The 57671-nt window shown below is 39.5% G+C and carries 51 protein-coding genes (2 of these 51 cut by a window edge); 35 read left to right on the forward strand and 16 right to left on the reverse strand.

The window, feature by feature from the left end; translation table 11 throughout:
* Window positions 1–601: the 3' portion of a tRNA (adenosine(37)-N6)-threonylcarbamoyltransferase complex dimerization subunit type 1 TsaB gene (gene tsaB / locus CWC16_RS00265; RefSeq protein ID WP_138540021.1), read on the forward strand. The gene continues 104 nt to the left of window position 1, outside the view; only the last 601 of its 705 coding nucleotides appear in the window; its start codon lies beyond the left edge, outside the window; the stop codon is at window positions 599–601.
* Between the two features lie 68 nt (window positions 602–669).
* Entirely contained in the window at window positions 670–999 is a 330-nt protein-coding gene (locus CWC16_RS00270; RefSeq protein WP_055013638.1) for a hypothetical protein, read from the forward strand.
* A 64-nt stretch (window positions 1000–1063) separates the two neighbouring features.
* Here CWC16_RS00270 and CWC16_RS00275 read toward each other — a convergent pair whose 3' ends face one another.
* Window positions 1064–2353: an alkaline phosphatase gene (locus tag CWC16_RS00275; RefSeq protein WP_138540022.1), complete on the reverse strand. Its 1290-nt coding sequence runs from the start codon at window positions 2351–2353 to the stop codon at window positions 1064–1066.
* A gap of 576 nt (window positions 2354–2929) precedes the next feature.
* On the opposite strand from CWC16_RS00275, the gene CWC16_RS00280 reads away from it, so the two are divergent.
* From CWC16_RS00280 to rnd, 3 genes are all read left to right on the forward strand, one after another.
* Window positions 2930–3781 carry an alpha/beta hydrolase gene (locus CWC16_RS00280; protein ID WP_138540023.1) on the forward strand — a complete coding sequence of 284 codons (852 nt, stop codon included), beginning with the start codon at window positions 2930–2932 and terminating at the stop codon, window positions 3779–3781.
* Window positions 3782–3896: 115 nt separating this feature from the next.
* Complete coding sequence (gene fadD, locus CWC16_RS00285) at window positions 3897–5549, forward strand: long-chain-fatty-acid--CoA ligase FadD (protein ID WP_138540024.1); 1653 nt, start codon at window positions 3897–3899, stop codon at window positions 5547–5549.
* A gap of 51 nt (window positions 5550–5600) precedes the next feature.
* Window positions 5601–6731, forward strand: a complete 1131-nt coding sequence (gene rnd, locus CWC16_RS00290) for a ribonuclease D (protein WP_138540025.1) — start codon at window positions 5601–5603, stop codon at window positions 6729–6731.
* 190 nt (window positions 6732–6921) lie between these two features.
* Here the strand turns inward: rnd and CWC16_RS00300 are convergent, their stop codons facing one another.
* The 4 genes from CWC16_RS00300 to minC all read right to left on the reverse strand — a co-directional run bounded on the left by CWC16_RS00300 (window position 6922) and on the right by minC (window position 10566).
* Window positions 6922–8595 carry an RluA family pseudouridine synthase gene (locus tag CWC16_RS00300; RefSeq protein ID WP_138540026.1) on the reverse strand — a complete coding sequence of 558 codons (1674 nt, stop codon included), beginning with the start codon at window positions 8593–8595 and terminating at the stop codon, window positions 6922–6924.
* A gap of 180 nt (window positions 8596–8775) precedes the next feature.
* Window positions 8776–9039: a cell division topological specificity factor MinE gene (gene minE / locus CWC16_RS00305; RefSeq protein WP_004586362.1), complete on the reverse strand. Its 264-nt coding sequence runs from the start codon at window positions 9037–9039 to the stop codon at window positions 8776–8778.
* A gap of 1 nt (window position 9040) precedes the next feature.
* Window positions 9041–9850 (reverse strand): septum site-determining protein MinD, encoded by an 810-nt coding sequence (gene minD, locus CWC16_RS00310; protein ID WP_024031716.1) that lies wholly within the window; start codon window positions 9848–9850, stop codon window positions 9041–9043.
* A gap of 5 nt (window positions 9851–9855) precedes the next feature.
* Window positions 9856–10566, reverse strand: a complete 711-nt coding sequence (gene minC / locus CWC16_RS00315) for a septum site-determining protein MinC (RefSeq protein ID WP_138540027.1) — start codon at window positions 10564–10566, stop codon at window positions 9856–9858.
* Between the two features lie 155 nt (window positions 10567–10721).
* Here minC and CWC16_RS00320 point away from each other — a divergent pair, with 155 nt between their 5' ends.
* Together CWC16_RS00320 and CWC16_RS00325 are read left to right on the forward strand one after the other, a co-directional pair.
* Window positions 10722–11009: a YcgL domain-containing protein gene (locus CWC16_RS00320; protein ID WP_138540028.1), complete on the forward strand. Its 288-nt coding sequence runs from the start codon at window positions 10722–10724 to the stop codon at window positions 11007–11009.
* On the forward strand, window positions 11002–12018 hold the full coding sequence (locus tag CWC16_RS00325) for a lytic murein transglycosylase (RefSeq protein WP_138540029.1): 1017 nt from the start codon (window positions 11002–11004) through the stop codon (window positions 12016–12018). Before CWC16_RS00320 ends, CWC16_RS00325 begins: the two co-directional genes overlap by 8 nt.
* A gap of 49 nt (window positions 12019–12067) precedes the next feature.
* Here CWC16_RS00325 and CWC16_RS00330 read toward each other — a convergent pair whose 3' ends face one another.
* The 3 genes from CWC16_RS00330 to CWC16_RS00340 all read right to left on the reverse strand — a co-directional run bounded on the left by CWC16_RS00330 (window position 12068) and on the right by CWC16_RS00340 (window position 16675).
* Window positions 12068–12619 (reverse strand): GbsR/MarR family transcriptional regulator, encoded by a 552-nt coding sequence (locus CWC16_RS00330; RefSeq protein WP_055017090.1) that lies wholly within the window; start codon window positions 12617–12619, stop codon window positions 12068–12070.
* Window positions 12620–12774: 155 nt separating this feature from the next.
* Complete coding sequence (locus tag CWC16_RS00335) at window positions 12775–15192, reverse strand: TonB-dependent receptor (protein WP_138540030.1); 2418 nt, start codon at window positions 15190–15192, stop codon at window positions 12775–12777.
* 211 nt (window positions 15193–15403) lie between these two features.
* Window positions 15404–16675 carry a Xaa-Pro dipeptidase gene (locus tag CWC16_RS00340; RefSeq protein WP_138540031.1) on the reverse strand — a complete coding sequence of 424 codons (1272 nt, stop codon included), beginning with the start codon at window positions 16673–16675 and terminating at the stop codon, window positions 15404–15406.
* Window positions 16676–16827: 152 nt separating this feature from the next.
* Between CWC16_RS00340 and CWC16_RS00345 the strand changes: the two genes are divergently transcribed.
* From CWC16_RS00345 to asd, 17 genes are all read left to right on the forward strand, one after another.
* A complete protein-coding gene (locus tag CWC16_RS00345; protein ID WP_138540032.1) occupies window positions 16828–18669 on the forward strand; it encodes a DUF885 domain-containing protein in 1842 nt (613 codons plus the stop codon).
* A gap of 96 nt (window positions 18670–18765) precedes the next feature.
* Entirely contained in the window at window positions 18766–19278 is a 513-nt protein-coding gene (locus CWC16_RS00350) for a YcgN family cysteine cluster protein (RefSeq protein ID WP_138540033.1), read from the forward strand.
* A complete protein-coding gene (locus CWC16_RS00355; RefSeq protein ID WP_138540034.1) occupies window positions 19278–19790 on the forward strand; it encodes an RNA methyltransferase in 513 nt (170 codons plus the stop codon). The genes CWC16_RS00350 and CWC16_RS00355 overlap by 1 nt, the downstream gene beginning before the upstream one ends.
* Window positions 19791–19879: 89 nt before the next feature.
* Window positions 19880–20773, forward strand: coding sequence for a substrate-binding periplasmic protein (locus CWC16_RS00360; protein ID WP_138540035.1), 894 nt, complete (start codon window positions 19880–19882; stop codon window positions 20771–20773).
* Between the two features lie 78 nt (window positions 20774–20851).
* Window positions 20852–22105 carry an L-fucose:H+ symporter permease gene (gene fucP / locus CWC16_RS00365; protein ID WP_055019023.1) on the forward strand — a complete coding sequence of 418 codons (1254 nt, stop codon included), beginning with the start codon at window positions 20852–20854 and terminating at the stop codon, window positions 22103–22105.
* 625 nt (window positions 22106–22730) lie between these two features.
* Window positions 22731–23834 carry a GGDEF domain-containing protein gene (locus tag CWC16_RS00370; protein ID WP_138540036.1) on the forward strand — a complete coding sequence of 368 codons (1104 nt, stop codon included), beginning with the start codon at window positions 22731–22733 and terminating at the stop codon, window positions 23832–23834.
* Entirely contained in the window at window positions 23827–24441 is a 615-nt protein-coding gene (locus CWC16_RS00375) for a DsbA family protein (protein ID WP_138540037.1), read from the forward strand. The genes CWC16_RS00370 and CWC16_RS00375 overlap by 8 nt, the downstream gene beginning before the upstream one ends.
* 231 nt (window positions 24442–24672) lie before the next feature.
* Window positions 24673–25425, forward strand: coding sequence for a DUF3450 domain-containing protein (locus tag CWC16_RS00380; protein WP_055013619.1), 753 nt, complete (start codon window positions 24673–24675; stop codon window positions 25423–25425).
* Window positions 25426–25435: 10 nt separating this feature from the next.
* Window positions 25436–26803 carry a MotA/TolQ/ExbB proton channel family protein gene (locus CWC16_RS00385; protein WP_138540038.1) on the forward strand — a complete coding sequence of 456 codons (1368 nt, stop codon included), beginning with the start codon at window positions 25436–25438 and terminating at the stop codon, window positions 26801–26803.
* A gap of 3 nt (window positions 26804–26806) precedes the next feature.
* On the forward strand, window positions 26807–27334 hold the full coding sequence (locus CWC16_RS00390; protein ID WP_055013617.1) for a MotA/TolQ/ExbB proton channel family protein: 528 nt from the start codon (window positions 26807–26809) through the stop codon (window positions 27332–27334).
* 51 nt (window positions 27335–27385) lie between these two features.
* Window positions 27386–27799, forward strand: coding sequence for an ExbD/TolR family protein (locus CWC16_RS00395; RefSeq protein WP_055013616.1), 414 nt, complete (start codon window positions 27386–27388; stop codon window positions 27797–27799).
* Between the two features lie 12 nt (window positions 27800–27811).
* On the forward strand, window positions 27812–28417 hold the full coding sequence (locus CWC16_RS00400; protein WP_171037608.1) for an energy transducer TonB: 606 nt from the start codon (window positions 27812–27814) through the stop codon (window positions 28415–28417).
* Window positions 28418–28450: 33 nt separating this feature from the next.
* Window positions 28451–29773, forward strand: coding sequence for a tetratricopeptide repeat protein (locus tag CWC16_RS00405; protein WP_138540040.1), 1323 nt, complete (start codon window positions 28451–28453; stop codon window positions 29771–29773).
* 300 nt (window positions 29774–30073) lie between these two features.
* Window positions 30074–31681 (forward strand): beta-helix domain-containing protein, encoded by a 1608-nt coding sequence (locus tag CWC16_RS00410; RefSeq protein ID WP_138540041.1) that lies wholly within the window; start codon window positions 30074–30076, stop codon window positions 31679–31681.
* A gap of 72 nt (window positions 31682–31753) precedes the next feature.
* Window positions 31754–34477, forward strand: coding sequence for a TonB-dependent receptor domain-containing protein (locus tag CWC16_RS00415; protein WP_138540042.1), 2724 nt, complete (start codon window positions 31754–31756; stop codon window positions 34475–34477).
* A gap of 274 nt (window positions 34478–34751) precedes the next feature.
* A complete protein-coding gene (locus CWC16_RS00420; RefSeq protein ID WP_138540043.1) occupies window positions 34752–35099 on the forward strand; it encodes a hypothetical protein in 348 nt (115 codons plus the stop codon).
* A 736-nt stretch (window positions 35100–35835) separates the two neighbouring features.
* Window positions 35836–36975 (forward strand): aspartate-semialdehyde dehydrogenase, encoded by a 1140-nt coding sequence (gene asd / locus CWC16_RS00430; RefSeq protein ID WP_138540044.1) that lies wholly within the window; start codon window positions 35836–35838, stop codon window positions 36973–36975.
* A gap of 56 nt (window positions 36976–37031) precedes the next feature.
* On the opposite strand, the gene CWC16_RS00435 is transcribed toward asd, so the two are convergent.
* Window positions 37032–38192 carry a GGDEF domain-containing protein gene (locus CWC16_RS00435; protein WP_138540045.1) on the reverse strand — a complete coding sequence of 387 codons (1161 nt, stop codon included), beginning with the start codon at window positions 38190–38192 and terminating at the stop codon, window positions 37032–37034.
* Between the two features lie 436 nt (window positions 38193–38628).
* On the opposite strand from CWC16_RS00435, the gene CWC16_RS00440 reads away from it, so the two are divergent.
* Window positions 38629–39744 carry a DUF748 domain-containing protein gene (locus CWC16_RS00440; protein WP_138540046.1) on the forward strand — a complete coding sequence of 372 codons (1116 nt, stop codon included), beginning with the start codon at window positions 38629–38631 and terminating at the stop codon, window positions 39742–39744.
* A 206-nt stretch (window positions 39745–39950) separates the two neighbouring features.
* Here the strand turns inward: CWC16_RS00440 and CWC16_RS00445 are convergent, their stop codons facing one another.
* On the reverse strand, window positions 39951–40778 hold the full coding sequence (locus CWC16_RS00445) for an ion transporter (protein ID WP_138540047.1): 828 nt from the start codon (window positions 40776–40778) through the stop codon (window positions 39951–39953).
* A gap of 100 nt (window positions 40779–40878) precedes the next feature.
* Here CWC16_RS00445 and CWC16_RS00450 point away from each other — a divergent pair, with 100 nt between their 5' ends.
* From CWC16_RS00450 to CWC16_RS00475, 6 genes are all read left to right on the forward strand, one after another.
* Window positions 40879–41091, forward strand: a complete 213-nt coding sequence (locus CWC16_RS00450) for a hypothetical protein (protein WP_138540048.1) — start codon at window positions 40879–40881, stop codon at window positions 41089–41091.
* A 3-nt stretch (window positions 41092–41094) separates the two neighbouring features.
* On the forward strand, window positions 41095–41376 hold the full coding sequence (locus tag CWC16_RS00455) for a hypothetical protein (protein WP_055019016.1): 282 nt from the start codon (window positions 41095–41097) through the stop codon (window positions 41374–41376).
* 59 nt (window positions 41377–41435) lie between these two features.
* Complete coding sequence (locus CWC16_RS00460; protein WP_138540049.1) at window positions 41436–41630, forward strand: YwbE family protein; 195 nt, start codon at window positions 41436–41438, stop codon at window positions 41628–41630.
* Window positions 41627–42142 carry a DUF4240 domain-containing protein gene (locus CWC16_RS00465; protein WP_138540050.1) on the forward strand — a complete coding sequence of 172 codons (516 nt, stop codon included), beginning with the start codon at window positions 41627–41629 and terminating at the stop codon, window positions 42140–42142. Before CWC16_RS00460 ends, CWC16_RS00465 begins: the two co-directional genes overlap by 4 nt.
* 189 nt (window positions 42143–42331) lie before the next feature.
* Window positions 42332–48628 carry a M4 family metallopeptidase gene (locus CWC16_RS00470; protein WP_138540051.1) on the forward strand — a complete coding sequence of 2099 codons (6297 nt, stop codon included), beginning with the start codon at window positions 42332–42334 and terminating at the stop codon, window positions 48626–48628.
* Window positions 48629–48773: 145 nt separating this feature from the next.
* Window positions 48774–49241 (forward strand): hypothetical protein, encoded by a 468-nt coding sequence (locus CWC16_RS00475; protein ID WP_138540052.1) that lies wholly within the window; start codon window positions 48774–48776, stop codon window positions 49239–49241.
* Between the two features lies 1 nt (window position 49242).
* Here the strand turns inward: CWC16_RS00475 and CWC16_RS00480 are convergent, their stop codons facing one another.
* The 3 genes from CWC16_RS00480 to CWC16_RS00490 form a co-directional block, all read right to left on the reverse strand.
* A complete protein-coding gene (locus CWC16_RS00480; RefSeq protein ID WP_138540053.1) occupies window positions 49243–50502 on the reverse strand; it encodes a Y-family DNA polymerase in 1260 nt (419 codons plus the stop codon).
* Complete coding sequence (locus CWC16_RS00485; protein WP_055017071.1) at window positions 50490–50903, reverse strand: LexA family protein; 414 nt, start codon at window positions 50901–50903, stop codon at window positions 50490–50492. Before CWC16_RS00485 ends, CWC16_RS00480 begins: the two co-directional genes overlap by 13 nt.
* A gap of 81 nt (window positions 50904–50984) precedes the next feature.
* Window positions 50985–51404, reverse strand: coding sequence for a MarR family winged helix-turn-helix transcriptional regulator (locus CWC16_RS00490; RefSeq protein ID WP_138540054.1), 420 nt, complete (start codon window positions 51402–51404; stop codon window positions 50985–50987).
* Between the two features lie 123 nt (window positions 51405–51527).
* Between CWC16_RS00490 and CWC16_RS00495 the strand changes: the two genes are divergently transcribed.
* From CWC16_RS00495 to CWC16_RS00505, 3 genes are all read left to right on the forward strand, one after another.
* Window positions 51528–52271, forward strand: coding sequence for a siderophore-interacting protein (locus CWC16_RS00495; protein ID WP_138540055.1), 744 nt, complete (start codon window positions 51528–51530; stop codon window positions 52269–52271).
* A gap of 142 nt (window positions 52272–52413) precedes the next feature.
* Window positions 52414–53403, forward strand: coding sequence for an LLM class flavin-dependent oxidoreductase (locus tag CWC16_RS00500; protein ID WP_138540056.1), 990 nt, complete (start codon window positions 52414–52416; stop codon window positions 53401–53403).
* A 281-nt stretch (window positions 53404–53684) separates the two neighbouring features.
* On the forward strand, window positions 53685–54680 hold the full coding sequence (locus CWC16_RS00505; RefSeq protein WP_138540057.1) for a patatin-like phospholipase family protein: 996 nt from the start codon (window positions 53685–53687) through the stop codon (window positions 54678–54680).
* Window positions 54681–54746: 66 nt separating this feature from the next.
* Here CWC16_RS00505 and CWC16_RS00510 read toward each other — a convergent pair whose 3' ends face one another.
* From CWC16_RS00510 to CWC16_RS00520, 3 genes are all read right to left on the reverse strand, one after another.
* Window positions 54747–55604, reverse strand: coding sequence for a DMT family transporter (locus tag CWC16_RS00510; protein WP_138540058.1), 858 nt, complete (start codon window positions 55602–55604; stop codon window positions 54747–54749).
* A 96-nt stretch (window positions 55605–55700) separates the two neighbouring features.
* Window positions 55701–56411 (reverse strand): AraC family transcriptional regulator, encoded by a 711-nt coding sequence (locus tag CWC16_RS00515; RefSeq protein WP_138540059.1) that lies wholly within the window; start codon window positions 56409–56411, stop codon window positions 55701–55703.
* 74 nt (window positions 56412–56485) lie between these two features.
* On the reverse strand, window positions 56486–56917 hold the full coding sequence (locus CWC16_RS00520; RefSeq protein ID WP_004586320.1) for an Lrp/AsnC family transcriptional regulator: 432 nt from the start codon (window positions 56915–56917) through the stop codon (window positions 56486–56488).
* A gap of 167 nt (window positions 56918–57084) precedes the next feature.
* Here CWC16_RS00520 and ocd point away from each other — a divergent pair, with 167 nt between their 5' ends.
* On the forward strand, window positions 57085–57671 hold the 5' portion of the coding sequence (ocd, locus tag CWC16_RS00525) for an ornithine cyclodeaminase (protein ID WP_138540060.1). 496 nt of this gene lie beyond the right edge of the window; the window shows 587 of its 1083 coding nt (coding positions 1–587); the start codon lies at window positions 57085–57087; the stop codon falls past the right edge of the window.

Genomic DNA, 57671 nt, shown 5'->3' on the forward strand with positions numbered 1-57671 from the left:
GCAACATAGTCAAAAAATACTCCCTTTAGTTGATGAGCTTCTTAATAAAGCACAGTGTAAATTAAAAGATTTAGACGTTATTGGTTTTGGCCAAGGGCCAGGGAGTTTTACCGGAGTACGCATTAGTGTTGCAATTGCACAAGGATTAGCTTATTCGGCCAACTTACCATTAGTGGGTATATCTACCTTGGCCATTATGGCCCAACAAGCGTACGAACAAATGCAGGCATCAGTAGTGTACTCTGCAATAGATGCACGCATGGGGGAAATTTATTTTGCGCAATACCAAGTAAATAACGCCCATATGCAATTGGTCAATGAAGAGTGCGTTATAAAACCTGAACTATTAAGCGAAGAACACATAAGTTGTGAAGAGCAACACGCGATTGCTGTAGGCACGGGTTTTAAAAGCTACCCTGATGCACTTAAAAGCATGAGCAATATAACCATAAATACAGATATTACATTGCCAGATGCTCGCTATATGCTTAACCATGTAGACACGGCCTTTTTAGCCGGAGACGTTGTAAAAGCAAGTGATGCACAACCTAAATATGTGCGCGATACAGTAACATGGAAAAAGCTACCGGGTCGTGAATAAGCTCAAAAGTTGCATATTGAATGTTTTTAAATCATAATTTTTAAACTGTTTATTGTTGGAAGTTATTTATGACTTTGCCAATTGGCGCTGGTTTTTTTACGGGTGATATCCCTGCAAAGGTTACCTCTACAAAAATTATACCCTCTAAACCACAAGGTTTAGCGGACGATAGCGCCAGTAATAAAACAAATACGGATTATGTAAAAAGTAGTAAAGCGGGTGTAGAGCTTGCTAATCAATACTTTAGTCAAAATACTACTAATGCAAAGTACAGCCAAACTATTTATGACCAACCAAGCCCAACAGTGAGCAAAGCGATTTCTACGTATACTGAATTTGCAAACTTAGAGCGCAGAGCAGAAGTACAAGATTTAATTGGCGTTGATATTTACGCTTAGCCCAGTAATAGTAAAAAATAAAAAGCCCGAACACAGGTTCGGGCTTTTTTATGTTTGCTGATGGCTACTGTTTAATAAAGCCAATTAGTTTATCAGCAATATCGGTATTATTTTGAGCACCACTAAAGTGCTGACTGCCTTTACCGTAAGCAAATACTTGTACATCTACAGCGGTGTGCCCGCCTGTTGTCCAGCCAGTAAAGCTGGCGTCGCTAATAATACTTTTAATGGCTAAATTAAGCGCTGTTTCGCCCATTTTTTTCGCTTGTTCAAGTTTTACCTTATTAGCCGGCGTGTATTCAATATTTGTGTTGGCGCGCCAAATAGGCTCAAGGTTATCGGCAGCGAGTAATTGCTTGGTCAGCTCGCCAGCTGTTGCTTTTACCCCTTTAATAACGTCTGTATCCCACTTATATTGTCCGTGCGCACCGAGGGTTAACCCACCAGTTGAATGATCTGCAGTAACCACTAATAAAGTATCAGGGTTTTTATCAATATAGGCTTTTGCTTTTTCAATCGACTGTGCAAAGTCATCCATTTCGGCCATGGCACAGGCTACATCGTTTGCATGACCGCACCAGTCTATTTGGCTGCCTTCAATCATGACAAAAAAGCCGTCTTTATTTTGTCCATCGAGTAAATCAAATGCTTTAGCTGTGAGCTGTGTTAAGTGATTTGAGTTAGCATCAAGCGCATAGGGCAAGCCAATTGGAGCGTACAAGCCAAGTGCAGGTATTTGCGTAATTTGGCCAAGATTTTTTATATCGTCGTTGTATTGATAGCCCGCAGCTTTAAATTCATCTACTAGGTTACGGTCTTCTCTAATAAAGTACTTCGTACCGCCACCTAACATTAAATCAACAGGCAGTTTTCCGGCAATTTTGTTATCTATGTACTCATTTGCAATCGCATCGTAATTACGACGTGATTCATTATGAGTAGCAAAACTGGCTGGCGTGGCATGATTAATTTGCGAGGTAGCCACTAACGCTGTTGTCATACCGCGCTCTTTTGCTATTTCTAACATGGTTTTTACAGGCTTTTTGTCAGTGTCGACAGCAATAGCGCCATTATAACTTTTATGACCACTGCTCAGAGCCGTTGCACCTGCAGCGCTGTCGGTAACATATGTATGATCGTCAGGGTAAGTACGCGCCATGCCTGTTAAAATAGTATCAAATACGGTCGTTTCAATCTGCTTGGTGGTTGGATCATCTTTAAAATAACGATAAGCGGTTGTATAGGCAGGACCCATTCCGTCACCAATCATATAAATTACATTTTTAGGTGCATCGCTTGCATAAACACTGCTAGATGCACATAAAAGCGCTAATAAGCTAAGTTGGTTTTTCATTTTTATCCCTATGAATGTGCTTTTAAAACAGCACCACAATTGTATATGGTTAGGGCGTGTTGAATTTGCAGCAAAATCACTAAACATGCGCTGCATAAACGATTTTATCAAAGGCGACTAAGGTTTATCGCTAGGTATTTTAGTCAGGTTGGTAATTAAACTCTCAGCGTGAATAAACTGACCCAAGGTTAAACAAGTTCAACCCGTAAAATTCAACATGCGCTTGTATAATAATGAATTGAAGTAAGAATAAAAAGCGCAGTGTACAATTCAGGCTGATTAACTGTCATTAAAATAATACAGCCATTTTTTTTATGTATGTTAATTATAAAGAAGCGAATATAGTGATGCGCATTACAAAGACGAAAAGAATTCGTGCTCATTGCATGAGATTTAATTTAGTCGGCATAACGGTGGGGGTGATAACCAATTGATAATAAATGTAATTATTAAAAGGGTAATAAAGCTTTATGGTAGATGAGTCTTTATAAATACAAAAAATACAAAATATTTTCGTATTAGAGGTCTGACAACTAGTATGTTATAAATAATGTCGCACGTAAAAAGAGGTGTCTTTTGCAGCCATTTGAAATAAAAACAAGAAATATAACCTTACGTGGTTTACAAAGGGGCCGTGGTGATGAGCTAGTTATTGCTATGCATGGCTGGCTAGATAACAGTAATACTTTCACACCTATGCTTGATAAGGTTAATCCGCAGCATACTTGGTATTGTATTGACTTTGCAGGGCATGGATTATCTGATTGGAAAAGCAGTGATGCGCATTATTATTTTGTTGATTATATTGATGATGTGTACCAAATTATAAAGGCCTTAGGAGCAACGAAGGTGCACTTAGTCGGCCACTCAATGGGGGCAATGGTTGCAGGTTTATTTGCTAGCTGTTTTAGTGAATACGTGTATTCGGTTACCTTTATTGAGGGGATTGGTTGTGTTACGACTCCATCTGACGAGGTTTGTCAGCAATTAAAAGGGGCGATACTCAATAGAGAGCGTGTTAACAATAAAAAGCGGCGCATTTATAAATCCGAATCCGCAATTATCGAAGCGCGAGCAAGTACAACAGATTTAAATAACGAACTTATCTCATTGTTGATGAGTCGTAATATTAAGAAAAGTGAACTAGGGTATGAGTTAACAACAGACCCTAAGCTTAAAAATCACTCAGGTTTTAGGTTTAATGAAGCGCAATGTATTGGTGCAATAAAGCAATTAAAAGCACCAAGCCAATTAATTTTAGGTAACCAAGGTTATTCATTTGTAAAACAAAATTTGGCCAAGTATATTAGCTATTACAACAACTTGAAGGTAATTAATGTAGATGGCGGGCATCATTGCCATATGCAAAGCAGTGGGTTATGTTTTGAGCATATTCAAGCCTTTATGCTGCAAAATGGTGCATGTTAATTGTAAATTAGCGCCAAATGTGGGATTATTCCTGCATTAGAGTATTTGCTCAATTGTTAAAGTGCCTTACTTAGATTAAGGTTAATAAAAATATAATTATAAACAGGGGCTAAGAGTGGAAAAAATCTGGCTTAAGCGCTACCCAGAAGGTATGCCTGAAACAATCGATCCTGAGCATTACAACTCGTTACTCGAAGTGTTTGAAAAAAGTTTTACCGATTACAAAGATTTACCTGCATTTACGAATATGGGTAAAACATTATCGTATGATGAAATAGATACAGCGACACAGCGTGTTGCCTCGTATATTCAAAATGATTTAGGTCTTAAAAAAGGTGACAAAGTTGCCGTAATGATGCCTAACTTGTTACAAACGCCTATTGCTATTTTAGGTATTTTACGTGCAGGGTGTGTGGTGGTTAACGTAAACCCCCTTTACACAGTACGAGAGCTTGAGCATCAACTAAAAGACTCTGACGCGTCAGCTATTTTTATACTGGCTAATTTTGCAGACACGCTTGAGAAAGCCCTTGCTAAAACAGATGTAAAACACATTGTGGTTACCCAAGTGGGCGACATGGTCGGTGGTATTAAAAAGCATATCGTTAATTTTGTGGTTAAATACATAAAAAAAATGGTACCTAGCTATAACCTGCCAAATACAATTAAGTTTTCAGATGTGTTAGCCGGTGACCCCGCAAAATATACGCGTCCAGAAATGAACTTATCTGATCTAGCCTTTTTACAATACACAGGTGGTACCACCGGCGTATCTAAAGGGGCAATGTTAAGTCATGGCAACATGGTTGGTAACCTTGAGCAAGTATCGGGCTGTTTAGATAAAGTATTAGACCGTGGTACTGAAGTGGTTGTTACTGCATTACCGCTTTATCATATATTTGCGTTAACGGCTAACTGCTTAACGTTTATGAAATACGGCGGTTTAAATGTATTAATTACAAACCCACGTGACATGCCAGCGTTTGTTAAAGAGCTTAATCAGCATAATTTTACCGCTATTACCGGTGTAAATACCCTATTTAATGGGCTGCTTAATACACCAGGGTTTGCAGAGCTTGATTTTAGTCATTTAAAAATGTCATTAGGCGGTGGCATGGCGGTACAACGTCCCGTAGCCGAAAAATGGCAAAAAGTGACTAATTCTAAATTAATGGAAGGTTATGGTTTAACCGAGTGTGCACCACTTGTGACAGTAAGCCCTTATGATTTAGAAGGTTACAATGGCTCAATTGGTTTACCTGCTCCTAATACTGAAATTAAGTTAATGCTTGAAAACGGTGAAGAGGCAGCAAAAGGTGAACCCGGTGAACTATGGGTTAAAGGTCCTCAAGTTATGTTAGGTTACTATAATCGCCCAGATGCAACCGCAGAATGTTTGCAAGATGGCTGGTTTGCCACTGGTGATATAGCCACATACGATGACGAAGGTTTCTTCTACATTGTTGACCGCAAAAAAGACATGATCATTGTATCGGGCTTTAATGTGTTCCCCAATGAGATAGAAGAAGTAGTTGCTATGCATGATGGCGTACTTGAAGTCGCCGCTATCGGCATTCCACACGATGTAAGTGGTGAACAAGTTAAAGTTTTTGTTGTTAAAAAAGACCCTTCTTTAACTGAAAAAGATATAATAAATCACTGTCGTGATAATTTAACTAACTATAAGGTGCCTAAACTCGTTGAGTTTAGGGATGAGTTACCTAAAACAAATGTAGGTAAAATTCTCAGAAGAGCCCTAAAAGATTAGTAAACTATAAAAGAGCCGGCATTAGCCGGCTTTTTTATTGTAGGAGATTAAGTGCAATACCAATTGATCGAAACACAAAATCAACTTAATACCTTTGTTGAACAAATAAGAAACAAGCCTATTTTAGCCATAGACACTGAGTTTATGCGTCGCCGTACTTTGTACCCTGAAGTTGCACTTATTCAAGTATATGATGGTGAGCACCTCGCGCTTATAGACCCACTTGCAGAACTATCGCTATTAGAATTTTGGCAAATATTAAAAGTTCCATCCGTACTAAAAGTGTTGCATTCGCCTTCAGAAGACATTGAGGTTTTTCAAAAATATGCAGGCTTTGTACCTGCTCCATTATTTGATACACAATTTGCTCTTCAGCTTTTAGGTGAAGGTAATTGTATGGGCTTTGCGCTAATGGTAAAAGAGCTATTAGGCATAGAAATAGACAAAAGTGAATCACGTACAAATTGGCTACAGCGCCCATTAACTAAAAAGCAGCTCGATTATGCAGCCGCTGACACCTTTCATTTATTGCCTTGTTTTGAACTAATAATTGAGCGTATCAATAAAGCTGAGTTATTTGATATTGTAATAAATGAGAGCGAGTTAATTGCAAATAAACGCGCCTTTCAAACCCCAGATGAGCTGCTTTATAAAGATATAAAAAACGCATGGCAACTAAAACCGCACGAGCTAGCGGTATTGAAAGAATTAGCTGTATGGCGTCGTAATAAAGCTATTCGTAAAAATTTAGCGCTTAACTTTGTGCTTAAAGAGCACAACATGACGGAAATTGCTAAGCGTGGCCCTTCGAGCTTAAATACGCTAAGACAAATTCCGGGTGTTGAATCGATGGAAGTAAATCGCTCAGGGGTCGAAATTCTAAAGTGTATTGAAAAAGCCAAAGCCCTGCCAGTTGATCAGCATCCACCAGTGCTTAAACGTTTAATCGATTTTCCGGCTTATAAAAAAGTGGCTAAAGACATTAAACAAAAAATCACTAAAATAGCGAAAGAGCAGGGCATACCAGAGGATGTAATGGCCTCTAAAAAGCAAATTAATCAGCTTATTAGCTGGAATTGGAAACTCACCAATGACCAAAAGGTAAATCATATTAAACCTGATTTACTTAATTCTTGGCGCTACAGTTTTGTTAAAGATGTGCTTAAAGAGTGGGACAATTAAACCCACTTCTTAAGCGAACAGGCTATGTTATACCAATTCGTAATAATATTTAATCATTTTTAGGGGCTAAACGTGTCGCTATCTGCGTTAAAAAATTCTCATTTAGAACAACTAAATAGCGATTTTTTTGCCTTGCTATCAACACGTTTTTCCATCCTCAAAATAGATCACTTAATTATGCGAATTGGTATTAAAAATCGGGCGCTACGCTAAATGTTAAACGTTTATGGGTAATAGGGTGATCTAACGCCAAATACTCGGCATGTAAATGTAACCTGTTGGCTTTTTTACCATAATGTGTGTCACCGATAATAGGCATATTCAGCCCTAAGTGATGAGCGCAGTGTACCCTAAGTTGGTGAGTGCGCCCTGTTTTAGGATAGAGCTGTAGGCGTGTAATATTGTTTTTACGTTCAAGCACTTGCCATGTAGTAAGTGCGGGTTTGCCGTTTTTATAACACACAAGTTGGCGTGGCTTATCGTCAAAATCAAGTCGTAATGGTAGTTCTATTTTGCCACTGTCTTGTGGCACTGTACCATCAACTAATGCAATGTAACGTTTATCAATGGTGCGGGCAATAAATTGCTTTTGGAGTGCTTTGTGGGCGCGTTTATTAAGGGCCACAACGAGTAAACCTGATGTAGACATATCTAGTCTGTGTACAATTAACGGGCCTGTAGCGTGCGGAAATTGCGTTTGAATACGCAAATACACTGAATCTTCAATATTGATCCCAGGTACAGATAAAAATTCGCTTGGCTTATTTACAATAACAATATCATCGTCTTGATAGACTATGGGCAGCGTTTTACCTTCAGCAGGGTTAACGAGTAGTGGGTTATCTTCTATGCTAAGGCCTTTTAACATATGCGATAAAATAGGTTGGCATTTACTGTAGCAAGAAGGGTAATAGTTTTTATGTTGGCGTACCGCCGATTTTGGAGAGCCGCCCCACCAAAATTCGGCCATGGCTAGCGGCTTTAAATTATTAAGATAAGCGTATTGTAATAGCTTGGGCGCTGCGCAATCGCCTGCACCTGATGGCGGAGTATGCTCTGGCAAAGCTGCAAATATAGCGTTGAGATCTTTAATCTCATGATTGGCATTTAAAAATTGATACTGGGCAAATAACTGTTTTTGTAGGTTTTTAGATAAAACTTTACGGCGTTTTTTTAACTGTTTTATTTCATCGTAAAGGCTATTAAGCGTCTGCTGTTGCTGAGTTATTTTATCGCGCCAGTGATCTTTTATGCTTTGATAGTGTTTTTTATCTTCTATGCTTTGTTTTGCCAGTTCATTCAAGCTTGCTTGTTGTTCAGGCGTTATTGCATCGCTGTGCTCAATCGCAAGTGCACTGCGCGCCTCTTTACGTGCTTTTCTGTTGGCTTGCATTACGCTTTGTTGCGCTTGTAACTGCTGCTCAAATTTTTCTGTATCTCGACTTAACGATGCCGATAATTTATTTAATGTACTGGCATTTTCAAGGGCATGTATCTGTGTGTTTATTTCGTTAATTATTTTACTTTCTTTCAAATAACCCACATCCTCCAATGCCATTGTGGATACATTAGGTACACATTTTATCTCAGAACTTAAATTTTCAAGTTGCCCTGAATAAGCCGATAAAAAGCCAATTTGTTTTTGTGGGTTTTGTACAACTAGTACACCAAACATCTTTCCGTCATTGTGGTGATTATTTTCATCATACGGTAGATGCGTTGCCAGCTGCTGCTGTAATTGCTTTGATGCCAAAACGCTAAGTTCGTGGGGCTGATAATAAAATGGAAACGTAAATTTCTCTGGCAGAGCTATATTATCTATTGATTGAGAAAACGAGGTAAAACAAGGCGGGGGATTAAACATAGCAATTGCGAATACATAACGAAATAGTGGCTACATATTACCACATTCATTGTTTATAAGTGATCAAAAGCGATTATCAGCTTAAATAATCTAAACACACGCGCTCACTAACCTTTCTATAAACGTAAGGTTTAGTTAAAAATGAAAAAAGCGGCAGTTTAAATGCCGCTTTTTGCTGTACTACTTTTTTTCTTCGTCAGGCAATGTCACATTGAGCTCAAGTACCGCTAAATCATCTTCGTTTTGATCAAACTGTACCTGCACTGCATCAGTGTTTACGTTCACGTATTTACGGATCACATCTAAAATATCTTGTTTTAATTGTGGTAAGTAATCCGGCGTTCCGCGTTGAGAACGTTCGTGCGCGACAATGATCTGCAATCGCTCTTTTGCTAATGACGCGCTATTTTTCTTTTCTGAGCGGAAGTAGTCAAGTAAAGACACATTAACCTCCAAAAATCCGTTTAAATAAGCCTTTCTTCTCAACGTCTAAGAAGCGAAAATCGACTGTTTCACCTAATAAGCGATTAATTGCATCAGCGTAAGCTTGCCCTGCATCTGAATCACCATCAAGTATCACCGGTTGCCCTGAGTTAGACGCACTTAATACCGCTTGCGACTCAGGAATAACACCAAGTAATGGAATCGATAGAATATCTTTAACATCTTCTACCGATAGCATTTCACCTTTTTCAACACGCTCAGGGTTGTAGCGTGTTAATAAAAGGTGCTCTTTAATATTTTCTAGGCCTTCTTCAGCACGTTTAGACTTGCTGTGTAAAATACCTAAAATTCTGTCTGAATCTCGAACAGAAGACACTTCCGGGTTTGTTGTAACAATTGCTTCATCAGCAAAGTACATCGCCATCATTGCACCGGCTTCTATACCTGCAGGTGAGTCACACACAATGTAGTCAAAGTCTTCTTTTAATTCGTTTAATACGCGCTCTACGCCTTCACGGGTAAGGGCGTCTTTATCACGTGTTTGTGATGCAGGTAGTAAAAACAATTTTTCAACGCGTTTATCTTTAATAAGCGCCTGATTTAAATTGGCTTCGCCATTAATTACGTTTACAAAATCATAAACTACGCGGCGCTCACACCCCATAATCAAATCTAGATTACGTAAACCAATATCAAAATCGATAATAACTGTTTTATAGCCTTTTAAAGCTAAACCGGTGCCTATTGCAGCACTTGATGTTGTTTTACCAACACCGCCTTTACCAGAGGTAACGACAATTACTTTTGCCATGAGATTTATCCTTTAACCAAAGCTGAAATTTCTAATGATTCGTTTTTTTGTTGTATTTGTACTGCATTGCCCCAGTGCTCACCTTGTAATGAGTCGCTGATCCAATAATTGCCATCAATTGAAACTAATTCGGCTTCAAGTTTTTGGCAATAAATGCAGGCGTCTTTTGTCCCTTTAGCACCTGCAATAGCGCGCCCGCGTAGGGTGCCATAAATATGCACATTTCCATCGGCTATTACTTCTGCGCCATGGCTGACCGCACCGAGTACAATTAAGTCTCTATCTTTTGCATAAACTTGTTGCCCTGAGCGCACCGTACCATTAATTACTTGCGCAGGCAGGTATACGTTTTTTTCAACAATAGAGGTATTGGGTGCCTCTTGTTGTTTAACAGGGGCACTTTTAGCATCTTGAGAGTAATTAAGTACTGATAGGCCGGCGGCTTTAGCTTGGGTGTGTTGCTCATCTGAGCCATTACATACACCTACTGCATTAAAGCTCATACGCTCAATGAGAGACTTTAAATGGTCAAAATCAAGTGAGCTGTTTTTAATTTCTTCTAAATTAACAACAATAGGCGCTCCTTCAAAAAAACGAGGAGCTTGGGCTATTTTTACATACAACTGTTCTGCTAAAAGGGCAATATCAGTGCTATAAAGATGCAATACTGATAACGTAAAAAGATTCCCTTTTAGTTCAAAAATTTGTTCCGACATACACGCTCAATTGATTTGTCTGATTAGAAATTAATTTTAGATAAACGTAGGCTGAATAAGGCCTTTAATGAAATTTCTAATCTAATTTTTCTAACTTATTATTACTCTCATGTTATAGTGTGCGGCAATGTTAAGCAAGATTAAATAGGGCCATTATGCTCACTGCGGTATATAAAAGTAAGAAAAAAGCGGATACCTTCTTATTTGTTAAAAAAAGAGATGATTTTAGTAAAGTGCCTGAACCTTTACTGGCAATGTTTGGTCAACCTATTTATGTAATGATCATTAACTTAGCAAAGCGAGATCATTTAGGCGGTGCCGACCTTGAAACTGTAAAAGAGGCTTTAGCCGATCCCGATAAAGGCTACTATTTGCAAATTCCACCGCCACAAGAAAATTTACTTAGCCAATTACGAAAAGAAAACGGAGTTGATAGTGATTAAAAAGTTAGCCGTAATTTTATGCTCAGTGTGTTTAAGTGGCTCTGTAGTCGCTAAAACACAGGCCGAATTTCAAACTTATTTAAGTGATTTAAAACAAGAGGCCATTGCTAAAGGGTACGATAGCAAATTAATAGACAAGGCATTTGCCACTGCGTCTTACAAAGAAAAAGTCGTATCGGCTGATAAAAACCAGCCTGAGGTAAAAGAAACCCTTGAAACTTACTTACCAAAACGTGTACCACAATGGAAAATTGATCGTGCTCGTAAGCTCTATGCAGAAAATAAAGACGTACTAGAGCAAGTAGCTAAAGAATATGGCGTTCAAGCACGCTTTATAGTGGCATTATGGGGCCTTGAAAGTAACTTTGGCACAATCCAAGGTGGCCATAATGTTATTTCATCACTTGTTACGCTTGCCTTTGACGGACGACGTGAAGCACTTTATAAGCGCCAGCTTTGGGCGGCATTAGATATTTTAAAATCAGGCCATATTACGCTTGATAAATTTAAAGGCTCTTGGGCTGGGGCTATGGGGCAGACGCAGTTTATGCCTACCTCATTTAACGCCTACGCAGTTGATTACAACAACGACGGCCGAAAAGATATTTGGACCACCAAAGAGGATGCATTTGCATCAATTGCCAATTATTTAAAACAAGAGGGCTGGAATGACTCACTTACTTGGGGTCGCCAAGTAAAGCTACCTGAAAACTTTGACAGTCAATATGTTCTTAAGCGTGGCACTAAAACGCGCAAGCAATGGTTAGAGTACTGGAACGACTCAGAGCGCTCGTTAGCTGAGTGGCAAGCTTTAGGTGTTCGCAGAGCCGATGGTTCAGATTTACCTAATGTAGATGTACGTGCCGCACTGGTAATGCCAGACGATATTAATGGGCGTATGTACTTAGCGTATGATAACTACAAAGTGTTTATGCACTGGAATCGTTCGTATTACTTTGCCACCAGCGTGGGGTACTTATCAGATAGAATTGGTTATCCAAAAATATAACTTATACGCTGCTATGTAATAAAAAAAGCCGCGATGCGGCTTTTTTTGTTTAATCATGATCTTTTTTAAAAATTTTGTCTTTCAAATCGATTACCTTGCCAATGCCAGAGCCTAGTTTCATAAGCTTATTTAGTTGCTCTGGGCTTAAACGTTGTAATTCTGACGACCACTTAGTAACTGTTTCCAGCAAGTTATGGATTTCACTCATTTGCTTTTGTGCGTATAGCTCTTCTTCATTACTGGCTTCATCGAGTAAGTTATCCCGAAGAAGACTAAGTGTAGGGTCTATTTCACGTTTTTTTCGCTCTTCAAATACACGGTTTGCCATATCCCAAATTTCACCCGCAGGGGCGTAATACTCTTTACGATCGCCAGGTATGTGGTGTACTTTTATTAACTGCCAAGATTGCAGCTCTTTAATACCCATACTCACATTACCACGAGAGATACTTAATGCATCGGCAATTTCGTTCGCGGTCATTGGCTCTTTGGTGATGATTAGCAAACCACACATTTGACCAATCGTACGATTGAAACCCCAGCGGCTGCCCATCTCACCACAATGCATGACAAAGGCTAAATTTTTTTCAGATAGACTCATAGCTTTTTAAGTTTCAGTAAATTCAGAAAGTAATGCTAGCACGCTTATAAATTATAGCAACGCTTAGCTAGGTATCTTTTTAGAGCACTAAATGGGGAATAAGTTTAATTTACTCCTACTTATTTTAGTAGGAGTAAATTAATTGCCTAGATGGGTTAAAGTGTGTAGCTAAAGCTTAGTTTAGCGTTACGCTCTTCGCCTGGCATGCCACCTAAAAACATGGCTTTAGAGTAGTACTTTTTATTAAACAAGTTATTTAAATTAAGCTGCATATGCCATTTATCGGTCGTGTACGATACCGCAGCATCGTAAACTGTGTAGCTTGGTACATAGCCATCAGGAATACTAAATGAACTTGAGTTCGTGCTTCTGTTATCTACAAATGTAATACCGCCACTGATATTAACAGCCTCTGGTAAATTAAACATATCTGCGTAGTAGGTAACCCACGTACTAGCAGTTACATATGGCACACCTTTTTGACGCGTATCGTAGCTGCTGCTATTTGGATTAGATTTATCGCGTGCATCTTGGTATACACCGTTTATATTTACTTTCCATTGCTCATTTAAATGTGCATTTAAATCAAGCTCTACACCTTTAGTTTGTTCTTCGCCATCGTAGTAGCTTTCTACTACATCAGGGCCTGATACACCGGCTTCATAAAGTGGGTTAGCGTATTCTAAATTAGTACGTGCGCTTTCAAATATCACAAGTGATGCTAATAATTGATCATCAAATGCTTTAAATCTAAAGCCTAAATCGTTACTAATAGACTCTGAATCTTCACGGTCGGCTTCATTGCCTGCTACTGAACCAAGTACACTGTAAGCAGTGCGTCCTTTAGCATGGTTAATAAATACCGAAAAGTCTTCAGTTGGTTGATATGTTGCGCCTAAGTTATACGTTAAGCCACTGTCAGATGTGTTTGCTTCAGGCGTTGGCTCAGCGCGGCTTGAGCTATAACGCTCATCTACGCCAAAGTGCTCATACGTTTGCTTAATACGATTATACGCCACACCTACACGCGTAGTAAGCGCATCAGTTATGTAGCCTACATGTTGAATACCTAAACCCCATGCCTGTACTTTTTTATTATAGTCACTGGTTTTAAGTGGGTCGTAGTCGTCAAAGTTACCTGTTGGCCAATTTGGCGAGCGCATATCATAAATATACGGTAATGTGCCTTGGTAAAGTACTTCGCCTTCGCTGTCATAAATAACTTTGTCTGCATCGTAAATAGAGTACTGCTTAAAGCGAATGTCTCTGTCTTCGTAGTTTGCATTAACGAGTAGTTCGTTATCAATGTCACCAAGCATAAAGTCATAGCGTAAATCTAAAAAGTACTGCCAAGATTTTTCATCAGCTTCTACTTGGCGATATTCTTGGCGACGAGCAGCAAATGGGTATAATTCGCCGTCTTCTACTAATGGGGCACGTGGGTCATTATTAATAATGCCATCACGTGTTGAATACACGTAGTTAAACGCACCCGTTTGACGCGCAAAGCTTGATGTGTAATTACGGTATTGTAGTTGTTGATTTAAAAATAAATCATCGGTAATGAAGTAATTATGCGTTAGCTTAAAGCGAAGCTCTTCACCTTCATTGTCATCTGCCATTGGAGAAATGATACCGTTAGTACCAAAATCATATGGTGTAAGTCCGTCGGTTGCTGAAAGTGAATTAGCAAGTTGTTCCTGTTGCGCCGCAGTGAGTTGTACACCGTTGCCTGAAGGATCATTTGCTAAATCGGCACCGGTTACTTCACCCGCAGTTAGCCCATTGGCGGTCTCTGCGTTATAAATTCGAATAGGGTGGCCGATAGAGTCAACCGCGATAGAATCTTTTATGTAAGCGGCAGAGAGCATGATGTCTTGCTTGTCACTAAGCACATACTTAAGTGAGGTATACAGCTCGTCTCTGTCTTCTTTTAAATCACGAAAGCCATCGCTTGAGGCCGTTTTAGCCATTACGCGGTAGGCTAAGTCATCAGTAATTGCATTGGTGCTATCAAAAGCAAGTGAATAGCTATCCCATTGACCAAGCTCAGCAGAAATTTTATGTTTTTCTTCAAATTCTGGCTTTTTTTCAATTAGGTTAATCACACCGCCTGCACTACCAATGCCATATAAACCCGTAGCCGGGCCTTTAAGTACTTCAACCGACTCAACATTAGTAAGTGAACGCGTTGGGTTGAATGTATTTCCTAAGCCGGCACCGCCGTACATGCCATCGTAGGTATAGTTAGCATCAAGGCCACGAATAACTAAATTGTCGCCTATACCGTAGTTATTACCAGCTTGAGTTAAACCACTCACGTTACGTACAAGTTCTTGGAGGCTATCTACACCTTGTGACTCTATGAGTTCACGGTCAATGATTACAACCGGTGCCGGTGTTTCCATTAACGACATATCAGACTTCGTAGCAAGACCTGAGCTCATTACAACTTGATTTTGCTTTTCGTAAACACTAATGCGTTCTATGTCTTTTTCAGCTGTTGTTGCAGCAACAGCTAACGATGAGTTTAAACACGCAAGTGTAACAAGAGAGTATTTGAATTTTTTCATGTTGATAATAATTCGCATTTATTAAAGTATGCGAATAGTAATAGTTATTATTCGTTAAGTGAATAAAAAAGTCTAAAAAAGTGAAATTAATTGCGAGGTAGGTGAGTAATTGTTCAAAAAGGTAAATTTAAGGTTAACTTTTATGCGGAAATTAAAAAAGCATGGATCTAGAAACTTCCATGCTTTTATAAATCAGTACACGTATTAGTAACTACTTTTTATAAACAACGCCCGCTTTCATAACAAAAGGAATGTGCTCAAGCACAGAAATGTTCTCAAGAGGATTACCGTCAACTGCAATAATGTCGGCTGCAAATCCTGGTTTTAACTGACCCAGCTTATTCTCCATTTTTAATAGCTTTGCACTGTTAATCGTGGCAGCCTGAATAGCCTGTAGTTCGCTCATGCCAAATTTAACCATACGGCTAAATTGTTTGGCGTTATCGCCATGGGGATAAATAGCAGCATCGGTACCAAATACCATATTTACACCTGCGTTTACTGCGCGTTTAAAGCTATCACGCTGCTTTTTAGACACCTGACGTTCTTTATTGAGATTTTCTTCATCTACGCCATTTTGCTTACCAAAGCTTAGTGTGTATTCGGTATTGTAAATATCCATAGAAAGCCAGGTGCCATGTTTTTTCGTAAGCGAGATGGCTTCATCATCTAAAAAGCTGGCATGTTCAATGCTATCTACGCCAGCTTTTATGGCGGTTTTAATGCCACTTGTGCCATGTGCGTGAGCCGCTACAGGTAGGTCGCGCATATGGGCTTCATCTACAATCGCTTTCATTTCTTCAAATGAATATTGCTGTACACCTACTTTTGTTCCTTTAGAAAAAACGCCCCCTGTGGCACAAAACTTAATCGCATTAGCGCCATACTTTATGTTTTCGCGCACTTTTACGCGTGCAGCCCATGGGCCATCAGCTACCCCTGTTGAAGTATATTTTAGCTCAGGCGGTAAACGGTTATTGTCACAATGTCCGCCTGTAATACCAAGCGATGGGCCCGCCGCCCAGATTCGAGGGCCTATAATGTCGCCAGCGTTAATCCCGTCACGTACTGCAATTACACTGTAGCCTTGTGCACCTACATTTCTAAGGGTGGTAAAACCAGCAAGCAATGTTTTTTTAGCAAAATGCGCGGCTTTAATAGCCATGCGTGGTACCGACTGACTTAAACGCTCACTTCGCGATACTGTTGGGTCACTAGTTAAATGTACATGCATATCCATAAGCCCCGGCATTAAAGTAAGCTCGGGTAAATCAATATGCTGATCATCTTTGGTTATTTTTGGTGTTCTGTTTGGAGTAACCTCGGTTATTACCCCATTATCTATTGTGAGCAAGGGGGAGTGAATAACCTCACCTGTTTTTACATCTATTAATGCTTTAGCAGTTACATAAGTAAGGGCTTGCGCGTTAAAAGTTCCTAAACACATAAGTGCAACGGAGGCGCTGAGTAGCTTTTTTTTCATTGTGTTTTTCTTCTGATGGCGGTTCATTAATTAAAATGTAACAACCAAATATAAAAGTGTAAATATAATAGGTTAATCGCCATTTATCGTAATTACTTTATTAACGCAGGTTAAATGCGCATAATCGGCTGACGATACTAAAAAGGATTATCATGAAATCAATTAAACTTGCCTTAGTTGCTAGTGGCGTTATGTTTGCATTAAGCGGCTGTATGAACACACAAACCAGTAATAACACAGGTAGTAGTGCACAGCTAAACACGTCAAACGCACCCGCAGCTATTGTTTCAGAGCTTTCTTATGAGCAGCAATTAGATGTGCTTGTAGCCCAATATTATAACGAGTTACTGAGCTTTAAACCTATTAATGCAACCTACAGTGGTCGCAGTGAATTCAACGATAAGTTTACCCCAGAGATTTCATCTAAAAATCGAGCTAAAAAAACCGCTTTTTATAAAAAGTACCAGCAGCGCCTTGCCCTTATTGATAAATCGCAATTAACAGGGCAGGCACTTTTAAGTTACGAAATACTAGCGCGAGATTTGGCGCTTAATTTGGAAGGCATGCAATTTCCATCTTACATGCTACCAATAAACCAAATGGCAGGCGCGCATAATACCTTTGCGGGTTTTGGCTCAGGGCAAAGCGCACAACCGTTTAATACAGCCGAAGATTATAGTCATTTTATAAAGCGCAGCGAAGGTTTTTTAGCTTGGCTTGCAAGTGTTCAACGCTCAATGGGGGAAGGTTTAAAGCAAGGTATTTCTTTACCAAAACCTTTAGCTAAAAAACTACAGCCGCAATTTGCAGCGCATGTTGTTAAACGTGCTGAAGACTCTTTATTTTGGGGACCAATTAAAAACTTCCCTGAATCATTTACCTCAGATCAAAAAGAGACGATCACAGCGCAGTATCGCTCACTTATTATGACGCAATTAGTACCTGCTTATAAAAGTATGAGTGATTTTTTAGTTAATGAATACATTCCTAATAGTCGTACAACGGTTGGCTATAGTGATTTACCAAATGGCAAAGCATGGTATGAATACCAAATTAAAAAAAATACCACGTTGAGTTTATCTGCGGATGAAATACACGCCATTGGGTTAAGTGAAGTGTCGCGTATTTTAGATGAAATGAAAAAAGTAAAACAGGATGTTGGATTTAATGGGCCATTGGCTGATTTTTTTCAGCACTTACGTGATTCAGATGAGTTTTATTATGAGACGCCAGAGGCATTAATAACTGCGTATGAAGATGTTAAGCAAAAAATAGATGCACGTGTTCCTTTATTATTCGATATTGCTCCTAAAGCCCCCTATGTTGTTAAAGCGGTTGAACCTTACCGAGCGCAATCTGCTGCAGGCGCATCTTATGCGGCCCCTGCACCCGATGGTTCACGCCCTGGTATTTTTTATATAAACACGTTTAATTTAAAAGCACAGCCAAAGTTTTTGCTTGAAACACTCTCTATACACGAAGCTGCACCGGGTCATCACTTTCAAATTGCTCTACAACAAGAAATTGAAGGCTTACCCGACTTTAGAAAGTTTGGTGGCTATACCGTATTTGCTGAGGGTTGGGCATTGTATGCAGAAAGCTTAGGTAAAGAACTTGGCTTATTTACCGACCCTTATATGTGGTATGGGCGTTTAGCGGATGAGCAACTTAGAGCGATGCGTTTGGTGCTCGATACTGGCTTTCATGCAAAAGGTTGGACTCGTCAGCAGGGGATTGATTACATGCTAGCTAATTCATCTATGGCTAAAAGCGATGTAATTGCAGAGGTTGAGCGTTATATAGCATGGCCTGGCCAAGCTCTTTCGTACAAGTTAGGTGAGTTTAAAATTAAGCAGCTGCGTGATTACGTTAAAAAGGCGCTAGGCGATAAGTTTGATATTAAAGCCTTCCACACTCAAATACTGATTGACGGCGCACTCCCTATGCCTATTTTAGAAGAAAAAATTAAACGTTGGGTTGCTACGCAGAAATAAAACAATACGCGAACGCCCGTGTTGATAACAGCACGGGCTTTGCGCGTATAGCTGCAATACGTTAGAATGCGCGCTCTTTAGGGGCGCGAGTAAATTATGTTTGATCAAGAATTAGCAAATACACAGTTTTGGCTTAAAAAAAGTTTAGCCGATATGAACCAAAACGAATGGGAAGCGATTTGTGATGGTTGCGGAAAATGTTGTTTAAACACCTTTATTGACAGTGAGGATGAAGACGAGTTTACCGCTACAGATCAATTACGCGAAGGTGAAGAACTTATTTTCACTAACATTGTTTGCCAATATCTTGATAACAACACTTGTGGTTGTAGCGAATACGAAAACCGCCAGACGCTTGTCCCTTCATGCGTTAAGCTTACCAAAGCTAACCTTAAAGATATCTTTTTTATGCCGCAAAGCTGCAGTTATCGCCGATTACACGAAGGCCGTGGTTTAGCATCGTGGCACCCGCTTTTAAACAATGGCGAAAAATCACAAATGCATGAGCTAGGTATATCCGTTAAAGATAAAACAGTAAAAGACTGTGACGTAAATCTTGATGACTTTGATTTATACATAGCTGAGTGGCCCACTAAGGATTGCGATTAATGAGCAACTTAAAAGCTAGCATAGGTCTAATAAACCCTAAAAGCCCTACAAATGTAGGCGGTGTTTTACGTGCTGCGGGTTGCTACGATGCAAAGCAAGTTTTCTTTACCGGTAGCCGTTATTTAAACGCCAAAAAGTTTCATACCGATACTAAAAACGTTGTTGAGCGGATCCCCTTAAATGGCACTGATAATCTACAAAGCGTTAAACCAGAAGGTGCAACTGTTGTGGTTATTGAACTCATTGAAGGCGCGACACCTTTGCCTGATTTTAAGCACCCAGAAAATGCATTTTATTTATTTGGCCCTGAAGACGGCTCTATACCAAAAGATGTTTTAAAATGGTGTGATGAAGTCGTGTACGTGCCAACTATTGGCTGTATGAACCTTGCTGCTACTTGTAATGTCGTATTGTACGACCGTTTAGCAAAGCTCGGTGGTGTAGAGAGTAGTGATTCAACCATTATTAGTTCGCGTGATACCAATAATAAAATGAAGTGGGATAAAACCTAAGCTTCGAGCAAAACTATCTTAATAAAATTTCTTTTACTTTGCGTACTTAGTTCTACACTTTAGGGAAATATCCCAAATAAAGTGTAACTATGCGCATATTGTTAGTTTTGTTTTTACTTTCACCTTTTTGCTTTGCTCAGGTCCCTGTGACTTATATGCAGGACGATACATCCTACACTGTAACAGGTGAGCGCTATAAATCAGGTTATTTATTTAGCGCACCTAACAGCACTAAAACTATTCACGTTGTTACTGAAGATTGGCCGCCTTACATTGGCGACAAACTGTGTAATAAAGGGTGGGTGTATCAATTTACCGTATCTATATTTAACAGTGCTGGCTATAGCGTTTACATTGAATTTGTTCCGTGGGCAAGAGCTGTTCGTGCCGTTGAATTAGGTAAAGCAGATATATTAATGCCAGAATACTTTATCGAAGATACCGCACCTTCTGATTACGTACCACACCAAACTCGTCGAAAATTACTTGGCCTTTCTAATTCGTTTGAAGGCGGCAATATAGGCTTTTTAAAGCGCAGAGGCGAGCCCGATAGGTTTAATGGCAATTTAAAGTCATTAAAGGGCTCGCGTATTGGGGTAGTCAGGGGCTATCAAAATACGCCTGAGTTTGATGCCATGATGGATAATAACGAATTTATTATTATTAACGCCGTTGATGATTTACAGCTTGTAAAATTACTGGCGGCTGAGCGTGTGGATTTAATTATAGGCGACCCCGCTGTACTGATTTACTCGGTTAAATATGCCTCTTTACCCGATAACGAGAAACAGGCATTACTCAGTGCTATTGAACCAGAAAGTCACCCAATTCAGTTTAATCCCTTCTACTTTGCTATTAGCAAAAAAACGCCTAATTGGTTATCTATTCTAGAAGGTATTAATACGGCTTTGTACAAGTTTAAAAATAGTGGCGAAACACAAAGGCTCAAAAAAACCTTAATGAATGAATGTGATTTGTTGTAACGTTCCAATTATTTTGTGCTTTTAATATGTCTTAAACGTGTAAAATCATTTTCAACTTGTTAATGGAGTGAAAATGACGTGAGTGAAATAAATACCAATCAATCATTTGCGGTCAAAGAGCAACAAAATAAAAATTACCTGTTACCGCTGACTGCAATGACCACACTGTTTTTTTTATGGGGTTTTATTACTGTTTTAAACGACGTACTAATTCCTCGTCTTAAAGGCGTTTTTGACCTAACTTACTTTGAAGCAATGCTGGTACAGTTTTGCTTTTTTGGCGCCTATTTTATTGTCTCTATTCCGGCTGGAATATTGGTTAAACAATTAGGTTATAAAAAAGGCATACTAACCGGCCTAGTGGTTGCCTCAATTGGCTGTATGCTGTTTTACCCTGCAGTAGTGGTGCATGAATACTGGTTGTTTTTAGGTGCATTATTTGTACTTGCTGCCGGTGTAACTGTTTTGCAGGTTTCTGCAAACCCGTACGTAGCTGCTCTAGGGCCCGAAAAGACCGCGTCATCAAGGCTAAATTTAGCCCAAGCGCTTAATGCTTTGGGTACAACAGTAGGCCCATATGTTGGGGGAATACTCTTTTTTGGTACAGCGGGAACACTAGCGGCTAGTGCCGCAAGCGCTGAATCTGTAAAAGTGCCTTATTTAATGTTAGCAGCGGCCTTACTGATTATTGCGATTGTGTTCGCCTTTATTAAATTGCCTGACATAGAAGGGCATAAAGAAGAAAATAACCCAATTAATGAAACTCGTTCATTAACACAAGCACCCCATTTAACAATGGGTGTACTGGCTATTTTTTGCTATGTAGGTGGTGAAGTTGCTATTGGTAGTTTTTTAGTTAACTTTTTTGGTGAAGCGCATATAGCAGGGCTTGAAGAACACGCTGCTGCCGCACTAATCAGCTACTACTGGGGCGGAGCTATGGTTGGTCGCTTTATTGGCTCAGCTTTACTGCAAAAGATAGCGCCTTCAAAAGCGTTGGCTTTTAATGCCTGTATGGTAATTGCCTTATTACTTGTGACTATATTTACACAAGGTAATGTTGCGCTGTACGCGGTTCTTGCAATTGGTTTATTTAACTCAATTATGTTCCCAACTATTTTTTCTGTTGCTATAGAGCGCTTAGGATCATTGACTAGTAAGGGGTCTGGCTGGTTGTGTTTGGCAATTGTAGGCGGGGCATTGGTGCCTTTATTACAAGGGTACATTGCTGATGTTGTTAATATACAGCAAAGCTTTTTTGTTCCGCTAGTGTGTTATGTATTTATTGCTTGGTATGGCTTGAACGTGGTTCGTTTAGCTAAAAAATGGTAAATACGCTTGTATGTAAGAGCGACTGAATACGTATTCAGTCGCTTTTTTATAACAAATTTGTAGGAACGTTCCAATTGGTTTGGGTCTGGCCGTAAATAATTTCGTATATTCAATATGTATCATCAAATAGCTGGTTCTTTATTCTTATTTTTAGTTCAAATTGAGCTTATCTAACTTGTTATTAGCGACACACCTTTAAATATTTGTTAAAAATACACGCTATAACAAATAATTAAAAAAGGCGTTCATGCTGTACTCACCCAACTTTAACTCGCACCGTATTGTATCTTTGGCCTTACCAATAAATAATTCCTCGAAATCGGCTTCGGCCAATTAAATAAGCATTACTTCAAAAATTACATACAAGTGGTTAGCAGTGCGCCGTGTAAATGCAAAATTTATATTGATAAGTTTGGCAACTATTCACCAGTACAAAACCATTATCGGATCAGTGCAACAAAGTATGATTAGTTATAGTGGGCACAAATCAGTGCTAAAAAGCTTTTTAAGTATTAAGCTTTGGCCGTCGCTACAGCACAAAAAATTTAAAAAAACACTTATACTGAATGTACTAAACTTAAGTTGCAATTTAGCATACGTGGTTCAAAAGTTTAGAGTTTAAAATATGGCAAAAAAATCAGTGTCAGGACAAAGTTGGTTAAGCCTTATCAACATCGATAAGGTGTATAGCTCGGATAAACAGCGCCAAGCGTTTTCGTTATTTACCATGATAGCCATTGCTATTATTGTTATCTCCATGTTGGTGGTGTTTAACTACAAGGTGTATTCGCCCATACTCACTGTTTCGTTAATAGCGGTAAACATTACCCTTATTAGTGGCGCTTTTTATTTTATAAAAACGGCCAAACTTGAAATGGTTGCATTAATAAGTATGTGTATTGTGTTTATTATGTGTGTGGCATTGACTTACACTGGAGGGAAAGAAAATACAGCGCTTTATTGGCTTATGTTTTACCCAGTGGTTTGCTTTGCAGCATTAGGCGTAAAGCATGGCTGTAGGCTTGGCTTAGGTTTATTATTGTGTTGCAGCGTTATTTTATACGGACCTGATTTTGGGCAAGTTGCCTATGGTAGCGTTGAAAAGTCTCGGTTTTTAGCGTCGTTTACGCTTGTATATATTTTTTCGTTTATTGGTGAATACTTTCGGTTTAAAAGCCACTTGGCTATTGCCGATATAACGCTTGCGCAAACGCAAGATGCCTATACTGATCAGCTTACGGGTGGCGCGAACAGGCGTTTTATCTCTGCTCACTTTTTAAAATCAGCCGCTAAAACGCCCGAAAATTACCTGCCGTTTTCTATTTTATTACTTGATTTGGATTTCTTTAAACGACTAAATGACACCTATGGTCACGATTTTGGTGACATTGTATTGATTGAGTTTACAAAATTACTCGACTCACAATTTCCAAACTCTGCAGTCAAAGCACGCTATGGCGGTGAAGAATTTGTGGTTATCTTACCTAAGGAAACGGCCTCAGCAGCTACAAAAATAGCCGATTGTTTTAAACAGTGTGTCGCAAAGCAAGCTATCTTAACAGATGATAATGAGCGGGTATTTATTACTTGTAGTATAGGTGTGGCACAGGTGGATAACGTGGAACATTTTAGCGCAGCACTTAAACAGGCTGATGAATACTTATACCTTGCCAAAGAGCGAGGCCGAAATCGAGTTGTATCAAAACACACGCAGGAGCCCTATGAGTAAAACTAAACTTATTTATGTACATGATCCTATGTGCAGTTGGTGTTGGGGTTATAAACCAACGTGGTTAAAGCTAAAAGCTGCGCTGTCTTCGCAGCTGACAATAGAATACAGAGTAGGAGGGCTTGCGCCAGATAGCCAAGAGCCGATGCCAGAAAATATGCGCGCCATGCTCCAAAGCACGTGGCATAAAATTAGTGCGATGTTGGGAACACAGTTTAATTTTGATTTTTGGCAGGTTTGTCAGCCAAGGCGCTCTACTTATCCAGCCTGCAGAGCAGCAATTATTGCCAGAGCGCATAATAAAGAGCCACAAATGATAGAGGCAATTCAACATGCTTATTATCTACATGCTCAAAACCCATCTGATGAAAGTACCCTCATTACCTTAGCTGAAAAAATCGGCCTAGATAAACAACAGTTTTTTGAAGAGCTTTACTCAGAGGCTTTGAATCAGAAATTACATGCGGAGTTAGCATTTAATGCAAGTTTGCCAATACAAGGCTTTCCTTCGTTAGTATTAATAACTGATAATAAAGCCATAGCAATTAAAATAAATTACACCGACCATCAGCAAACCCTAAACATGATTAATAGTTTATTGGCCTAATGGGCTAACACGTTACATCTATTTACTGTTTTACCCAGTATATATCGCCTCAATACTCACAGTGAGTCTGTTTTGTTACAGCTGTAATAAAACAGACTTTTTTGCGCAACATGCCTGTCATTATTCCTCTATACAATTTCACTCATTGAAAATCTTTAGCCTAAAAGAAGTCAGTTTAGGCTAAAAAAACAAACTAGCAAATCCGCTAATTAACGAGTAAAGGTGTATGCGATGAAAGGCGTTAAACCATTGATCTTAGCAGGTATTGTAGCAGCAAGTGCTGCAGTGCATGCCAATGATTTAGAAAAGGTTATCGATAAAAGCAGTGAAATAAATAAATCAGCTGCGCAATCACAAACAAAAATAGACAAGATTGCTGATTCAATGCAAGGACGTCTTCAACAGTTTAAAGTCCTCAATAAAGAAATCGATGGCTTAACTGTTTATAACGCGCAATTAACTAAACAGTTAAATAATCAAATTGAAGAAATGGAGTCACTTAATCTTTCAATGGATCAAGTCTCTATTATTGAACGCCAGATCACCCCACTAATGCTGCGTATGATTGAAGGGCTTGAGCAATTTGTAGCCCTTGATGTGCCATTTTTGCAAGAAGAGCGCACTGAGCGCATTCGCTCTTTAAACACCATGATGGACCGTGCAGATATTAACTCAAGCGAAAAATTCCGCCGCGTATTAGAAGCATACCAAGTAGAAGTTGATTACGGACGCACTATTGAAGCCTACACCTCACTGCTAACGGTAGATGGTAAAGAGCGTGAAGTAGACTTTTTGCGCATTGGCCGCTTAGAGCTTATTTATTTAACACGTGATGGTAAGCAAGCTGGTAGTTGGGATAACGACACTAAGTCGTTTTCTACTTTACCAGATTCCACAATTAGTCAAATTAATAAAGGTTTACGCATTGCGCGTAAGCAGCTTGCCCCAGATATGTTAACTCTGCCAGTACACGCAGCAGAATAAGAGGTTGAAGATGAAACTGTTTACTCAAATGACAAAAATGGCCCTTTTTGCTGCAAGCCTAAGCTTTGCAGGCGCAAGTGTGGCAGCTGAGCCTATGAACTTAGACTCACTATTAAAAACACTTGAAAAAGGCAAATCGGCTCAAAGCGTGCAAAACAAGCAACGCGAACAAGAATTTATGGCGCGCCAAAACGAACAAGTACAAATGCTTAACAATATACAAGCAAAGCGTAATCAAATGCTTGGCGAGTCTGAGCGTTTAGAAACACAGTTTGAAGAAAACGAAATTAAACTTGCTAACCTAACAGATACACTGTCTAAACGAATGGGTTCTTTAAAAGAGCTATTTGGCGTGCTTCAGCAAGTTGCAGGTGATTCTAGCAATAAGTTTGCAACTTCTGTGGTATCAGCTGAAATTGCGGGTCGTAGTACTTTTATGGATGAGCTTGCTCAAAAAATGGGTTCTACTTCAAAGCTTGCCTCTATCGAAGATATTGAAAAAGTATGGTTTGAGCTACAACGCGAAATGACAGAGCAAGGCAAAGTTAGCCGCTTTACTACCGATGTAATTGTACAAGGTGGTGAAAAAGCACAACAAGAAGTGGTGCGTGTAGGTGCTTTTAACTTAATCTCTAACGGTAAATACCTAGAATTTAACCCAGTAACAAATACCTTAAGCGAGTTAAATCGCCAGCCTGTAGCACGTTTTACTGCAACTGCACAGGAATTACAAAATGCTAAAAGCGGTGTTGTACAGTTTGCGCTTGACCCAACGGGTGGCTCAATTTTAGGCTTATTAGTGCAAGCACCCGATACGCAAGAGCGTGTACATCAAGGTGGCACAGTCGGTTATGTTATTTTGAGTGTAGGTGTTATTGCTTTACTTATCTCACTTGAGCGTTTTTTCTCATTACTGGTTATTGGCGGTAAAGTACGTCGTCAGCTTAAAGATGATGTAGCACGCGATGACAACCCACTTGGCCGCGTAATGAAAGTAAAAGATCAGTTCCCTGATGTAGCCCACGACACATTAGAGCTTAAATTAAGCGAGGCTATTTTACGTGAAATGCCAAAAGTAACGCGTAATTTAACGCTTATTAAGATTATTTCGGTAGTGGCACCGCTGCTAGGTTTACTCGGTACCGTTACCGGTATGATCAACACTTTCCAAGCAATCACATTATTTGGTACAGGCGACCCTAAACTAATGGCTGGTGGTATTTCGCAAGCATTGGTAACAACGGTGCTAGGCTTAGTTGTTGCAATTCCTACTGTATTTTTATACACCCTACTTAATACCCGCGCTAAAAACATTTTGCTTACTATTCAAGAGCAAAGCGCAGGTATTATCGCACACCGAAGCGAGAAGGGAGCATAAACCATGGTGCTATTGATTGACTCAATCAATGCTATCCGTGATTTTCTCGACACTGGTGGCCAAGTTCTCTTGGTCATCGGGGTGTTAATCTTCGCGATGTGGTTATTGATACTCGAGCGATTTATTTATTTTTTCAAAGGCTTTAGTCGTTACAAGCAAAAGCTAAAAGCGCAGTGGAAAAACCGTGCAGAGCGCAATAGCTGGAATGCTGAACAAATTCGCCAGGCAATGATCTCTCGTGCCTCAATGCGTTTAGACACCAACTTAGCGCTGATAAATGTAATGGTTGCTTTGTGTCCGCTACTTGGCCTGCTAGGCACAGTAACCGGCATGATTGAAGTATTTGATGTAATGGCCATTACCGGTACGGGGAGTGCGCGCTCTATGGCATCAGGTGTTTCTAAAGCCACTATTCCAACCATGGCAGGTATGGTGGGTGCACTTTCGGGTGTATTTGCCTCTACGTTTTTACAACGCAAAGCTAAGCGCGAAGTTGAACTACTACAAGACAGCATGGTTTTAGACCATTAAGTAATATTTTGATAAGCGGCTTATAGAGTCGCTCATCCTAGGAGAATAATGATGAGAGCCCCATTAGGAAATCTATTTCAAGAAGATGACGCAGAAGAAATTAACATGACCCCAATGCTAGACGTTGTATTTATCATGCTTATTTTCTTTATTGTTACCGCCTCGTTTGTAAAAGAAGCCGGTATTGATGTAAACCGCCCAGAAGCCGCCACAGCGGTAAAAAAAGAACGCGCCAATATTTTAGTGGCTATTTCTGATAAGGGCGAGATTTGGATTAATAAACGCCAAATTGATGTACGCGCAGTGCAAGCGAATATTGAGCGCTTAAAAGCTGAAAACCCACAAGGGAGCGTGGTCATTCAGGCTGATAAAAAAGCCACCACTGATATGTTAATAAAAGTAATGGATGCGTCGCGTGCTGCGGGTGCATTTGATGTGTCAATTGCTGCACAAGATGCGTCTTAAGGGTTAGTCATGTTGCGATATTTAGTAGCATTAATAGTGGCGGGTGTAGTGACCTTTATGCTGTTTTTGGGCATGCAGGCACTGATCACCGGTGGTGAAGGTGCCATGTCGGAGCCAGTAAAAGGAAACGTTTTAGACTTTGTACGTTTGAAAAAAGAAGAAACCGTACAAAAGAAAGAACGTAAACCACAAAAGCCACCTACTCCAAAAGAGCCACCACCGCCAATGGAGTCGCCGCAAATGCAAAATAATGATGCAAACGTGGCCAGCAATAATTTTGATTTTGGTGCCGATGTAAGCAGCGATGTTGATTTAGCAGGTGGATTAGCGCTTGAAACAAGTGATGGTGAATACCTACCGATTGTAAAAGTAGCCCCTGTGTATCCGCGTCGTGCGTTATCGCGTGGTATTGAAGGCTATGTCATTGTGGAATTTACAGTAACTAAGCAAGGCACAGTGCGCGACCCCCAAGTAGTAAAAGCGGTCCCTGAGTCACTGTTTGATAGAGCTGCCATGGATGCTGCACTTAAATTTAAATATAAACCGCGTGTAGTAAATGGTGAAGCCGTTGAAGTAGCCGGTGTTCAAAACAAAATATCTTTCCAAATTAATGGTTAACTTATCTTAATTGGATGAAATAGCGAGGCGATTATGAAATTACTACCTACAGCTAAAAATTTAAAACTGGCATTATTTTGCACTGCCGCGATTAGTGCAAGTATTGTGGTGCCAAGTACACTCAGCCTTATGCCTGGGATAAACGTAGCCATTGCCCATGCTGAGCAAAAAACAAAACGTGTCCCCGCACTGCGCGAAAAGGTATATACCCAGCTCGCTCGTGCGCAAAAGCTTGCCGACGAGGGCGATGTAAAAGGCGGCCTTGAAGCACTTGATAGCATTCAAGAGCGAGCGTCTAGTATGAACTCGTACGAAATTGCGATGATGCATAACTTTTACGGCTTTATTTATTACAACGAAAATGATTTGCCAAAAGCGATTGCCTCGTTTGAAAAAGTGGTAGCCGAGGAGGCTATTCCTGAATCATTACGTTTAAGTACCACGTTTAGCTTAGCACAGCTTGCAATGGCGAATGGTGAGTATAAAAAGGTAATTGCGTTTTTAGATAAGTGGGATGAAATAAATACCAAACCGATTACTGAAGGGTATTATCTACTTAGAGCGCAAACTTACTACCAGTTAAAAGAATACTCAAAGGGGCTTGAGTACATCAATCAAGTGATTTCGCTTAGTGACAGCGAAGGTAAAACCCCTAAAGAAAACTGGCTTGTATTACAACGTGCTATGTATTACTCACTTAATCAAACTGACAAAGTAGTCGCTGTGCTTGAACGTATGGTAAAGCTATACAATAAACCAGAGTATTGGGTTCAGCTAGCTGGTATGTACGGAGAAACCGGCAAAGAAAAAGAGCAACTCGCCGTAATAGAAGCGGCGTATCAACAAGGCTTTTTAAAAACCAAGTCTGACTTAAGACAGTTATCGCAAACTTACCTTTATAACGGCCTGGCATATAAAGCAGCTAAAACAATGAGTGATGCGATAGAAAAAGGCCTTGTAGAAAAATCAGCGAAAAACTATGCCTTTATTGCAGAGGCCATGATTCAAGCTAAAGAAGATGAAAAATCGATTAGCTACTTTGCAAAAGCGGCTGACCTATCAGAGCATGGTAAGTACGATCAACGCCTAGCTGAAGTTTACGTTAACACCGAGCAATACGAAGAAGCCGCTGATGCTGCGCGTAAAGCGCTTGATAAAGGCGGTCTTGATTTTGAATCAAATGCTTACGTTGCGTTAGGTATGGCGCAGTACAACATGCAAAATTTTGATGCGTCAATTTTAGCGTTTGAACAGGCTGAAAAACATAAAAAATCTCAGCGTTTGGCACAACAGTGGATCAAATATGTAAAGCGTGAAAAAGTGCATGCAGAAACTCTCAAAACAGCTTTATTGTAAATTTTAAAGCGCTTTACTCATTAAAAAGTAACGCGTGTAAAACTATTTCATAATCGCAACACCAAAACCGCCTTAGGGCGGTTTTTTTCGTTGCTAAAATATTTAAGTTGCTGAATTTTAATTAATTACTATTGTCATTTTATGGTTACTAAAGTGTAACTGCTTTGTCATATCCCTACAGTATCTTATTTGCATCCGATAACTCAGGTCACCTTAATGCATGAGTATCGTGCCTTAAAGTGACTTAAGTTTTTACTTAAAGCGCTAACACAATAATTAAATACTTTTACGGAGTGAACAATGAAATTATCTGGCTTATTCAAAATCAGCTTAGTGACTACAGCAATAACATTGGCTGGTTGTGGCGGTGGTGATATTAACGTTACACCGACTACAGTTGATAACAGTGTAGACAATTCAGTGACTAACCCAAGTGGTAATAATGGTGGCGATACAATAAGTTGCGCTACATACACATTAGATGGAGCTACATTTACAGGTGAAGCAGAGGGCATTAACTGTTTATATAGCCAAGCATTTGCAAGTAATGCAAAAGAAATTACTAGCTCTTTTGTTATCCCCGCGCTAGACGATGGCGGTGCCCATGTTTTTGAAGGTGCTTTATTTATTGGTGACGATGTAGACACATCTACTGGTGCTACTATTGATGTTAATGGCCCAACGTTGTCTATTGAAGCAGGCGCTACCATTGCGTTTACCAAGCCAGAGAGTTTTATTCGTATTGCACGTGGTGCAAATATTGAAGCAATTGGTGAAGTAGATAAGCCAATTATTTTTACAAGTATCAAAGAAGTTGATGGTGATGATTCAACAACCGCTCAAATTGGGGATTGGGGTGGTGTTCAGGTAAATGGACGTGGCCATTCTATTCGTTGTACAGCGACAGCAGCGGCACAAGACATGTGTAACCATTCAGCTGAAGGCATTGTATCTTATTACGGTGGTAATGATCCGCAAGATAGTAGCGGTATTCTAAAGCATATTGTTATTAAGTATGCAGGTTTTGGTGTTGAAGGTGATGAGCTAAACGGTTTAACACTAAATGCTGTTGGCTCAGGCACAACAATTGATTATGTTCATGTACATAATGGTTTTGATGATGGAATAGAGCTTTTTGGTGGTAGCGTTAACCTTAAACACATTGTTGTTACTGATACAGGTGATGACGGTATTGACTGGGATGAAGGTTGGAAAGGCTACGGACAGTACATTCTTGTACGTTCAAATGAATATGGAAATCATGGTTTTGAAACAGATGGCGCAAAAGTTGATCCATTATCTGCAGACGCACAAGACTTAGTAACGACTGTTTCTAACCCAACTATTGCTAATGCAACCGTTGTTACTACTGGTGATCAAGGTGCTGAAGGGCGTCGTACTGGTGCCGGTATGGAAATGAAAGAATGGGGTAAAGCGCAATTAGCTAACATGTTGTTTGTAAACTCATCATCTGTAGATGGTGCTGGCTGTTTTGATTTATATAATGAAAAAGATAAGTCAGGAGATGCTGGTGTGCATGCCAATGCAAACAATGGTGATATCGCATTTATGAATTCAATATTTGCGTGTGGTAAGAATTTTGAAGACGTAAATACTCCTTTAACCGGCGCGTTAGCAAGCTTTGATATCAATACCTGGTTTACTGGTGGCGAAAATAACCAGCTGATTGGTTTTGCTGATTTTGCAAATGTGCTTGGTGCTGATGGTGTTTCAACTGCAGCAACTATTACAGATTCACAAGGTACTACGGTAGCGACAACAGCGAAAGACATGAGTGAAGTTGACTCTTTCTTTACTAACGCAGGCTACATTGGTGCACTTAAAGAGGGTGAATCAAGTGAATGGGCTGATTTTGTAGCTGCATCTTTACAACGCGCTAGTAATTAATCTAGACCGGCTCTAATTATAAGGCGCTTTGGCGCCTTTTTTAAGGGAATTTTAGGTTTAGAGGATATAAATATGAAACATCAAAAGCAGTTTAAAACTAATCTAATAACGTTATCTCTGCTCTCCCTTTTTTCTTCATTTAATTCTTTCGCTGAACAGGCACAAGAAATAATCAATGAAGAAGCGATAGAAGAAGTTGTTGCAACAGGTACACGCCTCAAAGGCAGTGCGAGTGCAGTAATTGATGAACGTAAAAATCAGGCATTTGTTGCTGATATAATGGGTTCAGAGCAAATATCTAGAACAGGTGATAGCGATGCCGCTTCTGCACTTCGCCGTGTTACAGGCTTATCGTTAGTTAACGATAAGTTTATTTATGTACGCGGTTTAGGTGAGCGTTACTCAAGCGTGCGTTTAAATGGCGCGGTTGTTCCAAGCCCAGATCTGACCAGAAATGTAATTCCACTTGATATTTTCCCATCAAGTATTATTGAATCTTTAGCTGTTCAAAAAGCCTATTCACCTAATATGCCTGCGGCTTTTGGTGGTGGTGACGTTAATATCAGGACGAAAAGCATTCCAAGTGATACTTTATTTAAAGTTGAGATTGGTGCTAGCTATAAAGATACAAACGATGAAGGCTACACATACAATGGCGGTAGTGACGATTGGTTAGGTAAAGATGATGGTACACGCGCATTACCAGGAGCCGTTAAAACGGCGCTAAATACCTATATCAATGGCTTGTCTGATATCTCATACAGAAATATAAGAGATGTGGAGTCAAGACGTCAGGGGGCTGACATTGGTCAAGCAGCTGCTATAGATTTAAATAAAAGTTTATCAAAAGCACTACCAAGAGATTTTGGCTTAGAAAAAGAAAGCTTAAACCCTGATGCAGGCATTAAAGCTGTTTATGGCGACCGGTTTGATAACTTATTTGGCTTAGACGGCTCTTTTGGCTTCTTAGCATCAGTTGCTTATGAAAATGAATGGTCTAATGCAGAGAAGTTTAGCGCAGTACTTTCTTCCGTTGACGCATCTGAATCTGAATGTTCAAAAGATGACTTTACTTGTTACTCTGCCACAGAGAAAGAAGTATCAACAAAGCATAATATAAAATTAAATAGCTCTCTAAATTTAGGTTATAAAATTGGCGGCCATGATTTAACAGCCACCTATATGATGCTACGAGATACTGAAGATGAAGCTTCTGTTGCGCTTTACCAAGAGCCTTCAAAGTCATTAAGCATTGATGCTGGGCAATTACAGCGAAGCCACCTAACCTCTTTTGAGGAACGTGAACTTGAAATACTTCAACTTCGTGGAATGCACAATTTAGAATGGAGTTTTCTTGAAGGTGTTGGTGTAGATTGGCAATACACTGATTCAACAGCGACGACGAGTATACCTGGCGAGCTTGAAGTAACGGTGCGTGATGAGTACGTCGATGGCGAATATCAACGTACCTTTTATAATGGCAGCTTAGGTGGCAATCCTTATTTGTATCGATTTGTTGAGCTAGAAGATGATGTAGAAAACTGGGGCGTTAATATTAACAAAGTTTTTTACTTTGATAACGCCGAAGTTGAAATCGCGGGTGGCGGCTATTTTGTTGAAAAAACGCGTGATTATCGCACCGACTTTTTTAACTATCGTTTTAGCCAAACACAGTCTTTAGATTTAGCACAAAGTGAAGAAGAAGCGCTGTCAATTGGTAGTTTCTTTGCAAATGATGCAGTGATCGATTCAACGGATGTAGAGTTATTGTTTCAAGAACCTACAGCCGATGATTACTTAGCAGCGCAAATGATTGATGCTTATTACGGCTCTTTTGATATCACTTTTGCTCAAGATTGGCGTTTAAGTGGTGGTGTGCGTTACGAGGACTTCCGCCAAGTTGCCCTTGCTTTTTCTCGCTCAGCATTTGATCCTGCTTTATTGGCAGATAAATTAAGTGCAGATGCGATAAAACAAGCAAGTGTGATGGAAGATGAGTATTTTACTTCATTATCCATGACATACAGTCAGCAGTCGTACCAGGTTCGTTTTGGCTATGGCAGCACGGTTGTTCGTCCTGACTTGCGTGAGTTAAGCCCTGTTCAATTCCAAGATCCGTTGACCGGTTATCGAACGCTTGGTAATCCATTCTTAGAATCTAGTTACCTAGATAACTTTGATGCACGTATCGAATTTTATATGGACAATGGTGATAACTACTCAGTTGGCGCATTCTATAAAGATATAGATAACCCAATCGAAGCATTATTAACTGAAAGTGATGGCCGTTTTACTTTGCAGTTTGACAATGCAGATACAGCCTATGTTTACGGTATAGAAGCTGAATGGTTAACTGAGTTGCATAGTGATTTATTAGGAGGTGCTTTTTTTACTTCTGGTAATTTAACAGTAAGTGATTCAGAAGTTGAAATTGCACAAGAGCAGCGCGCCGACCTTACTAATCTAAAGCGACGCATGACTGGGCACTCAAAGTATGTAGCCAACTTACAATTGAATTACGATTCGCATGATGGCATGCACCAAGCTTCAGTTATTTATAACGTATTTGGTGACCGTATTTTAGCTGCGGGTGTTAACAATTTTGATGACGCTTACGAACAACCTTTAAACTCGTTAGACATGGTTTATAGTTACTACCCAACGTTCAATACTACATTAACACTCAAAGTGAAAAATATGTTAGGACAAAACTTTGAAGTAGAACAAAATGATGTGTTAATTCGTTCTCAAGAAACGCCTAGAGAGTTGAGTTTAAGCTTTAGCTATGAGTTTTAAAGCCCCGAACGACTAAAATAAGCCGATACAACCTAGCCCTGCCATATGTAGGGCTTTTTACTAGCTCAGTTTTAGACGCAGTTGTAGTTTATTATTTTTTATATAAATGGTGTTTTTATATCTCTTTTAACTTAAACATCATTCACTTCATACACATACTCTCTCTAAATCATTTAACTTTAATGACTCTTTAACAAATAAATCACAATTACTATTTATATTTAACGGGCTGTAATTAAGTTTTTATAATTTTATTTTAAAAGGAATAATATCCATGAATTTACTAAGAAAGGTTATTAGCTCAGTTGTTATAGTTGGTTCTTTTGGTTTTGCGAATGATGCTCTAGCTGCAAGATCATGTTCTGTTATTGTCGATGATATCCAGCTAAATCATTCTCAGGTAATTGTAAAAACAACTAATAGTATTACTCACATGGCTAATGACAAGTTAACTTTAGCTTACCAAGACACTCAATTTGGCCAGATCTTAGAAAAGCTTGCTGAAGCAAAAAGTTTAGAAACGCCTTTAAAAATTTATATACTTGAGGAGTTTAATGGTGATGATGCGCGCAGTTGTAGTGATAGCATTACTGACTATATAGGATCAGTTCATCGCATCTAATGGTCTAAATTTTTTGTAGCCCCATAATTAGTAAAGGGCTACAATTTAATATACTACTGACACTTTATAGTTGCATAAAGTTGATAGCATTGGTTTTTACTACCGGTGCTTTTCACTGTCCATAATTGGTTATACCAATCAAAGTTACCATAAGCGCTTTCATCTTCCCCACAAGTAATTGTACTTCCAGAGATTTCTTGGTTATGGCCACGTTCTTCACAAAATTGATTTCCATTTGTAGATCCTACGAAAAATGGCTTTAAGTTACCATTTATCCACACTTTTGGGCTGTAATAGGTTGTGGCAGTATTAACTAAGACGCCTTGTCGTTCTTCTATACCAAGTTCAGCACGTGTAAAGGTTACTTGTCCATCTTTATTTAGCGTAATTCGTTTGCTGAAATCGTTGAGTTTGCAAATACATTAATCGATGTTGAACTCAAAGCAAGTAGAGCGAAAGTTAGTGTTTTCATCATTTTTCCTTTGGTTAATATAAAATTTAATAAATGTCTGTATTTAATGTTCCTACTAAGCTTGGTCGGTTTAGGTTTCAACAGGGTGACGCTTTTATTAATGTTTAATTTATCTACCTTTTGTCACATGCCCTTACAGTATGAAAAATATTTAAGTTTCGATTTATTCACTAGTTTTAGGGTGCTTAGGGTGTTATTTTGGCGTTAATAAAAATTAATTCTCACGCAATGAATTTTAATTTTTAATGTATTAAGGCATCTTTTATGAACCAAACAGTGGAACAAACAATGAAAAAAGTAGGATTAGTCGGTTGGCGTGGCATGGTAGGCTCTGTGTTATTAGAACGTATGCAACAGCAAAGTGATTTTGCACATATCGACACCACCTTTTTCACCACCTCACAAGCTGGGCAACTCGGCCCTGATATTGCGGGCGACGCAAAACCGTTATTAGATGCAAGTGATGTAAATGAACTTGCTAAAATGGATATTATTGTTACCTGTCAAGGTGGTGATTATACCAAAGCGGTTTACCCTAAATTACGCGAATCGGGTTGGGATGGTTACTGGATTGATGCGGCATCTGCACTGCGCATGGTTGATGACAGCATTATTGTACTTGACCCTGTAAATAAAGATGTCATTGAACAAGGTTTAGCGCAAGGCGTAAAAACTTTTGTAGGTGGTAACTGTACCGTATCGTTAATGCTACTTGCTTTAGGTGGTTTGTTTGAGCAAGACCTAATTGAGTGGGTAAGCCCAATGACTTACCAAGCGGCCTCTGGTGCCGGCGCTCGTAATATGAAAGAACTTATTGCACAAATGGGCGCTATTCATTCAAGCGTTGCCGAGCAACTAGATAACCCAAGTTCAGCTATTTTAGAAATTGATAAAATAGTGAGCGAAAAAATGGCTTCAAGCGATTTACCACAAGACCAATTTGGCGTACCGCTAGCCGGTAGCTTAATTCCTTGGATTGACGTGCCAATGCCAAGTGGCCAGTCTAAAGAAGAGTGGAAAGCCCAGGTTGAAGCGAACAAAATTTTAGGCTCTTCTAAACAGCCAGTGCCCATTGATGGTTTATGTGTACGTATTGGTGCAATGCGTTGTCATAGCCAAGCGATGACCATTAAATTACGTGAAGATATTAGCGTAGAAAAAATTGAAAAAATTTTAGCGTCGCATAACGAGTGGGTTAAAGTGATTCCTAATGAGCGCGAAATTAGTGCTACCGACTTAACACCTGTTAAAGTAACAGGTACTTTAAGTATTCCTGTTGGCCGTATTCGTAAACTTGCTATGGGCCCTAAATACATCAGCGCATTTACTGTGGGCGATCAGCTGTTATGGGGTGCTGCAGAGCCACTTCGTCGTATGCTGCGCATTATTGTAGATGGTGAATAATTTCTGCATTTAAAAGTGTATATTAAAAAGGGGTTAGCCTATTGCTAACCCCTTTTTTAGTTAAGCGGCACTGCATACGCTACTTTATTTTTCCCCTCGTGTTTTGCTATATACAACGCTTTGTCTGCTAAATCTATTGCTTTATCAATTGGCGTGTTAACAGACTTAATGCTGATCACCCCAAAGCTTGCCGTAACATTTATGCATTGCTTTTCGTATTCAATAGGCTTACTCGCAAGAGTTTCTCGCAGTTTATCAGCAAACTGCTGTGCTGTTAGTTCTGAGTCTCTAGCTATGAGAACGACAAATTCTTCTCCGCCTAGTCGAGCAAAAATATCGTCTTTTTGTAAACACATTTTTATACGCTGAGTTGCTTGGACTAGCACTTCGTCTCCTGCGGCGTGTCCATAGTCATCATTTATATTTTTAAATGAGTCTATATCCCAATATATAAGGGATACATGCTGTTTACAGCCAAGCTGAGATTCAATTTTTTGTTGGCCAATGTCGTAAAAGCCACGTCTGTTAATACACTGTGTGAGTAGATCAGTCATGGCCAGTTTTTGCATTTCTTGGGCTAAATCAGAAGCCATTATAAAAATAATAAACACCGCCATACCAACATGCGCAGTCGGGACTGTGATAAAATTAATGAGTGTGTATAAATCTAAATAAGCTTGGTTTACTTGGCTGCCTTGCATAAGTGCAATCGTCGCAGCAATAAATAAACACACTCCACACACTGTGTAAGTAATGGCAGCTCCAATTTCGGCAGGTAGCGATTTAGCTTTATGTTTTATGATGATGATGGCATTGAGTAGTAGCAGTAAAATATCGTAATAAATATACAACGACATGGATAAACCAATATGAACATTTACGGCTTTATAATAATAAACTAAGGCTAAGGTAATTACAGCTATTGCTAATAAATACCTTAAATTAATAGGACTTCGAGCTCGAATAGCGTGTCCCCAAGTTCCCAAAATTACAGACCCCATAGATAAACTGACCCCTGTCATCCAATAGAGGGTGTCTGAGTCGAAGTGAGGCCGCAATAAAATAGTCCCCCATTGGCACGCAGAAAGTATAAACGCGCCTGCCCAAAATAAAGCATACGACTTTTTGCCTAGTGTAAACCACGCCATTAAAAATATAACAGACCAAATAATGCTGGTTAGCAAAAGAGTAATTAAAATAAAAAATATTGGGCTCATAGAGTCTATGTTCGTGAGTAAGTTATCTTTTACTGTAGTTGAGCTTATAAGTTTATTCGAGTGGGTTAGGTGTTTTTAGCCGTCGCTTTTGTAAATGTTTATGTATTGAGTGAATTTAGCTAATACTTATGTATTGTGCCTCGTGGTATGCCTTTTGCTCGCAGTATTTTGATATACCTTTATTCGTTCGGTTTCAGCTTTTTTGTGAGTATTTAATTCACTTTTGTAGGTATTTTTTACTTAAACCGAGTTATTTATACCAATTGCTTTAATCAACTTATCTCTTTGAGAGTGAGCACATGTTGTCGGCGATGCAAAAACGCGTTATTTAATTTTTCCTAATTAAAATTTTAACGCTTGTAGCAACATCTATCGCTCAGCAAAATGATTGAGGTCTTTATAGCGATTGGTATGGGCCTTCACATAAGGAAAGATAATGGCTTCTACTTTTAAAAATTCACGCGCAAAATGGTTTTATGCCTTAGTGGTTACAGCCTTGCTGTTAATTTTACTCAGAGCAATAGCCCCTTATGCCGTGCAATATTATGTAAATCAGCAGCTTGAACAAACTCAAGGCATAACAGGGCATGTTGGTGATGTAGATTTATATTTATACAGAGGCGCTTACGCTGTTGACGATGTAGAAATTTACGCGGTAGATGCCACGCAGGTTCCTAAGCCGCTACTCTCTATAGATACGCTCGATTTTTCGCTCGCGTGGTCTGCTTTATTGAACGGTAATTTTGTCACCAACATGGCTTTTATCCGCCCAGAGATTGTTATTTACGATAAGGACCCCGCTACTGCAGAACAAAACCAACAAGTTAAAGACGAGACAACGTGGGTAGGCCTTGCCAATGATCTGGTACCGTTTTCAATCGATATGCTTCGTATAGAGAAAGGTAAAGTAACTCTAGTTAATGCCACCAGCGAAGGAGAGCAGCCAACCTATATATCAAATATAAACGCTAATATTAACAACATTACCAATGCACAAAACCTCTCTAAAACCTTAGTTACGAGTTTAAAAGTAGAGGGGCAACTAGTGGGTGAAGCTAAGTTGTCTTTAAATGGTAAATTAGACCCCTTTAGCGATAAAGCTAACTTTGATTTTAATGTTGAAGTGCAGCGTTTTTCGGTTAAAAACCTTGAGACTGTTTTTAAAGTGTATACCCCATTTGATATTGAAGCCGGCGGCATTGATGGCGCCATGGAATTGGCCGCTAACAATAATAACTTAAATGGATATGTAAAAGCCGGTGTTCATGACTTAAGTGTTTTTTCGTGGCGTGAAGATATAGAAAAAGATGATGACGGCCTATTTACCGTTATTTTTGAAGGCAGTATTGATTTACTCGGTGCGCTTTTAGAAAACGACGAGTCAGAGCTGGTGGCTGCTCGGGTGCCCATAGATGGACAGCTAGACAACGCTGATGTATCTACTTTTGAAGCCGTGATCTCGGTATTAAAAAACGCGTTTTTTGAAGCATTTAAAATGAAGGTTGATAATGTGATTTCATTTGAAAGCACACAAGAGCAACAAGACGAGTAACACAAATTCACTTAAATAAGCTCTTTATTTTAAGGGGGAAAACGTTTAGGTAGCAGGTAAAAAAATTCGTTATTAGTTGTTCTAATTGAGTGAGTTTTAACTCAGGTTGCGACACGTTTAACCCCGCAAAATGAGTTAGTATTATTGCAAATTGGTATTCCATACAGCCCTTTGTATTAATTCAATACAAAGGGCTTTTTGAGCTTTTAGCTAGGTGTATTTTTATTTTCTGATGTTTTACTTAATAAGGTTTTTAGTTCAGCTATTTGCGCTTGTAGCTCTAGCACTTGTCCCTGCGTTGCAGGCAGTGAGTTGTTATCTGCTTTTAGCTCACGGGCACTACGATGTTCTTCGCTCATTACTTCTAAAATAGCACCTACCATCATGTTTAAAAATACAAACGCAGTTAAAAAGATAAACGTGAGGTAGTAAATCCAGCTCAGCTCGTACACCGCCATAGTTTCGTACATAATGTCGGTCCAATCTTCAAAGGTGGCTATTCTAAATAGCGTAAGCATTGAAATGGATACATCTTGCCAAAGCACTGGGTTAATATCAGCAAACATCATACTGCCCATGGCTGCGTAAATATAAAAAATAACAAACATTAGCAGCGCTATATAGCCCATTTGCGGAATGGCTTTTAGCAAGGAATTAACTAATAAACGCAGCTCAGGGATCATAGATACTAAACGCAGTACCCTAAATATACGTAGCAATCGGGCAAGTAACATGGTTGATCCTGCAGCAGGGTAGAGGCTACCAAGTACAATAATGGTATCGAATATATTCCAGCCCTTTGAAAAGAAGTCTTTTATACCTTTACTTGCAATAAAGCGAATAATTAACTCAATTAAAAAGAAGGTAGTGATCCCAACATCCATCCAATTAAGGGCAAATTCTACAGTCGGGTGAAGTGAGTAAGTGTGAGCACCTACAGTAAGAGCAGAAACAACAATAACAGCGATAACAAATGATTGAAATATCTTGCTTTTGTCTATACGCTGAAACAACTTTTGTAACTGCGACATCATAACTATGAATCCTATGCAAAGTAAGGTTTTATGGCGCTAATATACAATAATATTGTTGTGATTTAACCCATTTTTATCACTAAAAATGTAAGGAAATTTAATGATAATCAGTCAAATAACTAAAAGTGCATTGCTGCTTGTGGGATTATCGGTACTTGTAGGGTGTAGCTCTGATGCCCGCTTTCACGAAATACAATCGGCACGGCTTGATGAATGTAATTATAAAGCCGATAAAGAGTATTATGAGTGCCTTGAACAACAAGATAAAAATTTCGAAGAATATAAAAAACAGCAAAACGAACAAACACAATAATCTATGACTAAAACACAAAAATTGCGCGACAAACAAATACGTCAAGCTCTCACTCACGCCTGTGAGCAAATAAAAGCGACTCATTATGGTTTTGCCTATTTAACTCACACCATTGATTTAAAAAATGAAGCAAAGTCACTAAAAATAAGCTGCTATTTTGAAGATGATATAGCCTATCACGACGCCGAGGCGCATTTTTCTCAGCTAGTCGATATTATTAACGCTGAACTTAGCAAAATTAGCTTACCAGTAGCGGCTAAGCAAATAGCGTTTTTAGTTGATTAACATTGGTTTGCCTAGCTATGGACGGTATAATTACCAAAATTATTTTTAGGATGTAAAGCATGGCTGTTCCATCGCGTTCGCAAATCACACCAGGTACAACCGTAAATATTGTATTAAAAGAAGATCAACGCAGCGGCACATTAACACAAGGTGTAGTCGAGCGTTTATTGACTAAATCACCTAATCACCCGCATGGTATTAAAGTACGCCTAGAAGACGGTCAAGTTGGTCGAGTGAAAGAGATTTTAGAATGACAACGTTAACTGAGCAGGAATTTTGGGACTTAGTAACTACCCCCGACCTTGGGCTTGACCCACAAAGTGTAAGTGAAAACTTAAAAGCTAAATTAAGTGAGCTAACTGATGAGCAGCTTATTGCTTTTGATAAGTTTTTTGGTATTCACATGCGCAAATGTTTTACCTGGGATTTATTTGGCGCTGCATTTGTTATGGCCGGTTGTAACGATGAATACGGCTTTAGCGAATTTAGGTGTTGGCTTATCTCTCGCGGACAAACAGTATTTAACAATGCTCTAGATAACGCCGACTCACTTGCACAGTGCACCCCAGTGTATTATTTAAATGAGCAACCTTACCCTTATATTGATGAGTATGATTTAATTGCGGGTTTACTCTATGAAGAGCGTAACGATGACGAATTACCTTTTGTACCCTCAGGGGAGCAACCTACAGGTAAGCGCTTTAAAGACAAACCCAAGTTTTTAAAACAAAGCTATCCGCAATTATTTGCAAAATACTGGCAGTAATACTCAACGCTACTAACATTCAAGATGGTTACATTTAGTGTCATCATCTTGAATTTTCCTTTCACAGTTGTTCACAATCGTACCTATTTATACATTTTTTAAATGACTCTATGTTAATTGTTATGTTACATTAGTGTGTTTTAAAATGAACAAACACTGAATAATAACAATATACGACATAGGAATGTTATGTATAAAACACTCTCATCAGGATTGATAGCGTTTTGCTTTTTAAATTCGCTAAGTGCACACGCGGCGGTTTCGCAACGAGTAAACAAATCATCTTTATCAGAAGTTAACTTACTTTTAAATCAAAGCGTAGGTTTAACTAATAGCTTTTCTAACCACGCTTACTTTATTGAGTTAGATACTCCTCAAGCCTTCAATTTAAAACAAACTCGGTCATCAGCTAAAAAGATGCAGCAGTTTTTTGCAGGCGTGCCAATTTGGGGGCAGCAAATACGAGTACAACCTAGCAATCACCACATAAGTGGTTTTTTTGCGAAAAATATTGATGCTGTATCTTTAAATAAAACGGCTAATAGTCAATTTGATGAAACTACTGGGGTTAAATCTATTTTAACAAAAGCCAAGCTTGATGAATCGACGGCTTATCAAATAGCTAACAACCAACGGTATGTTTATATTGATAGCGGAGTGGCACATTTTGTTCGCTTAATTGAATTAAACGTGTTTGAAAATGGCATTGAAAAAAAGCCTACAGCTTTAGTAAGCGAATCTGATTACAGTGTATTTAAACAGTGGGATAATATTAAAAATGCCCACGGTACAGGCCCTGGAGGAAATGAAAAAACAGGGCAATATGAATACGGCACTGATGTTGAAGCACTGGATATTACGCAACGTGGTGAGCTGTGTTTCTTAGAAAATGATAAAGTTAAAACTGTCACCATGGAGTCTGGCTTTGAGCCAAGTGAAGCATACTCGTTTGCCTGTGATAGGAATACTCACAAAGAAGTTAATGGCGCTTACTCCCCATTAAATGATGCTCACGCCTTCGGTACTGCGGTATTTGATATGTATCAACAATGGTACAACACAGCCCCGCTTACTTTTCAATTGTTAATGCGTGTTCACAGTGGTAACAACTGGGAAAATGCAACATGGAATGGTCAGGCTATGACCTTTGGCGATGGCGCTGATAGGTTTTACCCGTTAGTTTCACTTGATATCGTCTCTCATGAGGTAAGCCATGGTTTTACTAGTCAAAACTCTAATTTAATTTATGCAGAACAATCGGGGGGGATAAACGAATCTTTCTCTGATATGGCAGGTGAAACAGCAGAATATTTTTTGCGCTCAGAGACTGATTGGTTATCTGGTGCTGATATTTCAAAAACAAGCCCGGCACTACGTTATTTTGAAACGCCATCTCTAGATGGCGTTTCGATTGATCACGCAAGTGATTACTACTCAGGTATGGATGTTCACTTTAGCAGTGGTGTGTTTAATCGTGCTTTTTTCCTTCTTTCGAATACTCAGGGGTGGGACCCTAAAAAAGCGTTCGAAATAATGCTTTTTGCAAATCAAAATTATTGGGTTAATTCTAGTGATTTTATTGATGGTGCCTGTGGCGCTATAAACTCTGCCATTGATTTAAGATATGAAGCTAACGATGTTATTGCAGCATTTAATGAAGTAGGTGTTACTTGCGATAATATTCAGTTTATAGATGCCGATGCAGACTTAATGGATGATAACTGGGAGTTATTTTACGGGTTAGATCCAAGTACTGCTGATGACGCTGGACTTGATTTAGACCAAGATGGTTTAACAAACCTAGAAGAATACTTAGCCAATACTTTCCCAAATGCAATGGATACCGACTCAGATAATCTATCAGATTATGATGAAGTTAATGTATACCTTACTAAACCTAACAATGCAGACTCTGATTTTGACCGCATGCCTGATGGCTGGGAAGTTTCGTTTTCACTTAACCCGCTAAATGCAGATGATGCCCAGCTTGATTTAGACTCAGACACATGGAGTAATGTAATTGAGTTTTTTGGCAACAGCGACCCTTCAGATGCGAGCTCTGAGCCAACCTTTTTTCCAGAAACAACCTTCAATTTTGATGATGCTCAAGTACCCAGTTTGTTTATTTCGTCGAACGTGCAGACACCTTGGTTAACAACTGAGTTTGATGGCCGCTTAGGCTTTGTGCTGACTAATAACGACATTACAGACAACCAATCTACCAGTGTTGAGTTTAGCTTTTTAAGTGGCGAGCAACGCTATGTAAACTTTAGCTATGCATTAGACACAGAAGGTGGCTATGACTACTTTAGTGTTCACATAAATGGTTCAATTGTTTTAGATGAGTCAGGAATAAGCGAGTGGAAGGACGCGTCTTTCCAAGTTCCTGCTGGACTAAATACTGTTAAATTTACCTATTCTAAAGATGTATCCGTTTCTACTCCTGCAGATGCTGTATATATAGATAATGTATACATAGGGCCTAACTTTCCTGATGCAGATAATGACGGTATGTCTGATTCTTGGGAATTACTGCATGGTCTTGATATAAATAACAGTGAAGATGCATCATTAGATGCTGATGCGGACGGCTTATCTAATCTATTAGAATTTCTAAATGCGGGTTTACCAAATAACCCTGATACAGATGGCGATACTATTCCTGATGGTTGGGAGTACAATAATAGTTTAGATCTAACCAGTTCGTCAGATGCAGCAGAAGATGCAGATAATGATGGGTTTTCAAATTTAACTGAGTATTTAGCAAATACTGACCCACAGTCAGATACTTCTTTCCCTGTTGCTTTAAATATTACTACGTCATTTGAAGGTTCTTCGCTACCTACTTGGATGGTTGAAGCTGAAGGCTCTAGTGCACCTTGGTTTATAACAAATGATTTTGCAACCGACGGACTACAAAGCATTCGCTCAGGCGTTATTAGTGATTCACAATATAGTAGCTTTACCATAACAGGTTTATTTGAAGAGAGTGTACTGGCATTCGATTACAAAATTGAGTCTGAATTTTGCTGTGACTTCTTAAGTATTATTGTTGATGGGCAAGAAGTTTTTGGGCGTAGTGACCTAAATAATTCCAGTAACTTAGAGGCAACGTCTGTTTTGCTTAATTTAAGTGAAGGGCTGCATAACATTGAATTTAAATACTTTAAAGATAGCTCCGTTTCAAATGGAGCAGATGCTGTATGGCTTGATAATTTTGCTTTATTTTCAGAAACTGATTTAACAGATACTGATAATGATCAATTGCCAGATTACTGGGAGTTAGTTCATGGGTTAAATCGTCTCGATGCAAGTGATGCTGCATCTGATGACGATACTGACGGTCTTTCAGCCTTAGAAGAATTTAACCTTGGAACTAATCCAACCTCAGGTGATACAGATAATGATGAGCTAAGTGATGGGTATGAGGTAAGTAATGACCTTTTACCTTTAGACGCTGCAGATGCTAATTTAGATTACGATGAAGATGGCTACACCAATATTCAGGAGTTTTACTCTCAGAGTCTAGCTAATGATGCTTCATCATTAGTGCAATCTTTCACGCAATTAAATGAAAGCTTTGAAGATGGACTTCTTCCTTCAATGTTTACCGCACTTGCTGTTAACTCTTGGGGTTGGCAAGCTAATACAAGTTGGTCAACTATGGGCGATGCAAGCCTTAGCTTAGCATTAACGCCTACTAGCAAGGTGGGTGGTTTTGCCATTGCGGGGTTATTTGAAGCCGGTTTTATTAATTTAGACTATTTGGTTTATAACTCTTCAGCGTTGCAAATAAGCTTAAATGGTAGTCCTATAGATGTAAATCGTGGTAGCCAGTCTCGTTTATTGTTACCGGTAGATGATGGTTATAACATTATTAAAGTTAAATATGAGGACGCATACCTTCAGCAGCAACCGTTATCAGTTGATAATATAACTTGGAGTGCTGAAATTGACATTACCAGCGACTATGATTTGGACGGTATTCCTGATTTTTGGGAATTTGAATATCGGCTAAATGCTTTAGAACCCTACGACGCTAATTATGACTACGACTATGATGGTTTGACTAATTTACAAGAGTATCAACTTTCGGGTAATCCGCTTAGCTCAGATTCAGATGGTGATGGTGTTCAAGACAGTGAAGATAGCCACCCAGATGATGCAAGCCGCGGTGAAAATAGTCCGCCTGAGTTTATATCGAGTCTTGAGCCTATTACAGTAGAGGCGACCTCTCAAAATACTAATATTACCCGTCTATATACTCCAGAGGCTAGAGATAACGGTCATTTAGAGCCTCAAGTATACACAAGCTCAGGGTCTTACTTGCCCCTAGGCGAGCACCAGATTACATGGATTGCACGAGATAATGTTGGTAACGAAACATCGGCTATACAAACAGTCACACTTGTTGATACAACTGCCCCGATTATCCAACCGTATACTTTTAGTGTTTATGGCAGCACGATCACGGCTATAAAAAATGCACTTTTAGATAATCGTGTTATTTACGATAGTGTTTCAGCTATAACGCTTCTGGAAATTGATGATAGCTTTGTATTTAGAACGGGCGATGTATCTATTCCTGTATCTGCTGTAGATGAAGCTGGAAATCATGTATCAGGCGACGTAAGGGCTATGATTTTCCCTGAAATTAGTATTCAGCCTACTACGTATGTGTATCAAAATGGTAATGTGCTTGTAGATGTTTTTATTAGCGGCGCTAACCCATATGGTTACTCTAGCTTTCATTTACAAGCTAATAATAGCACCCAGTATTTTACTACTAATCAGTATGGACCTATTAAGCTTGAGTTAGAGCGAGAATTTGTAGGCAGCGCAGCAAGTATTAGTGTCCTATCTAATGGTAATGCGTTTATAGACAAAAATGATAACAGCCAGCTAGTGTACTTAAGTGAAGCGGCACAGGCGCAGTTTATTACTGATTTTTATCAAAATGGTAAAGCAGTTAATAAAACTATTCAGCGTTCTATACCTGACTTTAATGCCACCATTAAGTTAGTAAATTTACCTAGTACAGGTAGTGATATATCCCTTGAGCTTATTGGCCCCGCAGGTGTTGATTCTTACATTTATAAAACAGCTGATTCACAGTGGGATGTTTCATTTAGTGCAAATCTTTCTGAGCAAACCAATAATATAGATTTAACTTTACGTGTAAAACAAGGTGATGAACTACTAGCAACTAAGCAAACTAGTTTACGTCTTGTTGATAGCGTTATATTTGATGACCCTGAACTAGATACTGATGGCGACGGTATACCTGATATTGAGGAAGGAGTAGGTGATAGCGATAAAGATGGTATTGCTGATTACCTAGATAGCTCATCGGTCACTAATACAGCTATCTTAGCTTCAGGTGATAGTGCTCACAGTATTGATGAGTTTAATCACTTAGCTGTAGGTAGCATCAAAGAGGCTTTAGCAGCGGGTTATATTGCTGATATGTCTATTTCTGAACAAGCGCTCAGCACTTATTTCTCAGATTTAGATATAATAGAACCTCACTTCCAAGCTAAAAGTGATGTAATTAACCTTCGTGTTACGTTATCTAATTCATCAAGCACCGCAGAAATTGCTCTACCTGAGTATGTAAATGCAATTTTAAGCTCAGACATGCAAGTAAGAGTACTAACCGCGGCTGGTTGGCAGTCGGCCACTGTATTATCGGGTAATGTATATGAGCAAGTGTGTTCACGTTGCTTTAGCTTTGCAATCGCAGATGGTAGCGCATTCGACCTTGATGGAGAGGTTAACGGCGCTATTGAAGTTGTGGCAAAACTAGCTCAAGAGAGTCTAAATCAGGCGCCTGTATTAAATGTAGATATACCAGCCACAATAGAAGAGCTTGCTACTATTGAGCTTGATGCTTCTGGCTCTACTGACCCTGATGGCGATACTTTATCTTACGAATGGCGTGTTGAACACCCTCAGTTATCCATTACAGCTGAGGATACTCAAGGTAAAGCGGTACTCACCGTGGGTGAGCTTGAGCAAACAGTTGATGCGGATATTACGTTAGTGATATCAGATGGCTATGAGCAATTTACGCAAGTATACACCGTTAGCTTTTTACATGTTAATCAGCTTCCAAGTGTAGAATTAAGTACATCTGCGGTGTCGGTTAAAGAAGGTCAGGAAGTTTCAGTGACAGCGTCTGCAACCGATAAAGAATCCTCAGAGCTTTCTTTTAAGTGGGTTCAAACAATGGGCGTAGAAGTGGCGCTTAACGATGTTGACTCCAGCACACTTAAGTTTACAGCGCCAAGTGTGTCGCAAACTACAGAGCTGGGCTTCAAGCTTATTGTATCTGATGGTGAAGGTGAGACTGAGCAAAGTTTAGCAGTGACCGTCACTAATGCTAGCACAAGTAGTGAAAAGGGCAGTGGCGGTGGTTCATTAGCCTTCATGTTGCTGCTTTTGGCATTTTCTGTTGTGTACACAAGAGCGCAGAGCTTTAAGTAACACTTACTAATCAATATATTTTTATAGTGATAAAAGCCCCTTGATGTATTCAAGGGGCTTTTTCTTTTATGAACCAAATGTATTTTAAGTAAGTATAGAGTTGAGTGTGTTATGCTATTTTTATTAGTAATGAGTTGGAATTTTAATGAGTTATCGTAAAATTTTATTATGTATGAGCTGTTTATTTCTAAGTAATGTACTTTTTGCTAAAACTGTTACGCCGAGTAATAAAAGCCGTTTTATACCGTTATTAAAAACAATGCTTGGCGATTACCAGGTGGTAACTGCTAACTCCCTCTTATGTGTGGATAGTCAGTTGAGTTTAATTAACCCCGTTTACCCTGATGCGGGTTTTAAATTAGGCGAGCATATTGCGTTTGAAAGCCTACACAACGGCACCCGTACAACTAAAAAGCCAAATTTTTGTTTTGTAACTAGCTCTTATAAGTACAAAAGTGATGGTGTTGATAACAGCTTAAAAATGAGCCGCTGTATTGACTCTAATAACGAAAAAACCATCAGACAAAGCATTAAGTTTACCAGTGTTACAACGCTCAAATATACGCAGAATTCCCCAGCAGTAGAGTGCACATTTACAAGACAAGTTGATTAATTTACTTGCAATGAATTTGCGGTATATCGTGCCAGCGCGTTGTGTATTGGGGCGATAAGTAATCTCTGTTCATATGCCAGCCTTGGTTTAATTTGCTGCTGGCTAGGGTGAGTATGCCTTTTCCGTAGCGGTTGTTTATTGTATCAAGACACTGCATTAATTTAGGGTTATCGGCACTTTGGCTAAATAAATCGTTTTGCTGGTACTGCACTGAGGTAAGCTCTAAAGCACCTACACCACATTTATAAAACCGTACACCTGGCTGGTAAATATGAGTAAATACTTCTGATACAGCATTGGCCATTACGCAGGTATCGTTAGTGGGGGTGGCAAATTTATATATAAACGACTTTTTACAATAGCGGTCTTCATGTTTGCCCGTGGCGGCAAATATATACAGTTGTTTTGCTAATGAGCGCTGCCCTCGTAGTTTACTGGCAACCGTAGTTACGTGGTTAATAAGGGCAGTTTTAAGAGCTGTTGGCTCACTGATCCGCTCACCAAAGCTGCGAGTAGAATATATTTCTCGCTTATCTTGGCGTACATCGTCCCATGTTAAACACGCTATACCATTTAGCTCACTTACGGTACGCTCTACCACCACACTAAACGCGCGGCGCATAGTTTTAGGGTTTTGCTGTGCCAGATCCCATGCTGTATGTATGTTCATTATATTAAGCTTTTTAGCTAGGCGCTTTCCTATGCCCCATACATCGGCACAGCTCATTCTTTGTAAAATTGCTTGGCGGCTTTGCTCGTTATTTATAACGGCCACCCCATCAAACCCGCTTAGCTTTTTAGCTGCATGGTTAGCGGCTTTAGCAAGCGTAGGTGTTGGGCCAAAACCAACACCCACAGGGAGTTTTGTTTCGCGCCAAACGGTACGCCTTATTGTATGCCCGTACTCATGCCAGTTTTGTATAAGGGGTGTGTAGCCATTAAAGTGTAAAAACGACTCATCAATACTGTATATATACTGTGTGTCGCAAAAGCGGCCAATTATGTTCATCATTTTGGCGCTTAAATCGGCGTACAGCTCATAGTTACTCGAACGTACAACCACCTTGTGTTGCTCAAGCAGGTGCTTAACTTTAAAATAAGGACCAAATTTAGGAATGTTTAAGTGCCGAGCAATAGGGCATACCGCACATACGCAGCCATCGTTATTAGTTAAAACCACCACAGGTTTAGAGCGAATAGCAGGGTCGAACACTTTTTCGGCACTGGCATAAAAGGCAACAGCATCGACTAAGGCGTACATTTTAATAACTCAGGGCTTGGGCGGTGCATTCTAATTGATAGTGTAACCACGCCCTCTAACTGAAACTCATCAGCTGGGGTTAGTTGTACCGGCTTATGTAAAGGCGATGCTGAAAGTAACCGCGCATTGGTTTTATCAAGTAACTTACACACAAATAAACCATTTAAGTTGGCAACAATAACATCGCCGTTATCGGCTTGCTCAGCACGGTCTACTACAAGCAAGTCGCCCTCAAAAATCCCCACTTCTTGCATGGAGTTACCCGATGCAATACCAATAAAGGTGGCGTCGGGGTGCTTTATTAATAGCTCATCAAGCGAAACACCAAGCTCGGCGTATTGCGCCGCGGGCGATTCAAACCCACACACACCGGCTTCTATATAAACGGGAATAACAAACATAACACAACCTAAAACGCATACACTGTATAAGTGTACAGTATATGCGTTTTGTGTAAGTTATGCCAAGAAATGAAAGACAGATCACGCCATGTTTTTGATCATTTGTTGCGCGGTATCTAAAAAGTTTTTGATTTGCTGCGGGTTTAAGTTTTTACACATTTGCTCATTTATTTGCTGCTCAGAGGCTAATAACTTATCAAACAGTGTGTTGCCTTGTTCAGTGAGCGATAAAATAAAGCATCGTTTGTCGTGCTCACTGGCTTGCTTATTAATAAGGTTTAAGGCAATGAGATCTTTAATTAACCGGGCAATTTGTGCTTTGTCGCGCTGTGTTTTAGTCACAATGTCGTTAGCGGTACAGTTAGATGTACTGGCAATAATGTGTATACAACGCACGTGCATAGCATTAATACCAAGGTCGCCTGCGTTAATAGCCTCGCGTATTGTTACGCGGTAATTTTGCATCAGCTCAAATAGGGTATTTGATAAAAGCGTGTTCATAAGCTCTCTAATGGTTGACAATATCAATTAGTTTGTTATAGTTGATTTTATCAACCAACGGGGCGTTGTGCAATGCTTGCTTTAAAAAGCAGTTAACTATTTTGTTAAACGAGGTGATTTTAAATGGGTAAACAAGTTCGCAAAGCTACGGTACTAAGTACTGAACAAATAACACCGCATTTACAGCGCATTGTTGTAGGCTCTGATGAGTTTTCGGATTTAACACAAGCGCATATTGGTTGTTATGTAAAAGTGCTTATCCCCCAAAATGGCAAAGTTGATTTTAATTTAAAAACCGCGTGTATGCGCTCTTACACAATAAGAGACATTGATGAGGCAAGCGGTGCAATAACGCTCGACTTTGTAATAAACATGCACCAAGGCCCGGCTACGCAATGGGCCGCAACTGCAAAAGTTGGTGACAACGTAGGCATAGCGGGCCCTGGTCCTAAAAAGCTTGATAATTACCAGCATCCGCATTATGTATTGTTAGGCGATTTAACCTCAGTTAATGCAATAAAGGGCTACATGCAACAGCTACCCGCCAGTGCAAAAATTGACGCCTTTGTGCATGCCCCTACAGCGCAAGACATAATTAATTTACACACGCAGCGCGATGTTACTTGGTTAATTACAAATACCCCCGAGGCCGATATGCTCAGCGCGCTTAACAATTTAACCAGCACAAGTGAGCCTCCTATCGTATTTATGGCATTAGAGGCAGGATTGGTACGTAAGGCCAAAACCTTTCTTACGCAGGAGTGTGATATACCGCGCTGTAATATAGTTTCTTCTGGTTATTGGAAAAAAGGCCTGAACTCAGAGAGTTATAAAAAAGAGCGCCAGCAAAGCCCTGAACTTGTATGAATACCTTAAAGCAAAGCAGGTAAACGCTATTTTTTTCTTTTATCTGTTAGCTAACTTGAATTGAATAAATAGCAGACCCATTTAAGTGTTTTATGCTGATGATGAAGCCCATTGTTAGCATGCATTTTAAGGAGCTGCTATTTTGTTATCTTCCATTCCCTTTTCGTTATTAGAGCTTGCCCCCATGATCAAAGGGGACAGTGTTTCTCATACGCTCAATAAAACTACTAAATACGCTCAGCGCGCCGACCAATTAGGGTTTAATCGCTTTTGGCTAGCTGAGCATCACAATATGCCCGGTATAATTTGTGCTGCTACTTCAATATTAGTAGGCCATATTGCAGGTAAAACTCAGCGTATACGTGTTGGCTCCGGCGGAATAATGCTGCCGAATCATTCGCCATTAGTTGTGGCTGAGCAATTTGGCACATTAGAGAGTTTATACCCTGGACGAATAGATTTAGGCCTTGGCCGCGCTCCAGGTAGTGATCCGGTAACCAGCCGTGCACTGAATAATGATATGAGCCGCGCTGAAAACTTCCCAGAGGAGGTAACAGAGCTGCAAACATTACTAGGCCCATATAACGGTACTCACCCTATACGTGCTATACCGGGGGAGGACACAAACGTACCACTTTGGTTATTAGGCTCGAGTTTATTTAGCGCGCAACTGGCCGCTAAAAAAGGGCTACCTTATGTATTTGCAGGGCACTTTGCGCCGCGTTTTGTACATGATGCCATCGCGCTATATAAACGAGAATTTAAAGCCTCAAATGTATTAGATAAACCCTATGTAATGCTTGCTTTACCGCTGGTGGCAGCAGAAACTGACGAAGAAGCGCAATACCTATCTACCACCTCAAAGCAACGGGTACTTGAACTAATACGTGGTAAAGAGCTGTGGTTAAAACCACCGGTAGAGAGTATGGAAGGTTTATGGAGTGAGCAAGAGCGCGCTCATGTCGAAAACTTTTTAAGCTTAAGCGTTGTTGGCGGGCATGTGAGTATAAAACATAAATTACAAATGATAGCCAAAGAGCTAGAAGTGGATGAGTTTATATTTACAAACGACGTATACGACAGCGAAAAACGCCACCGCGCCCTCGAAATTTTAATGGAAATAAAGCACTAATTTAAAAAGGAGGTGTTTAGTTAAGCAAGCGTACACACAGGCCTTGCTAGTATATAGACATCATTAAAAGTGAATACAAACTTATTAGCTTTAAGTGATGTCTGAACAAACACTTTCGATAATTAAACATATTTGGTTGCCAAGGATAAGGCCCATTTTGCATTATTTATCGTTCTTTTTTTTCAATTAAACTGATTTAAATAATCAATTTTAAGACATTGCTTTAGTTTTTTATAATGTAGTTATTAACCAAACATCATTAAATTAAAGGAAGGTACACCGTGAACGCTCTAACAACCGCATCGGCTAATTCAGTTACTCATACAGCGCAGCCAAAAGTTGCACTGATAGCTGAAGGCGGCGGACAACGAGGGATATTCACAGCCGGTGTACTTGATGCGTGGTTAGAGCAAAACTACGACCCTTTTGATTTATTTATTGGCACCTCTGCCGGCTCGCAAAATTTAACAAGTTATTTAGCACGCCAAAAAGGTTACGCTAAACGCTTAATTAGAGGGCTTTCGCGTAACAAACGCTTTTTTCAACTAGGGCGTGGTTTAATGGGCAAGCACATTGTTGATTTAGATTGGTACTTTGAAAAAACCACCGAAGTAAACAGAGCTCTTGACTTTAAAACAGCTAAAAACAGTTTAGGTGAGCGAGAGCTGCTCATAACCGCTACAAACACTCGTGACAGAAAAGCTTATTACCTATCGCCAACAGGTGAAGGTAGGCAATGGCGAGATTTACTAAAGGCATCGAGCGCACTCCCTTTTTTGTATAAACAGGGGGTTAAACTAACGCCTTGGTTAGATACAAAAGCCGCAAACGAAGCACATTTAACTCAAGAGCAATCGAGTGAAGATTTTTATGTAGATGGTGGCTTAGCGGCACCACTGCCTGTACGTGAAGCTTATAACCGTGGTGCACGAAAAATTGTAGTAATAAGAACCGTTGATGAGCATTTTCAAGCGCAAACTGCATGGGTTCAAAAGCTTAGAACATTTGCATGTGCATCAGGTTACTGCCCAAAAACACTCGATTACTTGGTTCAACACGAACAAGCATACCTAGACGAGCTGACGTTTATTGCTAATCCGCCTAGTGATGTAGAAATTATACAAATTTTTGCAGATGAAAAGCTGCACAGTAAATTATTAGGCAGCTCAAACGATGATTTACGCTTTGATCATAAGCTAGGTGTAAAAGCAGGCCGCGCTTATTTAAAAAGCCAAAACGCCCGTATAGTTGACTACGCACATAGCTACGCCATGTAGTTGAGTACCAACGCTTAAACTCTACTTAAGTTTAAGCGTGGGTAAAGTGCCTAAACAAAATTAAAGCTATGCTTTTTTTAAACTTATTGAAGGTTTTTTATTGCTAATAGCTGCACCTAATAAAATAAGCGCCAAAGCAATAAATACTGACCAACTAAAGGGAGCCTGCGAGGCAAGTATTAAAATAAAGGTAGAGAGCACCGGCGTTAAAAAACTTAACGAAGCTAATAGCGAGCGGTTACCAAATTTTAAACCGTGATCCCATAAATAAAATGCACCGCCCACAGGGCCTAATCCCAATAAAATAGCGCCTAGCCATTGTGAAACAGATAAATTTATTACGGTTGTTTCAAAATAAAAATGTGCAAAAAGGGCAAGCACAGCCACAATAAGTGAAAGCCAGCCTATGTCACCTACATGGCTATTAAATCGCGACATTAAATAAGAATAACTCGACCACAGTACTGCGCAGCATCCTGCAAAAAAATACCCTAAGTAATATTCACTATTAATAGATAACCCACTGCCATCGGTAATTAAACTAAGCGTGCCTAAAAATCCCAGTAATCCGCCTAATATGGCTTTAAATTTAGCCCCTGGAGTAGCTACAAATACACCTAGCAATAATGGCCAAAGGTACACAATTAAGCTTACCTCTATTAAAGGGCCGTATTTTAAAGCCATAAAATAACAAAAGTGAAAACCAAATAAACCAGTAACACCTATTATAATTTGCTTTTTAGAAAGCTTAGGCGGGCTTAATAATGGCTGTTTTGTAGCGACGCGTTTAACTAATAAAATAATAAAAGAGATTGAAAAGCATATAAAAAGTAACTCAAAAGCAGGCAGTGCTTTAGTTAAATTACCCAGTAATGCTAAAAGCCCCCACGAAAATATTGCTAAAAACCCTATGTGTGTTGCCATTAATTACCCTCCGTAAATACTATTTACCGAGTGTACCAATAGGCTGAACTTTAAATGTGCTAAAAAGATGGTATTGTTTGTTTGCTCTGACGCAATTTACTGCTTTGTAAACGCCTTAGGTGGCTGCCCAAAGTATAAATTAAACCGACGGCTAAACGCTGAGGCATCGTTATAGCCAATGCGCTCACCTACTAAAGCGATTGGTAGGTCTGAATGGGTTAATAAGGCGCGAGCATGCTGCATTCGTAACATAGTGATATATTGCAGCGCACTCATGTTAGTGTTTCTTTTAAACACAGTTTTAAATTGCGTAACGCTTAAACTGGCAATATTGGCCAGCTCTTTTAACGTGTAGAGATACGCTAAATTTTGCTTTACCGTGGTTATGACATTATCTATTCGCTTATCAATATTACTGTGGCTACTTTGCTCACAAAGTAGTAAATAAAATAAATCAAAGGTTGAGCTAGTCAGCTTTTCATCATTAACAACAAGTAGTTGCTGCTCTATAAACTGTAAGTAACTTAATAAACGGCTATCTATTGAGATTTTAGGGCATAAAAGGTTTATAAGGTTATCAGGAAGGGCATCTAAATCTGCCACAATAAAGCGCGCGGCTTCATCGGCCATAAAGGCATGCACTACGTTTTTCTCTATAACGATACAACTGCCCGTACTCACCGTTGTTTTATAATCATTATTTAACGTTATAAAAATTTCCCCGTGTAGAGGTAACACGAGTTGATGGTAATTGTGCTGGTGGCGTTTTATACCTTGCGAATAATACCGAATAGAAAGCTTGTTCAATCTATACTCCATTAGCTAATACATAAACCGAGTATTGCATAAAATACATATAGTAAAACATAGCGTTAATAAACCTAAGTAGATGACAATAATATACTGGTTTCGCTATTTAAAATGCCTTCTATTTCGCGTACTTGTCTGAGTACACCATCAAACTCACCTAAATTTGCAGCTTGTATTTCAGCCACTAAGTCCCAAGCGCCATTGGTGGTATGTAACTTAGTAAGCTCTGGAATGCCTCGCATGGTTTTAATAACCTGCGAGGTCGATTTACCCACCACTTCCACCATCATAATGGCTCTTACAGCTTCGGTTTCTATGTGTTCGTGTACACGAACCGTAAAGCCCAATATAGCACCCGATGAAACCAGCCGGTCTAAACGGTTTTGCACTGTCCCGCGCGACACCTTTAAAACATCGGCCAATGCTGAAATAGAAGCGCGGCCATCTTTTCTTAATTCGGCTATTAATGCGTTATCTAATGAGTCGTAAATGTAAGGGGTCATAAAACGCCTTGGATTATGTGTTTATTACAAACTACTAAATTTGTACTTTAATGCATAGCAATTTGCTAAAAAATACTATTATTTGTATAAACTTTTGGCATTTTAAGTAACACCTCTGGCCTATAAACTTATTTCAAATAATTTATTTAGTCATTAAAGAGGTATTTATGAGTCATTTTATCGCACAGCCTAAACAAGGTGTTCCATTTGTGAGCGTACAGGCAATGGCCAAACTTATAAATAAAATGGGAATAGAAAACGCGTTGCTAGAGCTTACTCAAAGGTTAGAGCAAGATTTTGCTCGCTGGCACGAATTTGATAAATCGCCACGTTATGCAGCGCACTCTCCAGATGGTGTAATAGAGCTTATGCCCGTAAGCGATGGCAAAATGTTTAGCTGCAAATATGTAAATGGTCATCCAAAAAACACATTTAAAGCGCTTCAAACAGTGGCCGCATTCGGTATTTTGTCAGATGTTGATAGCGGCTACCCAGTTATGATCAGTGAAATGTGTCTACTAACGGCCCTGCGGACAGCGGCTACATCGGCGCTTGTGGCAAAGTATTTAGCGCCTGAAAACTCAACAACGCTGACATTAATTGGTAATGGTGCACAGTCTGAGTTTCAGGCACTGGCTTTTAAAGCTGTGTTAGGCATTACTCACATTCGCTTATACGACATTGATAAAAACGCCTCACAAAAAGCCTACAACAACTTAAGTGGCTATGGCTTAAATGTCACTCTATGCAATAG

Source organism: Pseudoalteromonas sp. S3776 (genome assembly GCF_005886915.1).
In the GTDB taxonomy this organism is placed as follows: Bacteria; Pseudomonadota; Gammaproteobacteria; order Enterobacterales; family Alteromonadaceae; genus Pseudoalteromonas.

Excerpts from the sequence above, each read along its gene's own strand:
- CWC16_RS00270 (WP_055013638.1), top strand. The coding sequence starts at position 670 with ATGACTTTGCCAATTGGCGCTGGTTTTTTTACGGGTGATATCCCTGCA.
- CWC16_RS00275 (WP_138540022.1), bottom strand. The coding sequence starts at position 2,353 with ATGAAAAACCAACTTAGCTTATTAGCGCTTTTATGTGCATCTAGCAGT.
- CWC16_RS00300 (WP_138540026.1), bottom strand. The coding sequence starts at position 8,595 with ATGTTTAATCCCCCGCCTTGTTTTACCTCGTTTTCTCAATCAATAGAT.
- minD (WP_024031716.1), bottom strand. The coding sequence starts at position 9,850 with ATGGCAAAAGTAATTGTCGTTACCTCTGGTAAAGGCGGTGTTGGTAAA.
- minC (WP_138540027.1), bottom strand. The coding sequence starts at position 10,566 with ATGTCGGAACAAATTTTTGAACTAAAAGGGAATCTTTTTACGTTATCA.
- CWC16_RS00320 (WP_138540028.1), top strand. The coding sequence starts at position 10,722 with ATGCTCACTGCGGTATATAAAAGTAAGAAAAAAGCGGATACCTTCTTA.
- CWC16_RS00330 (WP_055017090.1), bottom strand. The coding sequence starts at position 12,619 with ATGAGTCTATCTGAAAAAAATTTAGCCTTTGTCATGCATTGTGGTGAG.
- CWC16_RS00335 (WP_138540030.1), bottom strand. The coding sequence starts at position 15,192 with ATGAAAAAATTCAAATACTCTCTTGTTACACTTGCGTGTTTAAACTCA.
- CWC16_RS00340 (WP_138540031.1), bottom strand. The coding sequence starts at position 16,675 with ATGAAAAAAAAGCTACTCAGCGCCTCCGTTGCACTTATGTGTTTAGGA.
- CWC16_RS00345 (WP_138540032.1), top strand. The coding sequence starts at position 16,828 with ATGAAATCAATTAAACTTGCCTTAGTTGCTAGTGGCGTTATGTTTGCA.
- CWC16_RS00350 (WP_138540033.1), top strand. The coding sequence starts at position 18,766 with ATGTTTGATCAAGAATTAGCAAATACACAGTTTTGGCTTAAAAAAAGT.
- CWC16_RS00355 (WP_138540034.1), top strand. The coding sequence starts at position 19,278 with ATGAGCAACTTAAAAGCTAGCATAGGTCTAATAAACCCTAAAAGCCCT.
- CWC16_RS00360 (WP_138540035.1), top strand. The coding sequence starts at position 19,880 with ATGCGCATATTGTTAGTTTTGTTTTTACTTTCACCTTTTTGCTTTGCT.
- CWC16_RS00370 (WP_138540036.1), top strand. The coding sequence starts at position 22,731 with ATGGCAAAAAAATCAGTGTCAGGACAAAGTTGGTTAAGCCTTATCAAC.
- CWC16_RS00375 (WP_138540037.1), top strand. The coding sequence starts at position 23,827 with ATGAGTAAAACTAAACTTATTTATGTACATGATCCTATGTGCAGTTGG.
- CWC16_RS00380 (WP_055013619.1), top strand. The coding sequence starts at position 24,673 with ATGAAAGGCGTTAAACCATTGATCTTAGCAGGTATTGTAGCAGCAAGT.
- CWC16_RS00385 (WP_138540038.1), top strand. The coding sequence starts at position 25,436 with ATGAAACTGTTTACTCAAATGACAAAAATGGCCCTTTTTGCTGCAAGC.
- CWC16_RS00390 (WP_055013617.1), top strand. The coding sequence starts at position 26,807 with ATGGTGCTATTGATTGACTCAATCAATGCTATCCGTGATTTTCTCGAC.
- CWC16_RS00395 (WP_055013616.1), top strand. The coding sequence starts at position 27,386 with ATGAGAGCCCCATTAGGAAATCTATTTCAAGAAGATGACGCAGAAGAA.
- CWC16_RS00405 (WP_138540040.1), top strand. The coding sequence starts at position 28,451 with ATGAAATTACTACCTACAGCTAAAAATTTAAAACTGGCATTATTTTGC.
- CWC16_RS00410 (WP_138540041.1), top strand. The coding sequence starts at position 30,074 with ATGAAATTATCTGGCTTATTCAAAATCAGCTTAGTGACTACAGCAATA.
- CWC16_RS00415 (WP_138540042.1), top strand. The coding sequence starts at position 31,754 with ATGAAACATCAAAAGCAGTTTAAAACTAATCTAATAACGTTATCTCTG.
- CWC16_RS00420 (WP_138540043.1), top strand. The coding sequence starts at position 34,752 with ATGAATTTACTAAGAAAGGTTATTAGCTCAGTTGTTATAGTTGGTTCT.
- asd (WP_138540044.1), top strand. The coding sequence starts at position 35,836 with ATGAACCAAACAGTGGAACAAACAATGAAAAAAGTAGGATTAGTCGGT.
- CWC16_RS00435 (WP_138540045.1), bottom strand. The coding sequence starts at position 38,192 with ATGAGCCCAATATTTTTTATTTTAATTACTCTTTTGCTAACCAGCATT.
- CWC16_RS00440 (WP_138540046.1), top strand. The coding sequence starts at position 38,629 with ATGGCTTCTACTTTTAAAAATTCACGCGCAAAATGGTTTTATGCCTTA.
- CWC16_RS00445 (WP_138540047.1), bottom strand. The coding sequence starts at position 40,778 with ATGATGTCGCAGTTACAAAAGTTGTTTCAGCGTATAGACAAAAGCAAG.
- CWC16_RS00450 (WP_138540048.1), top strand. The coding sequence starts at position 40,879 with ATGATAATCAGTCAAATAACTAAAAGTGCATTGCTGCTTGTGGGATTA.
- CWC16_RS00455 (WP_055019016.1), top strand. The coding sequence starts at position 41,095 with ATGACTAAAACACAAAAATTGCGCGACAAACAAATACGTCAAGCTCTC.
- CWC16_RS00460 (WP_138540049.1), top strand. The coding sequence starts at position 41,436 with ATGGCTGTTCCATCGCGTTCGCAAATCACACCAGGTACAACCGTAAAT.
- CWC16_RS00465 (WP_138540050.1), top strand. The coding sequence starts at position 41,627 with ATGACAACGTTAACTGAGCAGGAATTTTGGGACTTAGTAACTACCCCC.
- CWC16_RS00470 (WP_138540051.1), top strand. The coding sequence starts at position 42,332 with ATGTATAAAACACTCTCATCAGGATTGATAGCGTTTTGCTTTTTAAAT.
- CWC16_RS00475 (WP_138540052.1), top strand. The coding sequence starts at position 48,774 with ATGAGTTATCGTAAAATTTTATTATGTATGAGCTGTTTATTTCTAAGT.
- CWC16_RS00480 (WP_138540053.1), bottom strand. The coding sequence starts at position 50,502 with ATGTACGCCTTAGTCGATGCTGTTGCCTTTTATGCCAGTGCCGAAAAA.
- CWC16_RS00485 (WP_055017071.1), bottom strand. The coding sequence starts at position 50,903 with ATGTTTGTTATTCCCGTTTATATAGAAGCCGGTGTGTGTGGGTTTGAA.
- CWC16_RS00490 (WP_138540054.1), bottom strand. The coding sequence starts at position 51,404 with ATGAACACGCTTTTATCAAATACCCTATTTGAGCTGATGCAAAATTAC.
- CWC16_RS00495 (WP_138540055.1), top strand. The coding sequence starts at position 51,528 with ATGGGTAAACAAGTTCGCAAAGCTACGGTACTAAGTACTGAACAAATA.
- CWC16_RS00510 (WP_138540058.1), bottom strand. The coding sequence starts at position 55,604 with ATGGCAACACACATAGGGTTTTTAGCAATATTTTCGTGGGGGCTTTTA.
- CWC16_RS00520 (WP_004586320.1), bottom strand. The coding sequence starts at position 56,917 with ATGACCCCTTACATTTACGACTCATTAGATAACGCATTAATAGCCGAA.